General features: G+C 64.3%; 51 protein-coding genes (1 of these 51 only partly in view). 29 read left to right on the forward strand and 22 right to left on the reverse strand.

Translation table 11 applies throughout. The features are described 5' to 3' along the window. Window positions 1–251: hypothetical protein (locus QQL28_RS08610; protein WP_284263651.1), on the forward strand; the 251-nt coding region annotated here is incomplete at its 5' end. A 110-nt stretch (window positions 252–361) separates the two neighbouring features. Here the strand turns inward: QQL28_RS08610 and QQL28_RS08615 are convergent. The 4 genes from QQL28_RS08615 to QQL28_RS08630 all read right to left on the reverse strand — a co-directional run bounded on the left by QQL28_RS08615 (window position 362) and on the right by QQL28_RS08630 (window position 4744). Continuing rightward, on the reverse strand, window positions 362–2008 hold the full coding sequence (locus QQL28_RS08615) for a GMC family oxidoreductase (protein ID WP_284263654.1): 1647 nt from the start codon (window positions 2006–2008) through the stop codon (window positions 362–364). A 16-nt stretch (window positions 2009–2024) separates the two neighbouring features. Next, window positions 2025–2618, reverse strand: coding sequence for a GNAT family N-acetyltransferase (locus QQL28_RS08620; protein WP_284263656.1), 594 nt, complete (start codon window positions 2616–2618; stop codon window positions 2025–2027). Window positions 2619–2763: 145 nt separating this feature from the next. Then, the gene (locus tag QQL28_RS08625; protein ID WP_284263658.1) at window positions 2764–3690 is read right to left on the reverse strand and encodes an SMP-30/gluconolactonase/LRE family protein; all 927 of its coding nucleotides are present in this window, start codon (window positions 3688–3690) and stop codon (window positions 2764–2766) included. A gap of 220 nt (window positions 3691–3910) precedes the next feature. Then, window positions 3911–4744: an AraC family transcriptional regulator gene (locus QQL28_RS08630; protein ID WP_284263660.1), complete on the reverse strand. Its 834-nt coding sequence runs from the start codon at window positions 4742–4744 to the stop codon at window positions 3911–3913. A gap of 216 nt (window positions 4745–4960) precedes the next feature. Between QQL28_RS08630 and QQL28_RS08635 the strand changes: the two genes are divergently transcribed. Continuing rightward, complete coding sequence (locus tag QQL28_RS08635; protein ID WP_284263663.1) at window positions 4961–6064, forward strand: mandelate racemase/muconate lactonizing enzyme family protein; 1104 nt, start codon at window positions 4961–4963, stop codon at window positions 6062–6064. Between the two features lie 95 nt (window positions 6065–6159). Here QQL28_RS08635 and QQL28_RS08640 read toward each other — a convergent pair whose 3' ends face one another. Beyond that, window positions 6160–6468 carry a hypothetical protein gene (locus tag QQL28_RS08640; RefSeq protein ID WP_431309587.1) on the reverse strand — a complete coding sequence of 103 codons (309 nt, stop codon included), beginning with the start codon at window positions 6466–6468 and terminating at the stop codon, window positions 6160–6162. Between the two features lie 238 nt (window positions 6469–6706). Between QQL28_RS08640 and QQL28_RS08645 the strand changes: the two genes are divergently transcribed. Continuing rightward, window positions 6707–6931, forward strand: coding sequence for a hypothetical protein (locus QQL28_RS08645; protein WP_284263668.1), 225 nt, complete (start codon window positions 6707–6709; stop codon window positions 6929–6931). 242 nt (window positions 6932–7173) lie between these two features. Here the strand turns inward: QQL28_RS08645 and QQL28_RS08650 are convergent, their stop codons facing one another. After that, complete coding sequence (locus tag QQL28_RS08650; RefSeq protein ID WP_284263670.1) at window positions 7174–7830, reverse strand: glutathione S-transferase family protein; 657 nt, start codon at window positions 7828–7830, stop codon at window positions 7174–7176. A gap of 173 nt (window positions 7831–8003) precedes the next feature. Here QQL28_RS08650 and QQL28_RS08655 point away from each other — a divergent pair, with 173 nt between their 5' ends. The 3 genes from QQL28_RS08655 (at window position 8004) to QQL28_RS08665 (ending at window position 11553) form a co-directional block, all read left to right on the forward strand. After that, window positions 8004–9227: a polyhydroxyalkanoate depolymerase gene (locus QQL28_RS08655; RefSeq protein ID WP_284263672.1), complete on the forward strand. Its 1224-nt coding sequence runs from the start codon at window positions 8004–8006 to the stop codon at window positions 9225–9227. A gap of 271 nt (window positions 9228–9498) precedes the next feature. Next, window positions 9499–11379 (forward strand): ATP-binding protein, encoded by a 1881-nt coding sequence (locus QQL28_RS08660; protein ID WP_284263674.1) that lies wholly within the window; start codon window positions 9499–9501, stop codon window positions 11377–11379. Window positions 11380–11382: 3 nt separating this feature from the next. Continuing rightward, on the forward strand, window positions 11383–11553 hold the full coding sequence (locus QQL28_RS08665; protein ID WP_284263680.1) for a hypothetical protein: 171 nt from the start codon (window positions 11383–11385) through the stop codon (window positions 11551–11553). Window positions 11554–11578: 25 nt separating this feature from the next. On the opposite strand, the gene QQL28_RS08670 is transcribed toward QQL28_RS08665, so the two are convergent. Continuing rightward, window positions 11579–13090, reverse strand: coding sequence for a helicase HerA domain-containing protein (locus QQL28_RS08670; protein ID WP_284263682.1), 1512 nt, complete (start codon window positions 13088–13090; stop codon window positions 11579–11581). Window positions 13091–13187: 97 nt separating this feature from the next. Continuing rightward, entirely contained in the window at window positions 13188–13787 is a 600-nt protein-coding gene (locus QQL28_RS08675; RefSeq protein WP_348522483.1) for a TetR/AcrR family transcriptional regulator, read from the reverse strand. A gap of 125 nt (window positions 13788–13912) precedes the next feature. Between QQL28_RS08675 and QQL28_RS08680 the strand changes: the two genes are divergently transcribed. Next, on the forward strand, window positions 13913–14293 hold the full coding sequence (locus tag QQL28_RS08680; RefSeq protein ID WP_284264274.1) for a tautomerase family protein: 381 nt from the start codon (window positions 13913–13915) through the stop codon (window positions 14291–14293). An 18-nt stretch (window positions 14294–14311) separates the two neighbouring features. On the opposite strand, the gene QQL28_RS08685 is transcribed toward QQL28_RS08680, so the two are convergent. Continuing rightward, entirely contained in the window at window positions 14312–15337 is a 1026-nt protein-coding gene (locus tag QQL28_RS08685; RefSeq protein ID WP_284264276.1) for an AraC family transcriptional regulator, read from the reverse strand. Window positions 15338–15513: 176 nt separating this feature from the next. Here QQL28_RS08685 and QQL28_RS08690 point away from each other — a divergent pair, with 176 nt between their 5' ends. Both QQL28_RS08690 and QQL28_RS08695 read left to right on the forward strand, forming a co-directional pair. Continuing rightward, window positions 15514–15963, forward strand: a complete 450-nt coding sequence (locus QQL28_RS08690; protein WP_284263685.1) for a cupin domain-containing protein — start codon at window positions 15514–15516, stop codon at window positions 15961–15963. A gap of 124 nt (window positions 15964–16087) precedes the next feature. Further along, entirely contained in the window at window positions 16088–17581 is a 1494-nt protein-coding gene (locus QQL28_RS08695; protein ID WP_284264278.1) for a flavin-containing monooxygenase, read from the forward strand. A 12-nt stretch (window positions 17582–17593) separates the two neighbouring features. Here QQL28_RS08695 and QQL28_RS08700 read toward each other — a convergent pair whose 3' ends face one another. Then, window positions 17594–18292, reverse strand: a complete 699-nt coding sequence (locus QQL28_RS08700) for a GntR family transcriptional regulator (protein WP_284263687.1) — start codon at window positions 18290–18292, stop codon at window positions 17594–17596. Between the two features lie 173 nt (window positions 18293–18465). Here QQL28_RS08700 and QQL28_RS08705 point away from each other — a divergent pair, with 173 nt between their 5' ends. The 4 genes from QQL28_RS08705 to QQL28_RS08720 all read left to right on the forward strand — a co-directional run bounded on the left by QQL28_RS08705 (window position 18466) and on the right by QQL28_RS08720 (window position 23266). Further along, on the forward strand, window positions 18466–19368 hold the full coding sequence (locus tag QQL28_RS08705; RefSeq protein WP_284263689.1) for a VOC family protein: 903 nt from the start codon (window positions 18466–18468) through the stop codon (window positions 19366–19368). Next, window positions 19365–20972 carry a bifunctional 3-(3-hydroxy-phenyl)propionate/3-hydroxycinnamic acid hydroxylase gene (locus QQL28_RS08710; RefSeq protein ID WP_284263692.1) on the forward strand — a complete coding sequence of 536 codons (1608 nt, stop codon included), beginning with the start codon at window positions 19365–19367 and terminating at the stop codon, window positions 20970–20972. Before QQL28_RS08705 ends, QQL28_RS08710 begins: the two co-directional genes overlap by 4 nt. Then, on the forward strand, window positions 20969–21817 hold the full coding sequence (locus QQL28_RS08715; protein ID WP_284263694.1) for a fumarylacetoacetate hydrolase family protein: 849 nt from the start codon (window positions 20969–20971) through the stop codon (window positions 21815–21817). Before QQL28_RS08710 ends, QQL28_RS08715 begins: the two co-directional genes overlap by 4 nt. A 120-nt stretch (window positions 21818–21937) precedes the next feature. Then, window positions 21938–23266 (forward strand): MFS transporter, encoded by a 1329-nt coding sequence (locus tag QQL28_RS08720; protein ID WP_284263696.1) that lies wholly within the window; start codon window positions 21938–21940, stop codon window positions 23264–23266. Window positions 23267–23379: 113 nt separating this feature from the next. Here QQL28_RS08720 and QQL28_RS08725 read toward each other — a convergent pair whose 3' ends face one another. After that, the gene (locus tag QQL28_RS08725; RefSeq protein WP_284263698.1) at window positions 23380–24594 is read right to left on the reverse strand and encodes an ABC transporter substrate-binding protein; all 1215 of its coding nucleotides are present in this window, start codon (window positions 24592–24594) and stop codon (window positions 23380–23382) included. Window positions 24595–24634: 40 nt separating this feature from the next. Further along, entirely contained in the window at window positions 24635–25594 is a 960-nt protein-coding gene (locus tag QQL28_RS08730) for an alpha/beta fold hydrolase (protein WP_284263699.1), read from the reverse strand. Between the two features lie 152 nt (window positions 25595–25746). Here QQL28_RS08730 and QQL28_RS08735 point away from each other — a divergent pair, with 152 nt between their 5' ends. Then, complete coding sequence (locus QQL28_RS08735; protein ID WP_284263701.1) at window positions 25747–26208, forward strand: MarR family winged helix-turn-helix transcriptional regulator; 462 nt, start codon at window positions 25747–25749, stop codon at window positions 26206–26208. 132 nt (window positions 26209–26340) lie between these two features. Continuing rightward, a complete protein-coding gene (locus QQL28_RS08740) occupies window positions 26341–27480 on the forward strand; it encodes an AraC family transcriptional regulator (RefSeq protein ID WP_284263703.1) in 1140 nt (379 codons plus the stop codon). Between the two features lie 17 nt (window positions 27481–27497). Here QQL28_RS08740 and QQL28_RS08745 read toward each other — a convergent pair whose 3' ends face one another. The 3 genes from QQL28_RS08745 to QQL28_RS08755 form a co-directional block, all read right to left on the reverse strand. Then, window positions 27498–28844, reverse strand: a complete 1347-nt coding sequence (locus tag QQL28_RS08745; protein ID WP_284263705.1) for a cytochrome-c peroxidase — start codon at window positions 28842–28844, stop codon at window positions 27498–27500. A gap of 12 nt (window positions 28845–28856) precedes the next feature. Beyond that, window positions 28857–30554 (reverse strand): phospholipase C, encoded by a 1698-nt coding sequence (locus QQL28_RS08750; protein WP_284263706.1) that lies wholly within the window; start codon window positions 30552–30554, stop codon window positions 28857–28859. A gap of 151 nt (window positions 30555–30705) precedes the next feature. Next, window positions 30706–31497 (reverse strand): transporter substrate-binding domain-containing protein, encoded by a 792-nt coding sequence (locus tag QQL28_RS08755; RefSeq protein WP_284263708.1) that lies wholly within the window; start codon window positions 31495–31497, stop codon window positions 30706–30708. 239 nt (window positions 31498–31736) lie between these two features. Here QQL28_RS08755 and QQL28_RS08760 point away from each other — a divergent pair, with 239 nt between their 5' ends. Next, a complete protein-coding gene (locus QQL28_RS08760) occupies window positions 31737–32930 on the forward strand; it encodes an efflux RND transporter periplasmic adaptor subunit (protein ID WP_284263710.1) in 1194 nt (397 codons plus the stop codon). Between the two features lie 12 nt (window positions 32931–32942). Next, a complete protein-coding gene (locus QQL28_RS08765) occupies window positions 32943–36107 on the forward strand; it encodes an efflux RND transporter permease subunit (protein WP_284263712.1) in 3165 nt (1054 codons plus the stop codon). Here the strand turns inward: QQL28_RS08765 and QQL28_RS08770 are convergent. Together QQL28_RS08770 and QQL28_RS08775 are read right to left on the reverse strand one after the other, a co-directional pair. Continuing rightward, on the reverse strand, window positions 36104–38365 hold the full coding sequence (locus QQL28_RS08770) for a cation:proton antiporter domain-containing protein (RefSeq protein WP_284263714.1): 2262 nt from the start codon (window positions 38363–38365) through the stop codon (window positions 36104–36106). The genes QQL28_RS08765 and QQL28_RS08770 overlap by 4 nt on opposite strands. A 107-nt stretch (window positions 38366–38472) precedes the next feature. After that, complete coding sequence (locus tag QQL28_RS08775) at window positions 38473–39645, reverse strand: MFS transporter (RefSeq protein ID WP_284263716.1); 1173 nt, start codon at window positions 39643–39645, stop codon at window positions 38473–38475. 62 nt (window positions 39646–39707) lie between these two features. Between QQL28_RS08775 and QQL28_RS08780 the strand changes: the two genes are divergently transcribed. Then, window positions 39708–40505: an AraC family transcriptional regulator gene (locus tag QQL28_RS08780; protein ID WP_284263718.1), complete on the forward strand. Its 798-nt coding sequence runs from the start codon at window positions 39708–39710 to the stop codon at window positions 40503–40505. A 303-nt stretch (window positions 40506–40808) separates the two neighbouring features. Beyond that, window positions 40809–42161 carry a malonyl-CoA decarboxylase gene (locus tag QQL28_RS08785; protein WP_284263721.1) on the forward strand — a complete coding sequence of 451 codons (1353 nt, stop codon included), beginning with the start codon at window positions 40809–40811 and terminating at the stop codon, window positions 42159–42161. Window positions 42162–42300: 139 nt separating this feature from the next. On the opposite strand, the gene tarD is transcribed toward QQL28_RS08785, so the two are convergent. The 5 genes from tarD to QQL28_RS08810 all read right to left on the reverse strand — a co-directional run bounded on the left by tarD (window position 42301) and on the right by QQL28_RS08810 (window position 46087). Next, window positions 42301–43470 carry a D(-)-tartrate dehydratase gene (tarD, locus tag QQL28_RS08790; RefSeq protein WP_284263723.1) on the reverse strand — a complete coding sequence of 390 codons (1170 nt, stop codon included), beginning with the start codon at window positions 43468–43470 and terminating at the stop codon, window positions 42301–42303. A 137-nt stretch (window positions 43471–43607) separates the two neighbouring features. Further along, window positions 43608–43850, reverse strand: a complete 243-nt coding sequence (locus QQL28_RS08795; RefSeq protein WP_029674077.1) for a DUF3297 family protein — start codon at window positions 43848–43850, stop codon at window positions 43608–43610. 11 nt (window positions 43851–43861) lie between these two features. Beyond that, window positions 43862–44338 (reverse strand): glutathione peroxidase, encoded by a 477-nt coding sequence (locus QQL28_RS08800; RefSeq protein ID WP_284263743.1) that lies wholly within the window; start codon window positions 44336–44338, stop codon window positions 43862–43864. Window positions 44339–44346: 8 nt separating this feature from the next. Further along, window positions 44347–45747, reverse strand: coding sequence for an amidase family protein (locus QQL28_RS08805; RefSeq protein WP_284263745.1), 1401 nt, complete (start codon window positions 45745–45747; stop codon window positions 44347–44349). Between the two features lie 82 nt (window positions 45748–45829). Continuing rightward, window positions 45830–46087 (reverse strand): DUF6894 family protein, encoded by a 258-nt coding sequence (locus QQL28_RS08810; RefSeq protein WP_284264280.1) that lies wholly within the window; start codon window positions 46085–46087, stop codon window positions 45830–45832. Window positions 46088–46365: 278 nt separating this feature from the next. Here QQL28_RS08810 and pqqA point away from each other — a divergent pair, with 278 nt between their 5' ends. The 10 genes from pqqA to QQL28_RS08860 form a co-directional block, all read left to right on the forward strand. Continuing rightward, the gene (gene pqqA / locus QQL28_RS08815) at window positions 46366–46446 is read left to right on the forward strand and encodes a pyrroloquinoline quinone precursor peptide PqqA (RefSeq protein WP_007595659.1); all 81 of its coding nucleotides are present in this window, start codon (window positions 46366–46368) and stop codon (window positions 46444–46446) included. 117 nt (window positions 46447–46563) lie between these two features. Then, entirely contained in the window at window positions 46564–47493 is a 930-nt protein-coding gene (gene pqqB / locus QQL28_RS08820; protein WP_284263747.1) for a pyrroloquinoline quinone biosynthesis protein PqqB, read from the forward strand. A gap of 5 nt (window positions 47494–47498) precedes the next feature. Continuing rightward, window positions 47499–48269, forward strand: a complete 771-nt coding sequence (pqqC, locus tag QQL28_RS08825) for a pyrroloquinoline-quinone synthase PqqC (RefSeq protein WP_431309583.1) — start codon at window positions 47499–47501, stop codon at window positions 48267–48269. Between the two features lie 13 nt (window positions 48270–48282). Continuing rightward, on the forward strand, window positions 48283–48594 hold the full coding sequence (gene pqqD, locus QQL28_RS08830) for a pyrroloquinoline quinone biosynthesis peptide chaperone PqqD (RefSeq protein WP_284263751.1): 312 nt from the start codon (window positions 48283–48285) through the stop codon (window positions 48592–48594). Next, complete coding sequence (gene pqqE / locus QQL28_RS08835) at window positions 48591–49808, forward strand: pyrroloquinoline quinone biosynthesis protein PqqE (protein ID WP_284263754.1); 1218 nt, start codon at window positions 48591–48593, stop codon at window positions 49806–49808. The genes pqqD and pqqE overlap by 4 nt, the downstream gene beginning before the upstream one ends. Then, entirely contained in the window at window positions 49798–50796 is a 999-nt protein-coding gene (gene pip, locus QQL28_RS08840; protein WP_284263756.1) for a prolyl aminopeptidase, read from the forward strand. The genes pqqE and pip overlap by 11 nt, the downstream gene beginning before the upstream one ends. Window positions 50797–50809: 13 nt before the next feature. After that, on the forward strand, window positions 50810–51487 hold the full coding sequence (locus QQL28_RS08845) for a DUF4286 family protein (RefSeq protein ID WP_284263758.1): 678 nt from the start codon (window positions 50810–50812) through the stop codon (window positions 51485–51487). 238 nt (window positions 51488–51725) lie between these two features. After that, a complete protein-coding gene (locus QQL28_RS08850) occupies window positions 51726–53525 on the forward strand; it encodes an FAD-dependent oxidoreductase (protein ID WP_284263760.1) in 1800 nt (599 codons plus the stop codon). Beyond that, on the forward strand, window positions 53495–55342 hold the full coding sequence (locus QQL28_RS08855) for a 2-oxoacid:acceptor oxidoreductase subunit alpha (RefSeq protein ID WP_284263764.1): 1848 nt from the start codon (window positions 53495–53497) through the stop codon (window positions 55340–55342). Before QQL28_RS08850 ends, QQL28_RS08855 begins: the two co-directional genes overlap by 31 nt. Beyond that, window positions 55339–56199, forward strand: partial view of a 2-oxoacid:ferredoxin oxidoreductase subunit beta gene (locus QQL28_RS08860; protein ID WP_284263766.1) — the 5' portion only. The gene runs 195 nt beyond the window's last position; 861 of the gene's 1056 nt are visible here — the first part of the coding sequence; it begins with the start codon at window positions 55339–55341; the stop codon falls past the right edge of the window. The genes QQL28_RS08855 and QQL28_RS08860 overlap by 4 nt, the downstream gene beginning before the upstream one ends.

Consider the following 56199-nt stretch of genomic DNA (forward strand, 5'->3'; position numbering starts at 1 on the left):
CATCGAGCTTCCTTTTGCCGGTATCGATCCCGACACAGATCGTGGTACGCTTCGCCATCTTCGTCGATCCCTCCCTTGTGATGCGAACCTTGAGTTCGTTCAACCATTCGGGTCCCGATGAAGTGCCGATCGCGATCTTGCTACGCCTGACAGCCCTCAAGGCTTCGGTGGGTACCGATCCGATCGAACGGCGACCCAGCTCGGGCCGTCACCCGGGCTGGGCCATTCCTCACGGAACGGCACCATCATAAGCGATCGCGCTAATACAAGGGTGGGTTAGCGTCAGCGTAACCCACCACTTCTCTCGCAAGTGGGAAGCAAAGAGGTGGGTGCTTCGCTAACCCACTCTACGAAGCGCTCCTCACGCCACCGCGCTTTCCGGCACGTTCGCCGCCTCCATCGGCTGCTTGCCGCGGATCAGATCCGAGGCACGGTCGGCGATCATCATGGTCGACGCATTGAGGTTCGCCGAGATCATGCGCGGCATCACGGAGGCGTCGACAACGCGCAGGCCCTGGAGGCCGTGGACGCGGAGCTGGTCGTCGACCACCGCCCAAGTGCTCTCCGCCGGGCCCATGCGGCAGGTGCAGCCGGGGTGGAAGGTGGTGGTGCCGCGCTCGGTGGCGGCGTGCAGGAATTCGTCGTCGGTGTTGACGTTGGGGCCGGGGAAATCCTCGTAAGCGTAGTAGGGCGACAGCGGCGACGACTTCAAAAGCCGTCGCGCGAGCTTCATGCCGCCGACGATGACGCGGCGATCGAGCTCGGCGTCGAGATAGTTGGTCTGGATGATCGGCGGCGCGAAAGGATCGGATGAGCGGATGCGGACATAGCCGCGGCTTTCCGGGCGCTGCTGCCAGGAGGCGACGGTCATGCCGGGCTCGTCCTCGAGCTGGCCCTGCACGCCTTCCTTGTAGCTCGCCGGCGTAAAGGTGAGCTGGAGGTCCGAGCGATCGGGGCTCTCGCCGGAATACCAGAAGCAATAGACCATGGTCGGCGACAGCGACAGCAGACCGCGGCGCGCGGTCGCCCATTTCAGCGCCTCGACCCAGAGACGCCAGCCGCGGCGGAGTTCGTTGATGGTCTTGATGTCCTTTACCCGGGCCACAGTGCGTGGCGCGTAATGGTCCTGCAAGCCATCGCCGACCGGGAGCGCGTGGCGCACCGCAATGCCGTGCGACTGCAACAGATCGGGTGAGCCGACGCCGGAGAGCTGGAGGAGTTGCGGCGAATTATAGGTGCCGCCGGCGAGGATCACTTCCTTGTTGGCGCGCACTTCCGCGGCATGACCGCCGCGGCCGCCCTTCAAGTAGCGCACGCCGACCGCGCGCTTGCCCTCGAAGACGACCTCGGTCGCGTGCGCATGGGTATGCACATGCACGTTGGACCGCTTCATCGCAGGCTTGAGGAACGCGGTCGAGCCGGAGACGCGCAGGCCGTTGTCGATGGTGCGCTGGCAGTAGGACACGCCCTCCTGCGTCTTGCCGTTGTAGTCGGGGTTGCGGGGAATGCCGAGCGACACTGCGCCTTCCATGAAGGCCTCGCAGAGCGGATCGCGCCATTCCATGGTGGTGACAGTGAGATTGCCGTCACGGCCGCGATAGGTGTCGTCGCCCTCGCCGACCCGCTTCTCCAGCCGCTTGAAGTAAGGCAGCACGTCGGCATAGCTCCAACCGCGATTGCCCATCTGCGCCCAGGTGTCGAAATCGAGGTTCTGGCCGCGGTTGTAGATGTGACCGTTGATCGAGGACGAGCCGCCGAGCGTCTTGCCGCGCGGCGCGTAGATGCTGCGCCCGCCGGTCCAGGGCCCCGGCTCCTGCTGGTAGGCCCAGTTGATGCTCTTCATGTGGAAGGTCTTGATGAAGCCCGCCGGAAGATGGATGTAGGGATGCCAGTCGCTCGGACCTGCCTCGAGCACGCACACGGTCGTGCTCTGATCCTCGCTCAGGCGGTTGGCGAGCACGCAACCGGCCGAGCCGGCACCGACGATCACATAGTCGAATCTGTCCATCTTGCCTCGAACCGCGTCAGCGCGGCTTGTCGTTGAGTTGATATTGGAGATGCGTCTTCACTGTCGGCCATTCGGCGGCGGTGATGCTGTAGACCACGGTGTCGCGCAGCGTGCCGTTCGGCGCCACCTGGTGGCTGCGCAAGATGCCGTCCTGCCTGGCCCCTAACCGCTCGATGGCGCGCCGGCTCTGATGATTGAAGAAATGCGTGCGGAATTCCACGGCGATGCAGTTGAGCTGCTCGAAGGCATGGGTCAGCAGCAGCAGCTTGCACTGCGTGTTGAGCCGCCCGCGCTGCGCGCTCCTGGCGTACCAGGTCGAGCCGATCTCGACGCGGCGGTTGGTTGCATCGATGTTCATATAGGTGGTCTGGCCGACGATCTTGCCATCAGCGTCGAACACCGTGAACGGCAGCATGGAGCCCGCGGCCTGCAAGCCAAGGCGGCGGTCGATCTCCTTCGCCATGTTCTCGGGCTGGGGGATCGCGGTGTACCAGAGCTTGTAGAGCTCTCCGTCTTTCACGGCCTCCACCAGGGCGTCGCGATGCTGCTGCGACAGCGGCTCGAGCCGCGCATGCTCGCCGCGGAGGGTAATGGGATCAGGCCAGGGCATTGATGGTCTCTCCTTCGTCATTGCGAGGAGCCACCCGGTCCCGCCTTTGGCGGGCCGGATGACAGGCTCCGCGACGAAGCAATCCAGACTGTCTCCGCGGATGGATTTCTGGATTGCTTCGCTTCGCTCGCAATGACGGCTTGTCTCACTTATTCAAAAAATTCAACGGCAAACCGCCGCGCGGCCAGTCCATGGCGATCAGTTCGCCCTTGCCCGACAGCGTGATATAGGCGGTCTTGAGCTCGGGGCCACCGAAGGCGATGTTGGTGGTAACGCGGTCGCCGGTCGGGACCTGCTCGACCAGCCTGCCATCCGGCGCGATCACCGAGATGCAGCCTGAGACGAGCGTTGCGACACAGACATTGCCGTTTGCCTCGACCGCAAGCGAGTCGAACATCTGATAGCCGCCGAGCCCTGCGATCGGCTTGCCGCGCTCGCCGCGATAGATTACTTCGCGCGGCTTCAGGCTGCCGGGCGCTGCGAGCTCATAGGCCCACAGCCGCGCGGTCGGCGTCTCCGCGATGTAGACGGTGTTTTCGTCCGGCGACAGCCCGATGCCATTCGCCGGCAGCACGCCGTGCACGACCTCGACGATCTCGCTCATGCCGGGCTTGAGATAGTACATCCCGCCGACATCCATCTCGCGCGCACGACGCTTTCCGAGGTCGGAGAACCACAGGCCGCCATGCCGGTCGAAGACGAGATCGTTGGGACCGCGCAGAGCATGTTCACCGCACTTCGTCACCACCGTCTCGACTTTGCCCGACTGCAAATCCACGCGCTGGATCGAGCCGCCGAGATAATCATCGGGCTGCGGGCCCGGCATGATCATCTTGCCCGCCGGGATCCAGGAGAAGCCGCCATTGTTGCAGACGTACATCTTGCCGTCGGGGCCGAGCGCCGCACCGTTCGGCCCGCCGGGAATTTTTGCAACGATCTCTTTCCGTCCGTCGGGATAAACGCGTGTGAGCCTTGCCCCGCGGATCTCCACCAGTACGACCGAGCCGTCCGGCATCACCACCGGCCCTTCCGGAAATTCGAGGTCGGTGGCGAGAACGCGGACATCGGACATTTTGGCCTCCCGGTGGCTTGTTTTGGCTTGCACGGGAGATGTCGGCCCCGCACGCAAGATTTGCCTGCGGTTATGGCAAAGTCGCTCCCGCTTGCCAAGCAAGCGGCCGGGAATGCCAGCGTTGCGCTTTAAAGCGCGATGAGATTGGTCATCGCGCTTTAGGTTGTTGTTTGAGCATGATCTTTTCGGAAAACCGCTACACACTTTTCCGGATCATGCTCTACTCCTTCACCGGCACCCAGATCTCGAAGCCGCCATTGCCGGTCTTGGGATCGAACTTTTCGTCATAGCGCTCGAAGTTCGGCGCGTCGGCGGCCTTCAGGTGAGACGCCGGCAGCCACTGATTCCAGATCGTGTTGACGGTACGACGGATCGAGGCGACGTGGTCTGTGTGGGTGAACACCGCATAGCGCTGCTCGGGGATGCGGATGCGGCCAAAGCGGCGCGGCAGGTCGGAGAAATCGGCGACCTCGACGCCGGCGATATAGTCGAAATTGCCGGCATCGTCGCCGTTGCAGCAAACGCCATAGGCAACCTGACCAACGCGCGTGGGAATATCGGCGACGTCCTGGTGGAAGCGATGCCAGAGGCCTGGGATGGCGGCACCGTTGTCGCAGGAGATACGCTCACCGAGGCCGGCGACGAGGAAGGCCTTGGCGGTTTCGAAACGGGGCGGTGCGAGATTGTCGAGCATGGTGGAGTCCATGAGGATCGGCTCCTGAAGCTTGAGGTGTTTGACGCACGTCGCCGCCCTGACCGCCTCAGGTGTCACGCCGAAATGGTCGCGGAACGCGCGGGTGAAGGCTTCGTGGGAGCCGTAGTCCGCTTCCAGCGCCAGCGACAAAATGTCCGGCGCGCCGCGCGCGAGGCTACGAGCGGCCTCCGTGAGCCGCCGCGCGCGCACGTAGCGCATCACCGGAAAGCCGGTTGCCGCCGCAAACGCGCGCACCATGTGGAAGCGCGACACGCCGCCGATCTCGGCAATCTCGTCGAGCGTGAGCGGCTCGGCGAGATGGCTTTCGATGAACCAGAGTGCGCGGTGGGCTGGGTTCATGAACTAAGGGCCCTCATTCGAAGCGCGGCGACGGTGCGCCTCGCCGCCGCACCGCGCTTGATCGGCGTTGCTGTCGCGCCATCATGGAACCGATCCTTCGACCGGAAAGCATAGCGCCGCAACCGATGCTGGCAACATGGCGACATTCGCAGATAGACTGTGCACCCCGACGACGTCTCAAAAAAGCTGCCCACCAGAGGCAGCGGAGGAAGCACCATGAAGATTACCGATGTGCGGGCCCATCATATCCGGATTCCCTACGACGCCGGTGTCGCGAGCTTTCGGCAAGGCGCCTCCGCAATCACCGGCCTCGACATGGTGCTGGTCGAAGTTGCGACCGACGGTGGCCTGACGGGCTGGGGCGACGCCTTCGCCTATGTCTGTCCACGCACGACCTTGACCGCGGTCGAGGAGATGATCGCGCCCCAGGCGCGCGGCCTCGACGTTCCCGATGCCGCCGGCATTCCCGCCGTCATGGAGCAGATCCAGCGCCATCTGCACCTGTTCGGCCGCTACGGCATCACGATGTTTGCGATCTCCGGGCTGGATATCGCCTTGTGGGACCTTGCGGCAAAAGCCGAGGGCGTGCCGCTGCACCGGCTGCTCGGTGAGGCCAGGCGCACGAGGCTTCCAGCCTATGCGAGCCTGCTGCGCATCGGCACGCCCGACAACATCGCCGCCGAATGCGACAAGGCATTGCGCCTCGGCTATGGCGCAATCAAGCTGCACGAAACCACGACAGCTGCCGTGTATGCGGCACGCAAGGCGATCGGCGGCGACACCCCGCTGATGGTCGACATGAACTGTCCGTTGAGCGGTGAGCAGGCCATCGCATTTGCAAGAGAATGCCGGGAGGCTCGCCCGACGTTCCTGGAAGAGCCGGTCTGGCCGCCGGAGGATTTTGCAACTCTGGCCGACGTCCGCCGCCAGGGCGGGCTCGACATCGCCGCCGGTGAGAACGCTTGCACGCTCCATCAATTCCGCCAGATGATGGCGGCCGGCGCGGTCAGCCACGCCCAGCCCTCGGTGATCAAGGTCGGCGGCATCACCGAATTCACAGCGGTTGCAGCGGTCGCCGACGAGCTCGGCGTCAGGATCGTTCCGCATTCACCGTATTTCGGACCCGGCTTGCTGGCGACGCTGCATCTGATGTCGGTGCGCAGCGACGGCTTGGTCGAGATGTTCTACCTGAAACGGGCGGCGTGCCTCTGGCGCGGGGCCGCCGACACCGACAGCGACGGCAATATCACGGTGCCGCAAGGACCAGGGCTCGGATACGAGCCGGATCGCGACGTCATGGAGCAGCATCGCGTGGCGTGAGAGACCTTCAGTTTTGTAGGGAGGGTTAGCGGAGCGTAACCCACCACTTCTGTCGCGGCGGCAAAATGGTGGGTTACGCCTACGGCTAACCCAATCTACTTGTCCTTTGCGTCCTTCGCCGCCGGCGCGTCCTGCTTCTTCTTCAGATCCTCCGCCGTCTTCGTCTGCGCAGACTGGAGATCGCCGAGCGTCTTCTGCAAACCCGCCACCGTCGCTTTCAACGCTTCGATCTGGCGATTGGCGGCGTCGATCTTCTGCTGATGATCGAGGGTGAGCTTGGTCATCGTCTTCTGGAGGAAGTCGACATTGCTTTGCAGGCAGCTCGTCCGCCGTTCCCAGGTCTTCTCGACCGTGCAGATCTCGATGCCGGGAACATCCTGCGCGCGGACGCGTCCCGTTGACATCGTCACGAACAGCAAAATCGCGACACATAGCGAAGCATTCCGGCCGGGCATGCAGGTTCCTCATGGAAACGTCGATCACGGCAAATTGCGCAGACGGCGCGCGCTCCCACGACGATACCATACTGGCACCGCATTCTCGCGTTGAGCTTGAGCGGTTCCTCCGGGTGGAGGACTAACGACGGATGCGGAGAGTGGGGCGGCTCGACCCGCATCCTTTTTTGAGGGGAGATCATTGCGAATGGCGACGCGCGAAAGACGTCTGGCCGAATTCAATGGCGAGGGAGAACCACCGCCTGGCATGCCGGTCGAAGTGCTTTGCGAAGACCATAGTGGGACCTACACCCTGCCCTTTGCCTGCCGCTATGTCGGCGGGCGCTGGCAGAATCATGAGGCCGGCATCGCCGTAGAGGCGACGGTGATCGGCTGGCGCCTGCCCCGCGTGAAGCAGGCGGGCGTCGTGTAAAGACAGGAGACCTGTCTCAAAATGCGACGGGGCCCGGCCGTTCTTTAAGGTTCGGAACGCGGACCGAACGAATCGCGTCCGAATCAGCCGCCGGGCTCCGTTGTCGGCCTGTTCACCGCTAGATGTCGATGCGGCTCAGCATCGACGTACCAGATCAAGAAATGACGCGCGCGGTCAGAGCACCGCGGCAGGCGACAAAGGTTAATCGCGCCCTGCAAACGGGCAGCCCCCCGAAAGACTGCCTAATATTCGACCTCGAGCTCCTCGATCTCCGCCGGCTCCGCCTTGGCGGCCGCGATCCATTCGGCCATCTCGTCCATGCCCATGATGGTATCGGCATAGGCCTTGAGCCGCGGCTCGAGCTTCACGTCATAGGTCACGAAGCGCGTCACGACGGGCGCGTACATCGCATCTGCCATGGTGCGCTTCTCGCCGAACAGGAACGGACCGCCGGACTTTTCCAGGCAGTCGCGCCAGATCGCCCAGACGCGATCGATGTCGGCCTGCGCGCGCGACCAGATCTTGAAGCCGGGAAAATGACCCTTGAGGTTCACGGGCAGCGAGGCGCGCAGCGTGGTGAAGCCGGAATGGATTTCGCCGCAGATCGAGCGACAATGGGCGCGCTGGATGCGGTCGGCCGGTAGCAGCCCCGCCTGCGGCATCACCTCGTTGAGATATTCGGCGATCGCCAGCGTATCCCAGACGGTCGCGCCTTCGTGCCGCAGGCACGGCACCAGGATCGAGGAGGACAGCAAGAGGATCTCGGCGCGCGCGGACGGGTCATCGGGCGCGGTGACGATCTCCTCGAAATCGAGCCCTGAGAACTTCGTCAAAAGCCAGCCACGCAGCGACCAGGACGAGTAGTTCTTGCTGCTGATGGTCAGTGTCGCTTTCGCCATATGGCCTTTCCTCACGCCTGAATTCCTGACGACGTCGCCCCGGTATGCGCGATGCCTACAGTTTGTGCTTCCCCGTATTCCACAGCAAGCGACATGCCAGTTTTCAGGGCGAATTGACTCGAATCTGGCGTCGATATTGCATGGTGGCTTGGGTCAGGGTGGGCGTTTCAGTAATGATGTCGATGTATTATCAGGCCTTTCAGAACCAGATGGATCTGACGGAGCCATGGCGGGCGGGGGCTTCGTCTGCCCTTAAATATCTCAATCTGGTGCCCCAGGGGATGTCGCACGCCCTCGTCGGCCGGCTGTCGGCTGCGCTGGAGCTGATCTCGCGCTCCACCATCACCTATGATCGCCCGGCCTATGGCATCGACAGCGTGATGGTGGGAAATCGCGAGGTCGGTGTCCGCGAGGAGATCGCCTATGCCACGCCGTTCGGTTCGCTGCTGCATTTCAAGAAGGACGATGGGCCCGAGCAGCCACGCATGCTGCTGGTCGCGCCGATGTCCGGCCATTTCGCCACGCTGCTGCGCGGCACCGTGAAGACGCTGCTCCAGGACCACGACGTCTACATCACCGACTGGCACAATCCGCGCGACATCCCGCGCAGCGAAGGCCGCTTCGGCCTCGACGACTACACCGAGCACCTCATCGACTTCCTCGCTCAACTCGGGCCGCGCCCGCATATGGTCGCGATCTGCCAGCCCTCGGTTTCCGCCCTCGCGGCCGCCGCGATCATGTGCGAGGACAATCATCCGGCGCGACCAGCGACGCTGACGCTGATGGCCGGCCCGATCGACACGCGCGTGCAACCGACCAAGGTGAACGAGTTCGCCAAGAGCAAGCCGATCACCTGGTTCGAGCGCAATCTGATCAACTACGTGCCGGTGCAATGCCGCGGCGCATTCCGCAAGGTCTATCCTGGCTTCGTGCAGCTCACGGCCTTCGTGTCGATGAACCTCGAGCGCCACATCAAGCAGCATCTCGACCTCGCCAATCACATCGCCAAGGGCGAGAAGGAGAAGGCGGCGACCATCAAGACCTTCTACGACGAATATTTCGCGGTGATGGACCTGCCCGCAGAGTTCTACATCGAGACCGTGCGCGACGTCTTCCAGGAGCATCTCCTGCCGCTCGGCAAGATGACCTATCGCGGGCGCCCGGTGAACCCGAAGGCGGTCAGCCGCATGGGCCTGATGACGGTCGAGGGCGAGAAGGACGACATCTGCTCGATCGGCCAGACGCTCGCGGCGCAAGATCTCTGCACCGGCGTGCGCGCCTATCGCCGCGTCCATCACATGCAGGCCGGCGTCGGCCATTACGGCGTATTCTCGGGCAAGCGCTGGAATAACGAGATCTATCCGCTCCTGCGGGATTTCGTGCACGTCAATTCGTGAATCGCCTGCGCCGTTAGCCCCGATGGAGCGAAGCGCAATCCGGGGACTGCAGCCTCGTGGCGCGTAATCCCCGGATTTCGCTGTCCTGCATCTGGGCTACAATCCCACTTGGCATCGTCCTTTCTGGGGAAACTCCGCCGCTTGGCATTCTCAAAATTTGACCGGCGTCGGCCGGAAGCGGACTCTGTCGCCCAATTTGGCCCGCGAGCACTTCAGGAGAGCGGCCGGCGTCCGTCCGTTCTGCGGCAGAAGTCGTTGGTAGTATGAGACCATGAAACTCAGGGGGCTTCTGACGCTCGCGATGGCCGCGCAGGCCATGTTGACCGCGATTGCTCTTCTTGCGTCCTATGCCGCGACCGGCCTGCACGCGTTCGGCATCGCTCAACTCCTGGCCTTCCTGGCCAGCGGCGTCATCGCCCTGCTGCTCGCGCATACCTGCACACGCGCAATTGAGAAGTCGCAGACCAAGCGCACTGCGGCGCAGGATGCGGATCAAGCGGAGACACGACGGTCGCTTGCGGACAGCGCACGGCAAACGCAGGCGGTGATCCGGACCGCGCTCGACGCTTTCGTGCAGACCGATCAAGATGGCATCGTCGTCGCCTGGAGCCCGCAGGCCGAGGCGCTGTCCGGATGGACGCGAACCGAGGCGGTCGGCGCCGACGTCGTCGAGCTGGTGGTTCCGGGGCCGCTCCGCGCCGCCTTCCGGCAGCGCATGAAGCGTCGCCTGAGCGAATTGTCGGAAACCCCGATCGGCATGCGCTTCGAAGCGATCATGGTCCACAAGAGCGGCGACGAGATCCTGATCGAGGCGTCGAGCACCGGCTTGCGTCTCGGCGATCGCACCATCGTCAATACTTTTGCAAGGGACGTCACGGCGAAGCGCGTCGCCGAGGAGCAGCTCATCCAGGCCCAGAAGATGGAGGCGGTCGGCCAGCTCACCGGAGGCATCGCGCACGAGTTCAACAACATGCTCACCGTCATCACGGGGACGATCGAGATCCTCGCCGATGCCGTGAAGGACAGCCCGCACCTTTCAACCATCACCAAGCTGATCAGCGAGGCGGCCGACCGCGGCGCGGCGCTGACCTCGAGCCTGCTATCGTTTGCGAGGAAGCAGGCTCTGCAACCGACCGAGATCGACGTCAACGAGCTGGTCGAAGAAGCCACCCGACTCGTGCGAGCGACGTTCGACAAGCAGATCGAGATCACGACAAGGCTCGATCGCGAGGTCTGGCCGGCGCTGGTCGACCGCGGACAGCTCTCCTCTGCGCTGCTCAACCTCGCGATCAATGCCCGCGACGCGATGCCTGCGGGCGGCAAGCTCACGCTGAGAACGCGCAACGTCGTGCTCGGCGTGCGCGAAGCCGCAACGGTCGGCGTCGGCTATGTCGGCGACTATGTCGAGATCAAGGTCACCGACACCGGCACCGGCATTCCGCAGTCCATCCTCGACCGGATCTTCGATCCGTTCTTCTCGACCAAGGAGGTCGGCAAGGGAACGGGGCTCGGGCTCAGCATGGTGTTCGGCTTCGCCAAGCAGTCCGGCGGCAGCATCAAGGTCGTTTCCGAGGAAGGCTACGGCACGACGTTCAAAATCTACCTCCCCAAGGCCGACACGCGCGCGCGGCGCACGGCGGGCGAGGACGCTCGCAAGGTGCCGGGCGGTCACGAGACCATCCTCTGCGTCGAGGACGACCGCGACGTCCGCAACTACGTCACGGTCCAGCTCGAGAATCTGGGCTACAAGGTCATCGCCGCCGCCAATGCTGCCGAGGCGCTCGCGATCGCAGCGGAGGGTGCGCAATTCGACCTACTGTTCACCGACATCGTGCTGGCCGGCGGCATCAACGGACGGCAGCTCGCCGAACAGATGGTGGCCTCGCGGCCGTCGCTGCGCGTCCTCTTCACCTCAGGCTACGCCTATGACTCGCTCTACGCGCAGGGACGCGCGGGGCAAGGCGCGCCGCTTCTGACAAAACCCTACCGCAAGACAGAACTGGCGCGCATGCTGCGCCGCTGCCTCGACACGGCCGTCGATTCCGTCGGCGATCCGATCCCCACGCCCTATTCCGTCGAGGCGGAGCGCGATCGCTTCCTGCGCAAGCAGCCGTCCGAAGATTATCCGCCGCGAGGGCGCAAGCGGGACTGAGCTATGGATCGACAGACCAAGGCCACGCTGTGGATCGCCTTCATCGTGATCACCTCGTATTTCGTGTGGTTCTATCTCGACTGCGCGATGGATGAGGCCTGCCATTTCGTCTGCGAAGGCAACGGCCGCCGCGGCTGCCACACGCAATGGACGTCGGATACGGGCAAGCCTTAGCAGCAAGCCGCCCTGATCATCGCAATCACAGCGACGCGCTGCTGCAATCCTGCTCGGCGGGCAGCTCGTCGGCGTTCGGATCGCCGGGCGCCGTCGCCCAGGCGAGCTCGACGAGCGTGACGATTCTCCGCCCTGTGCCGTCGAGCTGGCAGACGATCAGGCCCTGCTCCTCGATATAGGTGAGAAGGCGCTGCGCCCGACGCAGCGAGTGCGAGCCATAAGCACGGGCAATCGCGGCATCGCCCGGGCACGGCCAACCCTCCTTGGCGGCGCGGGCGATCATCATGAAGACGCCCTGCATATCCTCCGGCAGGATGGAGGCGCGGAGCGACACATCCTGCCACGCGTCATCCTCCGCCATATCGGTCGCAAGGCCGGCGCGGGCGCGCGTCAGCATGCGGCGGAATTCGCCGAGGTCCGGCGCGGCTGAACCAAGCCCTTCGATGCGGCAGCGGACCACGAACTCCTGATAGAGCACGCCGATCGCGCGGAAGCCGGCATCGGGCTCGGCCAGAATGGCGCGCAGGATGCGGTCCAGGCGCTCGCGCCGCTCCGCCAGCTCCTCGGCGCTCGGCTGCTGCTCCACCGTTTCAGGGCGGATCTCCGGCGCCGCCGACTTTGCCGCCATGAGTTGGCCGAGCAGGTCAGGCGCCGGCCGGCGCTGTGGCCGGTTCGCCTCGGGCGGCGGGGCGGCGAGGATGATGGCGCGCGCGTCCTCCAACGTCGCTTCCGGCAGCGGCAGGAGCCGTGGGGTCGCATTGCGGGGCTTCGTCTCGGTCGCACCGATGCGCAAGCCGAGGGGACGGCGGGAGAGCGCCGGGCCGAGCGCCATGAACTGTCCGCGCTCCAAATCGCGGAATGCGTCGGCCTGTCGTCGCTCCATGCCGAGCAGATCGGCGGCACGCGCCATGTCGATGTCGAGGAAGGTCCGGCCCATCAGGAAATTGGATGCTTCGGCCGCGACATTCTTGGCGAGCTTTGCCAGCCGCTGGGTTGCGATCACCCCGGCCAGCCCGCGCTTGCGGCCGCGGCACATCAGGTTGGTCATGGCGCCGAGCGAGAGCTTTCGCGCCTCATCCGAAACCTCGCCTGCAACCGCCGGCGCGAAGAGCTGCGCCTCGTCCACCACCACAAGCATCGGGTACCAGTGGTCGCGCTCGATCTCGAACAGCCCGCCGAGGAAGGCGGCCGCACGGCGCATCTGATTCTCTGCGTCGAGCCCCTCGAGATTGAGCACGGTGGAAACGCGATGGATGCGTGCGCGCTCGCCGGCGACCTGGAGGCCCCGCTCGGTGTGATCCTCGGCCTCGATCACGAGGTGGCCGAATTGCTCCGCCAGCGTGACGAAGTCGCCTTCGGGATCGAGAATCGCCTGCTGCACCCAGGGCGCGCTCTGCTCCAGGAGCCGGCGCAAGAGATGGGACTTGCCGGAGCCGGAATTGCCCTGCACGAGAAGGCGAGTCGCCAGCAGTTCCTCGAGGTCCAGGGTCGCCGGGGCGCCTGCCGTCGTCTGCCCCATCTCGATCGCAACCGTCATGTCCCGACTCAAGCCCTTCCTTCGCGGAGGAGGGGCTTATCAACCCGAGCGAGGCCCGTCGAGCGCCGACCGCAAAGTGTTCAAAGGAACTAACATGCTAGCGACGTTTTTCGTTGAGCACGAGATCGACCGTGTGCGCGGCAATCTTCCGGAGCTGGGGCTCGTCGCCGAAGGCGCGTTCGAGCACGGCCAATCCGCGCGTCACGGTGACGATGTGTAGTGCCGCGACCTCGGGGGCGCCGTTGAATTCACCGCGTTGGGCGCCCTCCGACAAGGCGTCCTGAACGAGACCGGTGATGCGGGACACCAGATCCGCAAACGCCCGCCGCGCATCCTCGTCCAACCCCTCCCCGTCGTCCGATGCCAGCTCCATCAAGCCCCGTGTGGTCGGACATCCCCGGGGCGGCGAGCCGGACCGGAAGTTCTTGATCGTCAAATCGAAAAACGCAGTCAGGCGCTTTCGCAGAGGTCCCGAGCCGAGCACTTTCTGAACGGAAGAGAGGTAGTCGCCCGCATAGCGCTCATAGGCTGCAAGAAACAGCGCTTCCTTGCTGCCAAAGGCGTTGTAGAGGCTGCCGCGCTGGACACCCGCCTCGCGCGCGATGTCCGAGAGCGACGTTCCACGCACCCCTCGGCGCCAAAACTGCTCAAACGCGACGCGCAGCACGTCGTCGTGATCGAACTCGCGGGGCCTCATGTGCTCATCCCTACCTTTGGGCAGAAGGTATTTGACACGATGTCAAAAACATGACCCTAATTCTGGACACCGCGTCAAAAACCCTAATGGGATCGATCGCCGATTCCGTCAAGCAGGATCACGCCATGCCGCTCGTTCACATCTCGCTGCGCAAGGGAAAGCCGGACGCCTACCGGCAGGCGATCTTTGATAGCCTCTACCGCGCGATGCGCGAAGCGCTCGGCGTGCCCGAGGACGACCAGTTCATGACCATCACGGAGCATGAGCCGGCGAACTTCCGCTACGGTGCGTCCTGCTTCGGCATCGCAAGGAGCGAGGACGTCGTCTACATCCAGATCACCGTGTTCAATACACGCACGTCGGAGCAGAAGAAGGCGCTGTTCAAGCGGACCGTCGAGTTGCTCGGCGACAGCCCCGGCATTGCTGCGGAGAACGTGTTCATCAACGTGCTCGAAGCGGCGAAAGAAAATTGGTCCGTTGGCCACGGCCTCGCGCAATTCGCGTGATTTGGCGCGGTGCCCGCGTCAGCTCAGCCGGCGCCTGAGCGTCGCCGAGGGCGTCTCGCCGAATTTTTCACGATAGGCCCCTGCCATGCGGCTCAAATGCGTGAAGCCGAGATCGAAGGCGATGTCGGTGATCGAGCAGTCCGGCGCGCCCTGCGACAGACGTGCGTGGAGCGCGGCAAGGCGCATGTCGAGCAGCATCTCCGAGATCGACAAACCAAAATGCCGGCGGAAGCCGAGCTGAAGCGCGCGGATGCCGATACCGGAGGCACATGCGAGCTCCGCGAGGTCGAGCGGCTCGGTCGCGTTGGCCGCGAGGCAGTCGCGCGCGGCGCGGAGCGCACTCGGCAGCCGTTCGGCCTGCCCCGAGAAGGTGCGGATGGCGTCGGACAAGTCGTGCTGCTGGCCGTTGAGGAGAAGGTCGAGCAGCGTCTCGCGCCAATCTGCGATGGCGATGGCCGAAAGCCTGCCGGCCGGCCCCAGGCGCTCGGCGAGCGTCATCAGCTCGTCGAGCCTGGCCCAGAGGCTGCGCGCTGTCTCGGTATTGAAATCGATTGCCGGATCGAACTCCACCGTGCCGGCAGCACGCCCCGACAGCGCGGCGGCACGCTGCTCGACCAGGCGGCGATCGAGCAACAGGATGAGCTGTGCGCAATCCTCCCACACCATCCGGGTCGGCACCGTCGGCGACAGCAGCGAGGCGGTCGATGCAGGGGCCGTCTCGAGATCGCGCGCGCCGGCGCGGATCCGCGACGATCCGTGAAGCGGAATCTGCACCAGGAAGAAGCGCTCGAGGCACCCGGGATCGATCGTGACCGAGCCGCCATAGGCGACGTAGTTGATGGAAAAGCCGTCAAAGGCCGCGCAATTGTGCCGGGCGTAAAAGCCGGGCGCCCTTGCCTGAAGCGGCTGCAATTGATGCGGGCAGAAGATGCGTCCGATCTGGTCGGCCGCCTCGTCGACCTCAGTGGTCGCAACGCGGGCAAACGCCGCGAGCCTTTCGGCTCCGGAGCGAGAGGCGGCCATTTCCAGCTCGGCTGCGGACATCATCGACCACGCTTGGCGTCAGGAATTGCTTTAAGCCTATAATAGTTCCACGGCCCGGAAAAGAGCCGCGTCGCAAAAACGTCGTGCTGCACGGCAGCAGATTCGTTTAGCGGATAGACAGCCCCCTCGCCCTGGGCGGATGCTGCTTCCCGCCGGTCTTTTTGATGGAGGGAGCCATGACTGCACTCGAAAAAGGCATAACTGCAAGCGGCACGGGTTTTGGCGGCAAGAGCTGGAACATCTTAGGGCAGCTCTATTTCCCCAAGGCCATCTGCGACTCCACGTTCGCGTTCGAGACCAACAGCGAGCCCGGCCAGTTCGTGCCGGTACACATCCACCCCACCCAGGACGAGTTCATCCTGGTGCAGGAAGGCGTACTCGACCTCAAGCTCGACGGGGTGTGGACGAAAGCGAAGGCGGGCGACCTCGTACGCATGCCGCGCGGCATCCCGCACGGCTATTTCAACAAGTCCGACAAGCCGGCGCGCGCGATGTTCTGGGTCTCGCCGATGCAGAAGCTGGAAGCGCTATTCAACATGCTGCACAACCTGGCCGACCCCGCCGAGGTGGTGCGCATCTCGGCGCAGCACGAGGTGGACTTTTTGCCGCCCGAGGCCAACGACTAGGCGACACCGCCTCCTCGTTCTCTTCAGTCCCGTCGCAAGCCCAGCGGCCGCGCTTCGCGGCCGAACGGGACTTGCTGCGCCCGAAACATCATCAATTGCGAGCAAACCCATGGTCAGCCCCAAGATGATCAGCCCCAAGCATGTCTGTGTGATCGGCGCCGGCGTCTCCGGCCTCGCCGCCGCAAAAGCCTTCTCCACCCGCGGTCACAAGGTCACCATCATCGAGCGCAGCGCCGATCTCGGCGGCGTCTGGGAGCCGGCACGCTCCTATCCGGAGGTGCAGACGCAAAGTCCGAAGGATCTCTATCGCTACACCGACCGCGCCATGCCGGAGGCTTATCCGGAATGGCCAACGGGACCACAGGTCCACGCCTATCTCAACGACTACGCCAAAAGCTTCGGTCTCAACCGTATGCTGCGCCTCAACACCAAGGTCGAAGGTATGGAGCGGCGCGCCGACGGCAAGCCGGGCTGGACGCTCGCGCTATCGGACAAGGCCGGCGCGACGACGAAGGAGGATTTCGATTTCGTCGCGGTCTGCACCGGTCAGTTCAACGAGCCGCGCGAGCTGAGCTGTCCCGGTGAAGAGACGTTCAAGGCGCAGGGCGGGCAGATCCTGCATTCTTCCAAATACAACGACCCTTCGATCGCCAAAGGCCGCCGCGTCGTGGTGCTCGGCGGCTCGAAATCGGCGACCGACATCGCGGTGAACGCAGTGAAAGCCGGCGCGCGCGAGGTGACGATCGTGTTTCGGGAAGCGGTGTGGCGCATCCCCTATTTCATCGGCGGGCTCGTGAACTTCAAGCGCATCCTCTACATCCGCGCCCAGGAGCAGATGTTTCCGGGCTGGGGCGCGAGCGCGCTGGCGCGCTTCGCACATCGCGTCACGGCGCCACTGGTTTGGGCGAACTGGCGCGGGCTGGAGAGCCTGCTCAAGGCTCAGCTCAAGCTGAAGCAATGCAAGATGGTGCCGAAGGAGCGCATCGAGGACGGCGTCAACTGCTCGGTGCCGATCGCAACGCCGGGCTTTTACCCGATGGTCGCGGACGGCCGCATCAAGGCCGTGTTCGGCAGCTTCGACCGCTACGAGGGCAACACCATCGTGATGAGCGGCGGCGAGCGCGTTCAGGCCGACGTCGCCGTGCTCGCGATCGGCTACAAGCTCGGCGTACCGTTCCTCCCCTCGGCCTATCAGGCAAAGCTGGTGGACGCCGACGGCCAGTACCGGCTCTATCGCCTGATCGCCAACCCCGACCTGCCCGACATGGGTTTTGTCGGCTTCAACTCATCGTTCTGCACCGTGCTCTGCGCCGACCTCGCCGCCAACTGGCTGGTGCGCTACGCCGACGGGCAGCTCGCGAACCAGCCGACAGCGCAAGCGATGCGCGACAACATCGAGATGATGCTGCATTTCAAGCGCGTCGAGCGACCGGCGGCCGGCGTTTACGGCGGCCTGTGCGTAGCGCCCTACCACTATCGGCATTTCGACGAGCTGATAGCCGACATCGGCGCGAAGGAGCAGAAGCGGAACGGGCTTGCAGAGCGCTTCCTGCCGCCCGATGCGGACGCTTATGCGAGATTTCTGGCGTCGGCGTCGGATTATCGCGCGGCGGCGTGAGCCGCGCCGCGATCAATCCAGCACCGTCTCGAGATCGGAATAGATGACATCGGCCGTGCGCTGATAGTGCTGCTGGAGCAGCGCGACGGCGTCATCGGTTTTCCGGTCGAGCACCGCCTGGAGGATCTGCGCGTGCTCGGTGCCGATCTTGCGGGCCGGATAGGCCTTCGCGATCGACATCATGCGGTAGCGATAGAGCCGGTCGGCGAGCTGCTCGCAGAAGCCGAGCAGCGGGCGCGAGCCGCACAGTCCGATCAACGTCGCGTGGAAGGCGCGGTGCGCCTTTTCCCAGTCCGGATTGTCCTCGAACTTCTCGGGATCGAGCGAGCGCGGCGTGCGGTCGAGCCGGTGATGCGTGACCAAGAGGGATTCCTCCCAGGCCTGGGTCGCGTTCTGCATGGACTCGCGAAGTGCCAGGCCCTCGACCCAGCGGCGCGTCTTGGTCAGCTCCTGGAGCTCGTCCTTGCTGACCGGCTTCACGTAGAATCCGCGCTGCTCCATGCCGACGACGAACTCCTCCGTGGTCAGCCGGTTGAGCGCCTCGCGGAGCGGGGTCTGCCCGACATTGTAGTGCTCCATCAGGAAGCGCGACTGGAGCTTGCGCCCGGGCGCGAGGCGCGTGGTCAGGATGTCGGCCTTGAGGCGGGCGTAGATGCTCGTCGCCAGCGTCGCCGGCTGCTCCATCTTCTGGCTCGACAGGTCAGAGCTCATGTGAGTCCCACTGAATCATCTGGATTTTTTGTACATCAGCCTAGGCCAGGCTAATAATTTATAAATTTTTGCTTTACGTGCCATTTTATATAGATTACCGGTGACCAACAACAACAGGTTCAATGGCGATCCGCGACTGCTTCGGGGCGCCCCTGTCTTTACGAGGAAGCCCGATGTCCGATTTTCCGGTGGCGGCCTTGCGCAGCGTCGAGATCACGACGCCGCGCTTGAGTGCCTCGGCCGACTTCTACCAGAAGGTCTGGGGGCTCGATGTCGCCGCGGAAGCCGCGGGCACGATCTATCTCACCGCCACCGGTGCGGACTTCCACGTTCTCGAGCTCACGCAAGGCGAACGCGCTGCGCTGCGCAAGATCAGCTTTCGCGTTCGCGCGCGCGAGGACCTCGATCGCCTGTTCGCCCGCGCGCGCGAGTCTGCTTGCGAGATCATCACGCCGCCTAGCCCGTCGCAGGCGCCGTCGAGCGGCGAGCATTTCGTGATCCGCGAGCCACAAGGCTGCTGCATCGAGTTCGTCCACGGCGATCGCACGAAGACGGCGCGCGTCATCGCTGACCGGCCCGAGCGCCTCGCGCATGTCAACATCAACAGCGCCGATATCGAAAAGCTCTCGAGCTTCTATCAGCAGGTTCTCGGCTTTCGCCTGACGGACCGCTCGAAGCTGATGGCGTTCCTGTGCTGCAACAGCGATCACCACGCCGTCGTCCTTGCGGAAGCAAAGGTCAACGGTCTCAACCACGTCGCCTTCCTCATGCCGGACCTGGAGTCGGTGATGCGCGGCTCCGGCCGCATGGTCGATCATGGCTTTCCGATCGGCTGGGGCGTCGGCCGGCACGGCCCCGGCGACAACGTGTTCGCTTATTTCGTCGATCCGACCGGGATCGTCGTCGAATACACCGCCGAAGTCCTGCAGGTCGACGATAGCTATCGCGCGAAGGGACCGGCCGAGTGGGTCTGGCCGCCGGGGCGCACGGATCAATGGGGCATCGCGCCACCGAAAAGCGAGGCCTGCAAGACGGCGCAGCTCTCTGTGCTGTTTGACGCGAGCAAGCGCGCATGACGATGTCTTCAGCCGCCACCGACTACGACGTGCTCGTCGTCGGGTTCGGGCCGACCGGTGCTGTTGCAAGCGCCCTGCTCGGCCGGCTCGGCCATCGCACGCTCGTCATCGACCGCCTCACCGGCATCTACGACAAGCCGCGCGCGATCGCGCTCGATCACGAGATCTTTCGCCACTTCGACAACATGGGCGTTGCGGAGGCGATCGCCCCTTACGTCGAGCCCTTCACCGCGTCCGAGCACTTTGGCGCCGATGGCCAGTTGATCCGGCGCATCGACATGGTCGCAAAGCCCTACCCGCTCGGCTACACGCCGAGCATGGTGTTCAGCCAGCCGCCGGTCGAGGCGGAGCTCCGCCGTCACGCTTTGAGCTTTGCTGCTGTCAGCGCCGAGCTCGGCGTCGCGCTGGTCGATCTCGTGCAGCAACCCGACCGCGTCGAGGCCAAGCTGAAAGACGCGGACGGACGGTTGCGAACGGTGACCGCGCGCTATGTCCTCGGCTGCGATGGCGCCTCGAGCACGGTGCGGCAGCTCGCCGATATTGCACTCGAAGACCTGATCTTCGACGAGCCCTGGCTCGTGGTCGACGTGCGCGTTAATCAAGACGCTCTTGCAAAGCTGCCGCAGAACTCCGCGCAGTTCTGCAATCCGGCGCGGCCCGTGAGCTTCCTGATCGGCCCCAAGACCCATCGCCGTTGGGAGATCATGCTGCTACCGGGCGAGGACCCGCGGCAGATGGAGCAGCCCGAGAACGTGTGGGCGTTGCTCTCGCCGTGGCTCACACCTGGCGACGGCGAATTGTGGCGCGCGGCGTCCTATCGCTTCCACGCACTCGTCGCCGCCAACTGGCGCAACGGGCGCGTCCTCATCGCCGGCGACGCCGCGCATCAGCAGCCGCCCTTCATCGGCCAGGGCATGTGCCAAGGCCTGCGCGATGCGACCAACATCGTCTGGAAGCTCGATCGCGTGCTCAGGGGCACTTCGCCCGACGCACTGCTCGACAGCTACACGGCGGAGCGCAAGCAGCACGTCATCGAGCTGACCGGGAAGATCAAGGCGATCGGCCAGTCGATCTGCGAACGCGATCCGGCCGCCGCGCGCCGCCGTGACGCGCAGATTCTGGCAGAAGGCGGCGGCAAGCCGCTCGCGCTGACGCGGCAGGAGATCATCCCGCCGCTGCGCGCAGGCTTTCTATCGGAGCAGGACGGCGCGGCACGCGGCAGCCTGTTTCCGCAACCGCGGATCATAAGCGAGGGCGCTTTTCGTCTGCTCGATAAGGTCACTGGTCCCGGCTTGCGCGTGTTCATCGACGGCCGCCGCAGCGACTCATCCTCGTTCGCCGCACTCTGCGCCGCATATCCCGACCTGCCCGCGACGGCCATCGCGCCGGCCGGCACCGGCAAACCGGGCGCGCTCGAAGAGGCCGACGGCGTGCTCGCCGGCTGGTACGATCGTCACGGCGTCGTCGCCGCGATCGTGCGGCCCGATCACTACGTGTTCGGCACCGCGCGCAACGCGTACGAGCTCGACGACCTCTTGCACGACATCAGCTCACGCCTGCACGGCAATCACAATCCGGATTTGAGAATGGAGAAGACAGCATGAAACTCGCAACCGTTGCGATCGACGGACGGACCACCTGGGGCCTCGTCGAAGGTGACGACTTTTTCGATGTCGGGACCGTACTCGCGTCACGCTATGCCGATCTCCGGGCGGCGATCGCGGCTACCCTCGCCGGCGTTGCGGATGCCAAGTCGAAGGCGGCGTCCACGCCACTTGCGAAGCTCATCTGGCTGCCGGTCGTTCCGAACCCGGACAAGATCCTCTGCGTCGGCCTGAACTATGAGACGCACCGCAAGGAAACCGGTCGCTCCGAGGTCGAGCACCCCACGATCTTCTCGCGCTACGCCAACAGCCAGACCGGGCATCTCAAGCCGATCATCCGGCCGCGCGTCTCGACCGACCTCGACTTCGAAGGCGAGCTTGCGGTCATCATCGGCAAGGCCGGGCGTTATATCTCCCGTAGCGAAGCGATGGGCCATGTCGCTGGCTATGCCTGCTACAATGACGGCAGCGTCCGCGACTTCCAGCGCCACACCCACCAGTTCACGCCGGGTAAGAATTTTCCGGACACCGGCGCTTTCGGCCCGTGGATGATGACGCCGGACGAACTCGGCGAGCTCGCCGAGCTGAAGCTCACCACCCGCCTCAATGGGCAGGTCGTGCAGGAAGCGCAGATCAAGCAGATGATCTTCGATATCCCGCGCCAGATCGAATATTGCTCGACCTTCACGCGGCTCGAGCCCGGCGACGTCATCGTCAGCGGCACGCCGGGCGGCGTCGGCGCGCGGCGCGAGCCGCCGCTCTGGATGAAGCCGGGCGACGTCGTCGAGGTCGAGGTCGAGCGGCTCGCCGTGCTGCGCAATCCGATCGTCGACGAGGCGCGGTGAGCAATCCGCTCACCAGGAGCTGCCGGCAAAGGCCGCGGCGAGGCCCAGGCGGCTTCGCTCGCGCGCCGGCACGCTCCTGACGTCAATACACACAAAACGAGACAAACGAGGGGGAACGTCATGAGCAACAGTGCAGATGTCATCGTCGCGGCAACCGGACGGACCGATGCCGCGCCGATCACGCCCGCGTACCGCAAGCTTGTCGTGGCGTCCTCGCTCGGTTCGGTGATCGAGCACTACGACTTCTTCATCTACGCCTTCACCGCACCCGTGGTGTTCGACCGCTTCTTCTTCCCCAAGATGGATTCCACCGCGAGCATGCTGGCGGTCTACGCGACCTTCGCGGTCGGCTTCGTCGCCCGCCCGCTCGGCGGCATGGTGTTCGGCCATTACGGCGACCGGCTCGGTCGCAAGGCGATGCTGACGATCACCTTCGTGCTGATGGGCGTCGCAAGCTTTCTGATCGGCTGCCTGCCGAGCTATGACGCGATCGGACTGCTTGCGCCCATCGCGCTCGTCGCCTTGCGCTTCGTGCAGGGCTTTGCCTTCGGCGGTGAATACATGAACGCTGTGTCGCTGACGCTGGAGAATGCGCCCTCGGCAAGACGCGGCTTCTTCGCATCCTTTGTCAACGCCTCCGGCCCGATCGGCGTGATCCTGGCGTCCGGCTTCATCGCGCTGCTCGGCGTCGTCTCGACCCCGCAGGACTTTGCGCAATGGGTCTGGCGCGTGCCCTTCGTGCTGAGCCTCGTGCTGGTGGTGCTCGGCACTTACATCCGCCTCCAGGTCGACGAGTCCACGCTGTTCAAGGCGGTCGAGGCGACGGCCGCGCGGCCGAAGGCGCCGCTGCTCGACGTGCTTCGCTCGTGGAAAAAATCGGTGCTGTTCGGCTGCCTCGCCAACATGGTGCACAGCACGTTCCAGTACATGAGCACGGTGTTCGTGCTCGGCTATGCCGTGAAGACGCTCGGCATGGCGCAGTCGAACGTCACCTTCGGCACCATGGTCGCCAACGTGCTGGAGATGTGCATGGTGCCGCTGATCGCGAGCTTTTCGGACCGGTTCGGCCGGCGTCCGTTCATGGCGCTCGGCATCCTGCTCGCCGCGGCATGGTACCCGATCTACTTCCAGCTGGTCGCGACCAAGGATCCGACGCTGCTCATCATGGGCCTCGTCGTCTCCATCGGGATCATCCACGCCCTGATGTTCGCGCCTGAAGCTGCCTTCACGGCCGAGCTGTTTCCGACCGAGGTCCGTGTCAGCGGCTCCTCGCTCGGCAAGCAGCTCGGCATCATCCTCGGCGGCGGCATTGCGCCGCTGGTCGGCACCGCGCTGATGGGAGGAGCCGGCGGCAGCTTCACGCCCGTCATCCTCTATTTCGAAGCGATCGCGGCTTGCGCCTTCATCGGCATCCTCCTCGCGCCGGAGAGTTCAAAACGCGCCCTGTAAGATGCAAACACCCTAAAGCGCGATGAGATTAGGATGAACCGTCATTGCGCTTTAGCTTGTTGTCTTCGCATGATCTTTTCGGAAAACCGCTTCACACTTTTCCGGATCATGCTCTAGCGGCTTGCCCCCTTCACAAGGGGGCATTTGCTCTCCGAGAGCGGCCACACCGTCTCCTCCGGCGGAATCTTGCGTACGATCTCGAAATAGTCCCAGGGATACTTCGACTCCTGAGGTTTCTTCACGCGTGCCAGATACATCGTGCGCGTGACGCGGCCGTCCTGCCGAAGCGTCGCATTCTCCGAGAAGACGTCGTCGATCGGGATCTCGCGCATGGCGGCAGCGACCCGGTCGGCGTCGTCGGTGCCCGCCTTGGCGACGGCCTTCAGATAGTGGCGCACGGCTCCATAGACCCCGGCATGCAGCATCGATGGCGGCATGCCCGTTTTCTCCATGAACTGCTTCGACCAGGTGCGGGTCGCATCGTTCAGGTCCCAATAGGATGCGGTGGTCAGGTACGTCCCTTGCGCCGCCTCGAGACCCAGCGTGTGCACGTCCTGAAGGAACAGGATCATGGCCGCGAGATTCTGGCCGCCCTTCACGATCCCGAACTCGTTCGCCTGCTTCATCGCGTTGATGGTATCGTTGCCTGCATTGGCGAGCCCGATGACCTTGGCGCCGGAGGATTGTGCCGTCAGCAGGAACGAGGAGAAGTCCGCGCTGTTAAGCGGGTGACGAACACTGCCCAGCACCTTGCCTCCGGCAGCGGCAATCACGTCGCTGGCGTCCTTCTGAAGCTGCTGGCCGAATGCATAGTCGGCGGACAGGAAGAACCAGGAGGTGCCGCCGGCCTTGACCACCGCCGACGCCGTGCCATGCGAGACAGCATAGGTGTCGTAAGTCCAGTGCACGCCGAACGGCGAGCATTGCTCGTTGGTCAGCGCGGTCGTGCCCGCTCCGGAATAGAGGACGATGCGCTTCTTTTCGCGGGCAAGGCCCTGGATCGCAAGAGCGACGCCGGAATTCGGCACGTCGACGACCGCATCGACACCTTCGACATCGAACCATTGCCGGGCTATCCCGGTGCCGATGTCAGCCTTGTGCTGGTGATCCGCGGCAATGACCTGGACGGGCTTGCCGAGCACGGTGCCGCCGATTTCGCGAACCGCCATCTCGGCGGCCACCAGCGAACCTTTGCCGGTGATGTCGGCGGTGACACCAGCCATATCGGTCAGGACGCCGATCTTGACGACCTCGCCGCTGATCTGGGCCTGCGCGGCGATCGGAAACATCAGGGCCAACAGCACGCCACCGAGCAGAGTTGCTCTCATCTTTTGGTCTCCTCTCTATCTTGTGTTTGTTGTCGTCGTGTCAGCAGCCGATCGAATCGAGCCAGGCAAGGATCAGAGCGGCCAACTCATCGCTGTTGTCCTCGAGCATGATCATGTGACCATTGCCGGTGATGCCGCGATCCGGCAGCCACAGATGTTCGGCGCCGAAATAATTGGCGGTCGCCTCGTCGACCTCACGGGGATGACGAGGATCGCATTCACCCGTAACGATCAGAATGCGATGGGCGCGGAGCTTCTTTGGATCGGATATTTTGAGCCCGCGTCCGCCGATGTTGAAACGTTGGTTGAGCAGGCGTGCGCTTTCCGGCACGATCGAGGCGAAATAGTCTTTGAAGGCGCCAGACGGGAAACGCTGCGTGTTGGCCCAGTAGGCGGCAGCAAACTCGGCGTTCAGCCGCACCGGCCGATCCTCCATCGCATAAACCGGCCGTCCCGCCCTTGCATCGTCGCGAAGCGCCAGGATCGCGGCCGGATCGTCGGGCAGGTCCCGCAGTAGGTTGGCAGGCGGTCCGGGCGCAATACCGACGATCGCGCCGATGAGATCGGGGCGGCGTTCTGCCATCCACCAGGCCATCGGACCGCTCGCCGAGTGCACGAGCAGCACGGCGGGACCAATCTCCTCGAGCAAGACGAGCAGCGACCTGGCGATGTCCTCGGTGCCGAGCGTCGGGAAATCAGGCTGCTGCGGCGAGCGGCCGTGCCCCGGCCAATCCGGCACGAACACATGCCGGCCCGTGACAGCAAATCGCGGTGCCCAGCCGGGCCGCCGGTCCGGCGTTGCGAGGTAACACGTCCCGGTATGCGCCGCGCCGTGCACCATGACGACCGGGATCTTGCCCGGCAGCCCGTGCGGCGGCCGAACATGGTCGACAAAGATCGGATGCGCCTCGGTGCCCGAATAGAAGCACGGCGCTCCCTCCGCGATCGCCCCCGCCGCGTGCCTCCGTCGCGATGGCGGAATATGCCCTCGATCGTCCACAGCTAACGCGATCCTCCCGTTCTTGTCGTATTGGCCGCGATGTTAAGGTGATCACGAGTCAGAAAGCAATGAGAAAGTCACATATGAGACTATCTGGGAAAAGCCGAAACGGCGCGGCGGCGCGCAACCAAACCGGGCAAGGCGCGAGCGACATGGCGTCCGTGCTCGGCGGCACCGAGATCAGGATCGCCTACAAGATGGGCTACGTCCTGAACTTCTACCGCGAGCCGTCGTTTCGGAAGATCGAAATGGACCTCGGCATCACCCGCCCCGAGATCGTCACGCTGATCTTCCTCAATTATCGCGAGGGCGTGACGGCCAGCGACATCTGCGAATTCTCCGGCCACCTCAAGGCCAATATCAGCCGCGGAATCATTCTCCTGGAGAAGAAGAAGCTGATACGCCGCGACATCGACACATCAGACAATCGCCGCCAGCAACTCTATTTGACGCCGGCCGGCCGCGCCCTCTACGCAAAGTACATCCCCACCTTGCGCAAGCGCGAGCGCGCGATGCTGTCGTGCCTGTCCCCCTCCGAGCGCAAGCAGTTCGAGAGCCTGCTGGACAAGCTCGCAGAGCACGTGCCGCACTGGTCGGCCGTCGACGAATTGTGAGTGAGCGACCTGAATCTGCGTGCTTTGGCTTCGCATGGCGACGGGGAAAGCCTGGCGGCCGCCTGCAATTTTGAATTGTCCCAGCCCGTGGCGGGTGCGAGATTGGGAACCACGAGCGGGATAATCTGAATTGTGACTACGATGGGTCTCACGGCGCTTGATCTCGGGCTTCGCGGCGCGGCGAGCGGCGTGTTCCTCATGATGGTGCTGGTGCTGTCGCGGCTACGGCCTCTCAACAAGCATGTGCTGCTTGGCCTCGCGATGTCGGCGGGAGGTGCGGCCTTCGCGATCGCCACCGCGCCGTTCATCCCGAAATCGTCGCTTTGGTGGACGATGCCGATCCTCTCGGCGCAACCCGTCGTGATCTGGCTGTGGGCGCATATCACGTTCGATGACGATTTCGTTCCCGCGCCCTGGCACGGCGCATTCTGGCTTGCCACCGTCGGCATCGGGTTCGTCGTCAGCCTCACCTGGACAAGCTTTCCAGCCGCTGCGCACCGTGGCGCCAACCTGCTGGCGGCCATTGCCGTCGGGCTGATGCTCGCCGCGGCCGTCCAGATGGTGAGGACGTGGCGCGCCGATCTGGTCACCCAGCGGCGTCGTTTGCGGACCGCGGCGCTCGTGATCAACTTCGTCTTTGTCGTCCTTATCGCCGGTTCGAGCCTTGCCCCGGAACCTATCACCGGCGTCGGCATATCCGGTAGCCTTGCCATCGCAGGCGGCCTGTTCATGCTGGCGATGCTTGGGGGCTTCGGCCTGTTCAGTGCACAAATGACCGCGGCTGCGCGCGATGCAACAGCAGTGATCGCACCTCCCGATGCGGTTGGCGAAGCCGCGGCCGTGACCTCGGACGCCGCTGATCGTGCATCGATCGCCCCGGCCCTGCTGCGCCGTCTCGAAAAGCTGATGACCGTCGAGCGGGTCTACCGGCAGGAAGGGCTTTCGATCGGCCGGCTGGCCGCGTTGCTCGACCTTCCGGAATACCGGCTGCGCGAGGCGATCAACGAGGGGCTGGGCTATCGCAACTTCAACGCCTTCCTCAACAGCTATCGGATCGAGGATGCCAAGACGGCGCTGTCCGATCAGAGCCAGCGCGATGTCCCGATCCTGACCATCGCCATGGACGCCGGCTTCCAGTCGATCGGCCCCTTCAACCGCGCCTTCAAGGCGGCAACCGGCATGACCCCGACCGAATTCCGGCGCGACGCGCAGGCAACGGACGCCGAAAGCGAGGCAGACCGAATCGCCCAGTCTCGCCACGGATTCGGCTAACCGAATTCCGGGTCGGCTCAGCGCTCCACCTGATAGCCGTCCGTCAACGTCTTCAGGAAGGCGATGATGTCGGCTTCGTCCTGCGCCGTCATCGCCGGCGTATCGCCGAGGTGGCGATCGAACGGCGGATCGCTGACGTCGACATTGGCGTGATATTTCGCCGGCAGATCGTCGTATTTCTGCACCGTCCCGTCGGCCCTGCGCGGAAACACCTTCTCCGGATTGGTGTCGCGGAAATTGTAGAAGTCCATCACCTCTTCGAGCGTGCGGAAGACGCCGTTGTGGAAGTAGGCGCGCCGCGTCGCCGTGTTGCGCAAGGTCGGCGTCAGGAACATGCCGCAATATTGCGTCTGCTCGGGGATGTCGGTGCGATACGGGCCGCAAACCCCGAGATCGAAGTGATCGGGATCGCGGTTGCCGTCGAGCGCGGCATTGCGCGGCGCGCCGAGTGCTTCGTATTGATGGTCCGTGAACAGCGGCGGCAGGCCGTCACGGGTCGGCGCCGAGGTGTGGCAGCCGGCGCAATTGGCCTTCTCGGGATCGTTGAACAATTTGAGGCCGCGCAGCTCGCTCTCGGAAAGCCGCGCCTTGCCCTCCAGCCAATAGTCGTACTTGCTGGAATAGGGATGGAAGCTCGGCTCCTCCACCTGATAGCGCGCCACGGCGAACATCGCTTCCGCGATCAAGAGCCGTTGATTCCTGAAAACGCCCGCGCCGAACAGCTCGGCGAAGCGCGGGGCATAGAGCGCACGGCGCAGCTTGTCGGCGACGATCTCGGCGCTGCCGCCGTCCATCTCGTTGGGGTCGAGCAGCGGGAACAACGCCTGATCCTGCAAGGTGTCGGCGCGACCGTCCCAGAACAGGCCGCCTTGCGGCACGATATTCGCCGCTGACGCGGCGGTTCCGGTCGCGACTTTCTTCGCCCGCGAAGTCTGCTGGCCGAGCGCGGCCATCTGCGCGAGATCGACGACGTTGTCGTCGTCATCCTTCTCGGGCCCGATGCTGAAATTCGGATGGCGCTCGAGATAGGTCAGCGACGGAACGGCGCGTGCCCCCTGCCGCGACAGGGTGGCGCCGCCGAACATCACCGGCGCGTCATTTGGCGGGCCGTAGGCGTGCTCCGGGCTGTGGCAGGACGCGCATGACAGCGCGCCAGATGAGGAAAGCGAGGCGTCGTAAAAGATTTCCTTGCCGAGCTGCGCCATCGCCGAGAGCGGGGCGACAGGCGGCCGCCTGAGCTGAACCGGATTCGGGTTCGCACCCACCGGATTGGCCTCGGTCGGTCCTTGCGTCTCGGTCGCAACGACGGCGCCGGCCATGCAGAGCAGGCCGGCGCCGAGGAGCCACACAAAGCGGCTGTTCATCGTCTCGGAGTCCTAGTGGTGATGGTGCTCGTCCGGCGGGCTGACGATGACCGTGCCAGCGGTCGGGTCAAGGAATAGCGCGTCGGTGCGGAAGTCGTGGCTGTGGTCCTGATCGAAGTCGAACAGGTCCATGATCGAGCCTGCGGTCGCGTCGAACGAACCACCACCCAGACGCTGGCCACGCAGCCAGTTGTCCTCGATGAACCGCACCACCGAGGCCTGCGAGATGTAGGTGTGGCTGACGAAGTTCGTCTTTGCGTAGGGCGAGATCACGATGAAGGGCACGCGGGTGCCCGGACCGCAGCGGCCGTTCACCGGCTGGCCGCCAAGGCCCTTCGGTGCCGGCTGCTTGGTGGGACCGAGGCCGCACAGGCCGGGACCGTTGACCTGATCGGCGGTCGGATCATACGAGGCGCTCTTCGGCGCGACGTACTGGTGGTCGTACCAGCCGTCGGAGTCGTCATAGGTCACGATGACGGCGGTCTCACGCCATTCCGGCAGCTTCTGGAGGAAGTTGATCAGCTCGACATTGCCGACCTGCTCGTCGAGCGGATCGGAGTAGCCGGCATGACCGTCCTGATAGGCGGGCATCTTGATGTAGGAGACGGCCGGGAAATGGCCGGCCTTCACCGCCGTATAGAAGTCCTCGAGATCGTAATTGTGGTTGGCCGGATCGAGGGTCTTGTGGTCGTCGGCATAGGTATGGCCGATTGCATGCACCGAGCTCGGCCGCGCATGGGTCGGGTTGGCGGTCGACTTGTAGTACTGGAACCAGGCATGATGCGGAATGTAGTCCGCGGTGGTGCCGTTGACGACGCTGGAGAAGGTGCTGCGAGCGCAGCCCGTGGTGCCGTTGGCGTTCTTGAGCGTCAGGTCGAAGCCGCCCATGAAGCCGCCCCAGCTGATGTGCTCGGCGCTGAGCAGGTCGCCGATGTTCTTGCCGTCCATCAGGATCGTGCTCGTCGTGCTCGAGCAGGCGTCGATGCCCGGATCGGTGTCGCCGATCAGCGTCAGGCCGCCCTGGCCGTCGGGAACGGTCTGGGTCGAGGTGCCGACGATGTTCTTCGCACCGTTGGTCTGGCCGGCGATCACCTCGAGCATGCCCGGCGTCGATGGACCAAAGGTGTCGGTCCAGGCATTGTCGCTCATGGCAAAGTGCTGGGCGTAGTTCCAGAACGCGGTGATGGTGTTGCCGTCGAAATAGCCCATCACCTGCCCGTTGGTGCCGAAGGCGCCGGCGCCGCCCGCGGTGCCGCGACCGGTGTATTTCGGGAACAGGTCGTCCTTGCCGTTGTCGACGGCCTGCTGCTCCGGCGTATAGGCGTGATTCTGCGAGCGCGTGTTGGCCTGCGTGCGGTCGAGGCGGAACGGATCGGTCGCGCCGGTGCCGTTGGCCGCATTGTTGTTCGGATTGTTCACCAGCAAATTGGCGTTGGCGAGGTTGTTCACCTTCGGCGTATGCGGCTTGGCGACGAAGGGAATCGAGCCCGGCGGGTTGGCCGCATTCGGATAGGTCGCGAAATAATGGTCGAAAGAGCGGTTCTCGTTGAAGATGACCACGAGATGCTTGATCGGCGTCTTCGTGTGGATGTCATGCGGATGGCGGTCGTGGTCCCGATCGAAGTCGTCCTGACCGAACACCGGCGCGCCGCACACAACGGCCGTCGCGACCGCGAAGGCCGCGGCCGTGGAGAGAAGTCTGGATTTCATTTTATTGCCCCAAGATCAAAAACAATTTCGACCTGTGACAAGCTAGCTGCCGTGGATGACAGGCCTGTGTCGGTTTGACGCAGGCCGCATCGCGCGGCCTCGCGGGGCTGCGTCTTTTTTGGGCGGTGTGTTTCCGAGATAGGAGTTTGCGCTACTCCGTCCGGATCGGCGCGTCCTTCAGGCCGTTGGCGTCATAGGCTTTGCGCAAGGTGCCGTCCGCGAGCGCGCCGGTCATGAACCTGGTGACGAACGCCAGCGCCTCGGAATGGCCGAGCGGCACGGCGACCGCCGTGACCGTCTTCTTGAAGGTCTCGTCCAGCACGCGCGTGCCGGGAATCTTTTGCGCCATCTTGTTGAGCTGGTCCCGCGACAGCGCGAAGGCGTCGATCTCGCCATTCTTCAGGAGCTCGAAGATCTCGTCATAGGTCTGATAGCCCGTCACCTTCGCATTTTTCAGATGCGTGACCGCGCCGCGCATCGTGGTCGTGGCGTTGACGGCGGCGACCTTGATGCCGGGCTGATCGAGCGTCGCAAAACTGGTCACGCTCGAACCTGCCTTGACGATGTAGGTCGCATCCGCAACCTCATAGATCGGGCCGAACGCCATTTTGGTCTCGCGCTCGGGGTCCTTCGGCAGGAAGGTGACGTCCCAGCTCCCGTTCGCGGCCGCGTCGGTGATCTGCCCGGAATTGTTGTGCACCACATATTCGACTGATACGCCGAGCTCGGTCGCCATCGCCTTGCCGAGGTCGACGGGCACGCCTGCGAAGCCTGCTTCGGTCCTGGTCGACCAGAACGCGCCGCCGGCCGGGCTGATCGCGATGGCGACGCGCAATTTGCCGGTCGGCGCGATTTCAGCCCTGAGATCCTCCGCGATCGCCGGCATCGCCATCATCGCGGCGAGTGCGAGGCCGGCGCAGGCCGGCCAGATCGAGATCGGCATGTCATCACTCTCCCCGTCCGCTCGTTCGTCATCCGCGGTCCGTCGAAATTGTGGTCGATCATGCGCCTGGTGAAAAGCGGATTTGTCAGAATCACAGACAAAACTGTCACATGCCGCGTCGGTCTTCGCAGTGCAAGACCATCACGCCGCCATGGCTATGGTGTTCCACGGCTTCCCGTTTGTTGCTATCAAATCGCAAGGCGACCTGCCGCAGGCAAACAACAGACGGGGACCCCGCAATGACGCGCGCGAAATTCGCTTGTCCCGCACGGCACGATCAACGTTCCGGACAGATCGGACGGCTCCTCGCGGCGATGACCGCCGTCGTCGCGCTTGGGGGCTGCGAACAGAAGAACGTCTATGCGCCGCCGCCGCCGCCCAAGGTGGACGTCGCAGTGCCCGTGCAGCGCGCCGTGACGCGCTATGTGGAGGCCACCGGCAACACCGCGCCGATCAAGAGCGTCGACCTCGTCGCGCGGGTGCAGGGCTTTTTGCAATCGATCGACTACGCGGACGGCACCTTCGTGAAACAGGGCACCCAGCTCTTCACAATCGAGCCGGAGACCTACAAGCTCAAGGTCGAGCAGGCGCAGGCGGCGGAGGTCGGCGCGCAGGCCACGGTCAAGCAGGCCGAAGCCGACTTCAAGCGGCAAGCCGAGCTCGTGCAGCGGCAGGCGGTGTCGCAGTCCACCCTCGACACCTCGACATCCACCCGCGACAACGCCCAGGCCAACCTCCAGCAGGCCCAGGTCAATACAAGGCTCGCCGAGGTCAATTACGGCTACACCAAGGTCAGCGCGCCGTTCGACGGCATCGTCAGCGCGCATATGGTCTCGATCGGCGAACTCGTCGGCGTCTCCTCCCCGACCCAGCTCGCCACCATCGTCGCGCTGGACCCGATCTGGGTGAACTTCACCGTCAACGAGCAGGACGTGCTGCGCATCCGCGCCGAAGCGCTGCGGCGCGGGCTGACCGTCGCCGACCTCAAGCAATTGCCGATCCAGGTGGGCCTCCAGACCGAGACCGGCTATCCGCATGAAGGCCACCTCGACTACGTCTCGCCCACTCTCAATTCATCGACGGGCACGCTCGCGGTGCGTGGCCTCGTTCCCAACGACAAGCGGGTGCTGCTGCCAGGCTATTTCGTCCGGGTCCGGGTGCCCTTCGAGCAGGACAAGAATGCCCTTCTCGTCCCCGACACCGCGCTCGGCAGCGACCAGGGCGGCCGCTATCTCCTGGTGGTCAACAGCGAGAACACGGTGGAGCAGCGCAAGGTGCAGATCGGCCAGGTGGACAACGGCCTGCGCGTGATCGAAAGCGGCCTGAAGCCGGATGACCGTATCGTGATCGCCGGGCTGTTGCGGGTGATCCCGGGCCAGAAGATCGATCCGCAACTGACCAAGATCGAGCAGCCGCAGGCGTCTGCCAAGTAGGAGCCGCCGGCCATGATCTCAAAATTCTTCATCGAGCGGCCGGTCCTCTCGAACGTCATCGCGCTCCTGATGATGCTGATCGGCGGCGTCGCGCTGTTCAATCTCGCGATCGCGCAATATCCGGACGTGGTCCCGCCGACCGTGCAGGTCACCACCCGCTATCCCGGCGCCAGCGCCAAGACGGTGATCGACACGGTCGCGCTGCCGATCGAGCAGCAGGTTAACGGCGTCGAGGACATGCTCTACATGCAGTCCTACAGCGCCTCTGACGGAACCTATACGCTGACGGTGACCTTCAAGATCGGCACCGACCTCAACTTCGCGCAGGTGCTGGTGCAGAACCGCGTCTCCAGCGCATTGTCGCAATTGCCGCAGTCCGTGCAGAACCAGGGCGTCACCGTCCAGAAGAAATCGACGTCGATCCTCTTGTTCGTGACGCTGACCTCGCCGGACTCCCGGTTCGACAGTCTCTATTTGAGCAATTACGCCACCATCAACGTCCGCGACGAGCTGTCCCGCCTGCCCGGTGTCGGCAACGTCACGGTGTTCGGCGCCGGCCAATATTCGATGCGGGTGTGGCTCGATCCCAACAAGCTTCTGGCCCGCGATCTGGTGCCGCAGGACGTCATCAACGCAATTCAGCAGCAGAGCCAGCAGGTGTCGGCCGGCCAGGTCGGTGCGCCGCCGACGCCGCCGGGGCAGGCGTTCCAGTACACCCTCAACGTCAACGGCCGGCTCGACGACACCACCCAGTTCGAGAACATCATCGTCAAGACCGGCACCAGCGGCGACGTGACGCGCGTGCGCGACGTCGGCTGGGTCGAGCTCGGAGCGCAGACCTACAGCCAGATATTCTCGCTCAACAAGCAGCCCGCCACCGGCATCGGCGTGTTCCAGTCACCCGGCGCCAACGCGCTCCAGGTCGAGCAGGCCGTCGAAAAGAAGATGGCGGAGCTCGCCAAGCGATTCCCGGAAGGCATCAAATACGACACACCGTTCGACACCACCAAATTCGTGCAGGCCTCGGTGCACGAGGTCTACATGACGCTGATCGAGGCCGGCCTGCTCGTGCTGGTCGTGATCCTGGTGTTCCTGCAAGATTGGCGCGCGATGCTGGTGCCGGCGACGACCGTGCCGGTGACCATCATCGGCGCCTTCGCCGCGATGGCCGCGCTCGGCTTCACCATCAACATGTCGACGCTGTTTGCGATCGTGCTCGCGATCGGCATCGTCGTCGACGACGCGATCGTCGTCGTCGAAGGCGCTGCCCACAACATCGAGCAGGGCATGAGCGGCCACGACGCCGCGATCAGGGCGATGGACCAGCTGTTCGCGCCGATCGTCGGCATCACCCTGGTGCTGATCTCGGTGTTCCTGCCGGCTTCGTTCCTCGCCGGCCTCACCGGGCGTATCTATTCGCAATTCGCGCTGGTGATCGCCGCGACCGCGCTTCTATCCGCCATCAACGCCGCGACGCTGAAGCCGACGCAGTGCGCGCTGTGGCTGCGCCCCGCTGTGCCGCCGGAGCAACGCAATTTCTTCTACCGCGGCTTCAACGCCGTCTATAACCGCGTGGAGCGGGGCTATGCCCGCCTGATCAGTGCGCTGGTCCGGCATGCGACCGTCTCGGTCGCCGTCGCGCTGGTCCTGATCGGGATCGGCGGCTACGGCCTGTCGCGGGTGCCGACCGGCTTCCTGCCGATCGAGGATCAGGGCTATCTGATCGCCGCCATCCAGTTGCCCGACGGCGCCTCGCTCGAACGGACCCAGAAGGTGCTCGACAGAGCGAGCGAGCTGGTCAAGGACACGCCGGGCGTCCAGCAGGTCATCACCATCGCCGGCATCTCCGCGCTCGACAACAGTGCGAGCCTCGCCAACGCCGGCGTCGGCTACATCATCCTCAAGGACTGGGATGCGCGCAAAGGACCAGGCGAAGACTTGCGCTCGCTGGTGTACGGCCTGAACGACAAGCTCGCGACCATCATGGAGGCGCGCACGCTGGTGCTGCCGCCGCCGCCGATCCAGGGCATCGGCAACGCGGCCGGCTTCTCGATGCAGGTCGAGCTGCGCGATGGCAACAGCGATTTCGCAAAGCTCCAGGCGATCACCGGCGCGATGGTCTCGAACGCCCAGAGCCAGAGCGCGCTCCAGCGCGTCTCGTCCTCGTTCCGCTCGTCGGTGCCGCAATTCAACGTCGAGATCGACCGCGTCAAGACCCAGACGCTGCACGTGACGACTGATCAGGTGTTCTCGGCGCTTTCGACCTATCTCGGCTCGTCCTACGTCAACCAGTTCAACAAGTTCGGCCGTGTGTTCCAGGTCTATACCCAGGCCGATCCGGCGTTCCGCGTCACCGAGCGTGACATCGCCAACATGCAGGTGCGCAACTCGAACGGCGACATGATCCCGATCGGCACGATCGCGAAGATCACGCCAGCCACGGGGCCGTCGCTGATCAGTCTCTACAATCTCTATCCCTCTTCGACCATTGTCGGCCTGCCGGCGCAGGGCTACTCCTCCGGCGAATCCCTGCAATTGATGGAGGAGATCGCCGACAAGACGCTGCCGCCGGGGACCGGCTTTGAATGGACCGCGATGTCCTATCAGGAGAAGGCCGTCTCCAACCAGATCTACTGGGTGTTCGGCCTTGCCATGCTGCTGGTCTATCTCGTGCTGGCCGGCCAATACGAGAGCTGGTACGCGCCGATCTCGGTGATCCTCGCGGTGCCGCTGTCGCTGATCGGACCGATGCTGGTGCTCAATGGCCTCAAGATCGACAACAACCTCTATTGCCAGATCGGCCTGATCCTCCTGATCGCGCTGTCGGCCAAGAACGCGATCCTGATCGTCGAGGTCGGCCTCGAGCTGCACGTCCGCGACGGCAAGCCGCTGCTGGAGTCCGCGATCGAAGCGGCACGCGCCCGCTTCCGGCCGATCCTGATGACGTCGTTCGCCTTCATCCTCGGCGTCGTGCCCTTGGTGCTCGCAACCGGCGCCGGCGCCAGCGCCCGCAAGTCGATCGGCATCACCGTGTTTTCGGGGATGCTGGCCTCGACCTGCCTTGCCGTGCTGTTCGTGCCGGCCTTCTTCGTGGTGGTGCAACGCTTCGAGAACTGGCGCCTGTCGAAGAAGAAGGTATCACCTGCTCCACCGGCAGCCGCGGAGGTGAAGTCCTAGGCTTTCTCTACGGGCGTCCGACGCGCCTCGCCGCTCGATATCAGAAGCACCGAGACCTTCGACTGCCTGAGGACGGCATCGGCGACGCCGCCGAAGGACAGGTGATCGGCCTGGATCCGGTCGACACCCATGACCACGAGATCGACATCGGTGGTGTCGATTTCACGCAGGATCGCCGCCTCGGGCGCCCTGTTCACGCGCAGCGTCGTGGTGATGTCGACGTCGTAGCGGGCGGCGAGCTCGCTGGTGTCCTTGAGGATGCCCTCCTCCTGGATCAGGCCACGGGATGCCCCGCGCTGCACGCCCTTGTCCCGCGTCGTCGCCACATAGATCACGCGCAGTGAGCCTGATCTCGCCTGCGCGAGCGCAACCGCGACCTCGGCTCCGCGCTTGGAGACGCCGCTGCCCGAGACCGGCACGAGGATGTTGAGCGTGTCGGGCATGGGCTGTTTCAAATGCCTCCCCTTGGCCGCGACGATCGCCAGCGGTCCATCGAATTCGGCAGCAATGTCCTCGACCTTCACGTCGAAACGATCCTTGATCGCGGTAACCTTCTCGACGCCCACGACCAGGAGATCGAAGCCTTTCCGCGCTTCATTGGCGATCGCTTCGCCAAGCTCCGCTCGCCTGGTTCGGGTGACGATGTCGACGCCGCCGGCCTCTCCGCTGCCGGACACCGTTTCAGCCGCCTTCTTCACCACGGCTTCATGGCTCGTCTCTTCGTCGCGCCCCTTCTCCTGCTCCTTCGCAAGTCCGCCGACATGCAGCACGGTGATCGGCAAGCCGCGCATGCCGGCAATCAGGCCCGCAATGTGGGCCGCAAGAGTCGCGTTGACGCTCTCGTCCACCGCCAGCAAGGGCCGCTCGAGATTGGCGACGAATCCTCGCTTCTCCAACTCCTCGCGCTCCAGCCGCTCCTTCTCTTCCTTGTTCATCGGCAGTCTGGCGAGCGCCGCTCGCAGCATCGGCGGCATCGCCATCGTGGTCACGATCGCCATCGTCACGATCATCGTGAACAGGTTCTGGCTGAGCACACCGATGGAGAGGCCGATCGTCGCGATGATGACCTCGGTCGAGCCGCGCGCATTCATCCCGCTCGCGAGCGCCAGCGATTCCCGGTAGTTCAGACCGCCCACGGTGCCGCCGACGAACGCGCCGCCGAACTTGCCGACGCTCGCGATCAAGACGAGCAGACCGGTGAGCACCAGGAGGTGGGGATCGCGAAGCACCGAGAGATCTGCGCTCAGCCCGGCGAGGCCGAAGAACACCGGCATGAAGAAGCTCGAGATCAGGCCGCGCAGGCGCTCGTCGATCTGCCGGGTCAGGATCGGGGATTCGCCGACCAGAATGCCGGCAACAAAGGCGCCGAGCACGGTATGCACGCCGATCAGATGCGTGATCAATGCCATGGTGCCCATTAACAACAAAATGACTGTAATGACGGGCGCCGTGCTGACCAGGGTGTCATTGGCCCACCGGATGAGCCGAAACACCAGCCTGCGGCCGATGGTGAAGCTGACGGCGAGGAAGATCAGTGTGCCGAGCACGGCTTTCGCGACCGACGCGACATCGAGCGTGCCTTGCGAAGCGAGACTGAAGATGACCGCAATGATGATCCAGCCGATGGTATCGTCGACGACGGCGGTCGCCACGATGATCTGTCCGACATTGCGGCGCATGAAGTTCATCTCGCGCACGACTACCGCGACGATCTTCACGGACGAGATCGACAGTGCGGTGCCCATGAACAGCGAGGTGACCAGGCGCTGCTGCGGATCGGGCAGCAGCGCATCGGGCAGGAACTCACCAAGCGCAAAGCCGCAAGCGAAGGGAACGACGATGCCGGCAATCGAGATCGCGATCGCCGCCTTGCCGATTTTCCGGACCAGCTTGAGATCGGTCTCCATGCCGGTTAGCAGCAACAGGAGCAGGATTCCGAACTGGGCGATGCCGTCGATCATCGCCTTCTGCTCGGGCGTCTTCGGGAAGATCGCCTGCTGCGCTTCCGGCCAGATCCAGCCGAGCAACGACGGCCCGAGCAGGATGCCGGCGAGCAGTTCGCCGATCACCGAGGGCTGCCCGATGCGCTGCATGACCTCGCCGAGACCGCGCCCCACGGCGATCAAGAGCACGATTTGCGCAATCAGGAGAAATTCGGAAGGCCCGGCCGATTTGCCGCCTTCGGCGTTGGCCGCAATGATCGAGAGGACAAGCGCCGCGGGGACCAGGCCGACCGACCGGAGCAGGCTCCACTGCATGCAAATATCTTCCCACTCTGCCGATCCGGCGCGGTGCCGGCAGCGGCAAAGGTAGAACCCGTGGAAGGCGGAGCGAGTTCCAGCCTCCTGGACAAAGTGGCCTTGGATCAGGCCGCCGCCGGCGTCCTGATCTCGCGCGGCAGGATGATCGCGGCCGCGATCGCCAGCAGGCAGAGCGCGGCGAAGGCGTGCAACATGGTGACGAAGCCGCCTTGCTCGTAAAGCCAGGCGACCAGGCCGACCGAGGCGCCGGCCGCGGTGAAGCCGACGAAATAGCGCACCGCGTAGGCGCGCGAGCGCCATTCCTCGGTGGTGTATTTGCCGACCATGGCGTCGTTCACCGTGACCTGACCGAACGCGCCCATGACGATGCCGATCGAGACCACGATCAGCGGCAGGTTGGACAGGCTCGCCGCGAGGTACAGGAACGGCGCCAGCATGAAGGACAGCGGCAGCGCCACCGTCTTCAGCGAGTAATGGTCCAGCAGCCGGCCAATCGTGTACTGCGTCATCGCACCGAACACGTAGACGCAAGCCGCGATGACCCCTAACAGCGCAGGGCTCCTGGTGAGATCGGCGAGCCGCTCCGCGAACAGCTTCGGCAGCGCCACGGTGACGGCATTGAAGGTCGTCGAGATCGCGATCACCACGATCAGCAGCGCAAGAACCACGCGCCACATGTCCTGTTTGGCGACGCGCGCCTGCGCCGCCGCCTGCTTGCTGCCCTTGCGGTCCTCATGAATGACGGTCATGGCGAAGGCGATGCCGATCAGCATCGTGACGACGCCTGGAACGATGAAGGCGAAACGCCAGCCGAGATACTGCCCGATCACGCCGGTGACCAGTGCGGACGACGCAACGCCGAGATTGCCCCAGACGCCGTTCAGCCCCATCTCGCGGCCTAGCCTGTCGGCATAGGACACGATCATCGCGGTGCCGACGGGATGATAGATCGAGGCGAAGATGCCGATCGCGAGCAGCGCCGCGCCGAGCTGCGCCGGCGTCTGCACGAAGCCGACCGAGACCATCGAGGCGCCGATGCCGATGAAGAAGATCACCATCATGTGGCGGCGGCTCCAGCGATCGCCCAACCAGCCGGTGAGCAACGATCCCGCGCCGAAGGCGATGAAGCCCGGCGTCGCGTAAGGCAGCAGCTCGGAATAGGCCATGCCGAGCGCCGGCCCCATGATGATCACGGCAGCGGCGAAGATCAGCATCGCATAGTGATCGATGAAATGCGCGGCGTTGACGAAACCGATCACCCGGCCGGGGCTGTTCATACGGCGAATCCTCTCCTGCTCCGAAATGGGTTATATGTCGGAGCCATGACGGGATGCCGCCAATGACTGTCGTCGAAACGCCAATCAGGGAAGTCCGGGGCAACCATCGCTCGACCGCGGGCGTGCACCTCGTCGCGCGCGACTACCCCAAGGGCCTGCGCCTCGACCCGCATATGCACCGCGAGGCGCAGCTCGTCTATGCCGCGAAAGGCACGATGCAGGTGACGACGCCGAAGGGGCGCTGGCTGGTGCCGCCGGACCGCGCGGTCTGGGTCCCGGCCCGGCTCGAACATGCCATCGACGTGCTCGCCGATATCGAGATGCGCACGCTCTATTTCGACCTGCCCTGGCTGAAGCGCGAGCAGCGCAACAAGGGCCTCGCCAAGGAGTTCGTGGTGCGGGTGTCGCCGCTCCTGCACCAGGCGATCCTCGCTTTGTTCGACGGGCGCAACACGTCCGAGCGCACCGAGCTTCTGGTTCGGCTGGTGATGCTGGAACTGCACCAGGCCGAGGATTCCGCGACCTTCGTGCCGCTGCCGCGGGAGCCGCGCTGCCGGCGCGCCGCCCTGATCGTGCTCGACGATCCCACCGGGAACCACGAGATCGAGGCGCTCGCTCACGCGGTCGGAACCTCCGCGCGCACGCTGTCGCGGCTGTTCTCCTCCGAGACGCAGCTGAGCTTCAAGAGCTGGTGCCAGCGCGCCCGCGTCGCCGCCGCAATCGAAAGATTGTCGACGGATGCCGATGTCTCGGTCAAGCAGCTCGCTGCCCAGCTCGGCTATGCCAGCGTACCCGCCTTCTCCGCCGCCTTCCGCCAGGTCACGGGCCGGACGCCGACGGAGTTCGCGCGGAAGGGGTAAGCCCTAATTCTCAGTGTCATTGCCTGTGAAAGCGGGCAATCCAGTATTCCAGAGACGTCAGTGATTGAACCGATGGGCCGCGGCGTACTGGATGCCCCGCCGGCCGCCTACGCTTAAGCTCCGGCGAGCCAAGACCTCAAGCCTCGGCGAAGCCTTGGAGTAGCCGGGGCGCGGGGCATGACGGCGTGCTTGGGGTGCATAGCACCGCTTCACATGCAACGTTCCTGCGCTTGATTGTGATCGGCTTCGGCCTAAATCCCGTGTTAGCTTCCGCACCGCACAAACCGGATTCGAAAAGCCCCGATGGCCAACGCCTTTTTCTCCGACCTGCTCGCCACGATCTCCGAGCGCGGCCGCACGCTGCTTCGCCGCGGCGACGCCTCGGACACAAGACAGGACGCCGACGGCCTGATCGAGCTCTGCGATGCGCTGCTGTCCGGCCGGGGCGAGGCCTCGGGCACCGCGATGGCGCGCGATGTGCTCGATCACTACAGGGATCTCGATGCGGCGGGGCGCCGCGCCTTCTTCGCAGCGCTGGTGCGCGATTTCGGTCCGGACCGCGAGAAGCTTGCCCAGACGGTCGAGAAATGGCGCACCCAGCCGAGCGACGAGGACGCAAGCGACTTGCACTTCGCCTCGGAGCCGCGGCGACAGGAACTGATCCGTCGCCTCAACCGGGCGCCTGGCGGCACCGGCGATCTCGTCGCCATGCGCGCCGACCTGCTCGGCATGATGAACGGGCATACCGACCTCGCCGCGCTTGACCGCGACGTCGTGCATCTCTTGAGTTCGTGGTTCAACAGGGGGTTTCTCGTGCTGCGCAGGATCGACTGGTCGACACCGGCCAACATCCTCGAAAAGATCATCCGCTACGAGGCCGTGCACGAGATCAGCGACTGGGACGATCTGCGCCGCCGCATCGATCCGGTCGACCGCCGCTGCTACGCCTTCTTCCATCCGGCGCTGGTCGACGAGCCCCTGATCTTCGTCGAGGTCGCGCTGACCGAGACGATCCCGGGCGCGATCGCACCGCTGCTCGCGGTCGACCGCGAGCCGGTGCCGATCGAACGCGCACGCACCGCCGTGTTCTACTCGATCTCCAACACCCAGCGGGGCTTGGGGGGCATCTCCTTCGGCAGCTTCCTGATCAAGCAGGTGGTCGAGGAGCTGCGCCGCGAGCTGCCCAAGCTCGACACCTTCGTGACGCTGTCGCCGGTGCCGGGCTTCATGCCGTGGCTGAAGCAGGACAAGGACCTGCCGTTGTCCGATGAGGATCGCGAGGTGCTGAAGCATCTCGAGGAGCCGAAGTGGCTCGAGAATGCGGAGCTGACCGCGCAGTTGCGCGGCGTGATCGAGCCGCTCGCCGCCTATTATTTCCTGAAAGCGCGTACGCCGAAGGGCCGGCTGATCGATTCCGTCGCCCGCTTCCATCTCGGCAACGGCGCCCGGCTCGAGCGCGTCAACTGGCTGGGAGACCTCTCGCCCAAGGGCCTGCGCGAGTCGGCCGGCGTCATGGTCAACTATCTCTACCGCCTCGACGACATCGAGAAGAACCACGAGGCCTATGCCAATGACGGCACGGTCGTCGCGTCCAGCGCGGTGAAGAAGCTGTTGAAGAACGAGGGCCGGCGGCTGCTGGATATGCGGCTGTCGTAGCCCCATACTCGCTGTCATCGTCCGCGAAGGCGGACGATCCAGTATTCCAGAGACAGCGACGTTCCACTGAGGCGCCGCGGCGTACTGGATGCCCCGCCTTCGCGGGGCATGACGACTAAGGATTTGGCGACTCCGACGGCTACACCGCCAGCGCCTTCATCTCCTTGTAGAGATCCGACTTGCCCTCAAACCCGATGCCCGGCAGGTCTGGCATGGTGATGTGGCCGTTCTCGACACGCACGCCATCGGGGAAGCCGCCATAGGGCTGGAACAAATCCGGATAGCTCTCATTGCCGCCAAGACCGAGGCCGGCTGCGATGTTGAGCGACATCTGATGGCCGCCATGCGGGATGCAGCGGCTGGGTGACCAGCCATGGGTCTTCAGCACCTCCAGCGTGCGCTGATATTCGCAGAGGCCGTAGGACAGCGCACAGTCGAATTGCAGCCAGTCGCGATCGGGCCGCATGCCGCCATGACGGATCAGGTTGCGGGCATCCTGGTGGCTGAAGAGGTTTTCGCCGATCGCCATCGGTGCCGGATAAAATTCCGCAAGTGCGGCCTGCAGCGAATAGTCGAGGGGATCGCCCGCCTCCTCGTACCAGAACAGCGGATAGTCGCGCAGCATTTTCGCGTAGGCGATCGCGGTCTCCAGATCGAAGCGGCCGTTGGCGTCGACGGCGAGCTGCGCGTCCTTGCCGATCTCCTTCAGCACCGCTTCGATGCGCGTGCGGTCTTCCTCGATTCCCGCGCCGCCGATCTTCATCTTCACGACACTGTAGCCGCGATCGAGATAGCCGCGCATCTCGCCGCGCAGCATCGAGAGGTCCTTGCCGGGATAGTAGTAGCCGCCGGCGGCATAGACGAAGACGCGCGGATTGGCCTTGACGCCGTGACGCTCGGCGAGCAGGCGAAACAGCGGCTTGCCCGCGATCTTCGCCACCGCATCCCACACCGCCATGTCGATGGTGCCGACCGCAACCGAGCGCTCGCCGTGACCGCCCGGCTTCTCATTGGTCATCATCGCGGCCCAGACCTTGTCCGGGTCGAGATTGTCGCCGGCCTCGTTCAACAGCGACTTCGGCTCGGCCTCGAGGATACGCGAGGCAAAGCGCTCGCGGATCAGGCCGCCCTGCCCGTAGCGGCCGTTGGAGTTGAAGCCATAGCCGACGACACGCTTGCCGTCACGCACGGCGTCGGTGACGACGGCGACCAGGCTCGTCGTCATCTTGGTGAAATCGATGTAGGCGTTGCGGATCGGCGAGGAGATCGGTTTGGTGATCTCGCGGACGTCGACGATGCGGACGGACATGGGCTCAGCCTTCGTTGGTCGAAAGGGCTTCCGTCATTGCGAGCGAAGCGAAGCAATCCAGGCTGTCACCGCGGAACGATTCTGGATTGCTTCGTCGCCTTGCTCCTCGCAATGACGAGTGGAGAAAGTGCGTTCGACTACTTCTTATCCCTGAAATAAGGCTCCACCGGCCCGTGCACCTTGATCGTCAGCGGGTTGCCGTGGCGGTCCTTGGCATTGCCGGCGGTGACGCGGACCCAGCCCTCGCTAATGCAATATTCCTCGACATTGGTCTTCTCGATGCCCTTGAAGCGGATGCCGACGTCGCGCGCCAGGATGTCGGCGTTGTAATACGGGCTGTTCGGATCGACCGACAGGCGGTCCGGGAATTCGTCGCTCATGATTGTCTCGCTCACAACAATGTTTCGATTTGCTGACGCAATCCTTCAGGCCGCGCGGTCGGCGCGTGACGCGCGACCACCTTGCCGGTGCGGTCCACCAGGAATTTCGTGAAATTCCATTTGATGGAGGCACCCAGCAGGCCGGATTGCTGACGTTTAAGGTACTCATACAAAGGATGCGCATTGGCGCCGTTGACGTCGATCTTGGCGAACAGCGGGAAGGTGACGTCGTACTGCGTCGAGCAGAACTCCTGGATCTCGCTCGCCTTGCCCGGCTCCTGAGCGCCGAACTGGTTGCAGGGAAAGCCGAGCACGGCGAAGCCGCGCGGGGAAAAGTCGCGATAGAGATCCTCGAGTCCCCGATATTGCGGCGTGAAGCCGCATTTGCTCGCGGTGTTGACGATCAGCAGCACCTGTCCCTCGAAGCGCCGCAGCGGCACTTCCTCGCCGAGAAGCGAGTTGGCGGTGAATTCGTAGATGGCCGACATCGTTGTCCTCAAGCCACGGGATCGATGGGCGATGCCGGCACGCCGCCCGCTTCGATCGCCTCGCCGGCGAGCAGGCAGAGGTCCTCACGATAACGGCCGGAGACGACATGCACCCCGACGGGCGCCTTGCCGACGAGACCGGTGGAGACCGCAAGGCCCGGCAGCCCCATGAAGGGAATGGCGATCTGCGGCAATTGCGCGTCCCAGACCCGCTTGAAGGACGCCTCGTCCTTGCGATCGAGATGATCAGGGAATGGCAGTTCGCCGGAGACCGGCGTCAGCACCACCGCGTATTTTTCGAAGAACAGCATCCATTCGCGGGTCAGCGTTGCCCGGCGCATCAGTGCCTTGGCGTAGGCCGCCTGGTCGAACGGGGTGACCTTTGCGCGGTTGCCGCGCAGGCAGGCGAGCGCGCCGGGATCACCCTCGCGTTCGGCGGCTTCGAGCGCGGCCTCATAGCCGTCGCCGATCCAGAGTTTGGTCTGCCATTCGGCAGCTTCCCGCATCGGCGGGGTATTCTCGATCACCTCCACGGTCCACCCAGCGCGCTCCAGCCGCTTGCCGGCGTCGCTGACCGCGGCCTTCACTTCGGGCGCGGTCGCGAGCCCGTCCGGATTGAGGCACAGCGCCGCGCGCTTGGGCATCGCCGGTCCCTCCAGCGGAGCCGGCACCCACCAGGGGTCGCGCACGTCGCGGGCCGCCATCGCGGCGAGCGAAATCCTGATGTCATTGATGGTGCGCGCCAGCGGCCCGGAGACCGCGCTGATCTGCGGCCCGATCGGACGTTCCGGCAGGGCCGCGTTGAAGGCGGGAATCCGGCCCATGGTCGGCCGCAGGCCGTGCACGCCGCAGGCATAGGCGGGGTAACGGATCGAGCCCGCGATATCAGTGCCGTGGGCGATGTGGCCAATGCCCGCCGCCACGGCCGAACCTGCGCCGCCGGACGAGCCGCCCGGGGTCAGCGAGGCATCGCGCGGGTTCTTAGTGTCGCCATGGATCAGATTGGTGGTGAACCAGCGATAGGAAAACGCTGGACAATTGGTGCGGCCGAGGATGACGGCGCCCGCCTTGCGTAGGTTGGCAACGACCGGATTGTCGGCCTTCGCGATGACTTCGCGCTGGATCTTCAGACCATTGGTGGTGGCAAAGCCCTCCTGGTCGACATTGACCTTCACCGTGACGGGAACGCCCGCCAGGAGACCCGGATCCTCGCCCCGCGCGATCGCGCCATCCACCGCTGCCGCCTGCTTGAGCACGTCCTCCGGCCGGTGGTCGATCACCGCATTCAGCCTGGGATTGACGGCATCGAGCCGGGCAAGACCCGCCTTCGCGGCTTCGGTGGCCGAAACCTTCCTGGACCGAATGAGGGTGGCGAGGTCGGCGGCCGAGAGGCGCCAGAGATCTTGCATGGGATGCTCCGTGTGACCGGGTCTTTTAGCGCCGGTCAGGCGGCAAAGCCATGCGCATTACGCAGGGGCGGAATCCGGATCGTCAGTGCCGGGTGGCGGATTGATCCGGCATGTCCAGAAGCGCCTCGGTAAAGGGAAATTCCAGCACGATCTCACCATCGACGTCGGTGACCTCGATGACGGCCTCGAGCAGCGCCGGCTGGGTGCCTTCGGATTTCAGCACTTCCAAAATCATCTGGCGCGCCACTTCCCAGGCACGACCGGGATTGCGCAGATCCTCGCCGTCAGGATCCACGATCAATTCGTCGCCGATGCGGGTGTTGAAGAAATATCTGGGCATGCCTGATCCAATGGGTCGCCTGTAGCCGATTGAAAGCCGTTGTGCACTCACAACTGCTTTATCCCGACAGGGATCAAGACCCATCCTCCTCCTTTGCATGGGGTTGTTTTGCTGTTTTTGCGTCATCTCCGCGGCGCGATCGGGCCTTTCCATGTTTGCAGCGCAGCATTGCAGCTGTCTACTACCTAGGTCCCGGAAGATTTAACTGGCGAACTTTTCCGCTCGCAGTAGTTTAACGGGGGCGGACACGTCCGATTTCTCAGAAAAGGAGAGCCACAATGGCCTGGAAAGCGCCGAAGATCGTCGAAGTGCCGTGCGGTATGGAAATCAACATGTATGTGAGCGCCACCCGCAAGTAAGGGCGGCAAGTTCACGCTGAGCGCAGGTGGATCCTTCGGGTGCGCGACGTTTCCCCGATGAGGGAAGTTGTGTCGGCCTGAGATCCACCGCGACACGTGTCTCCAGGAGACGGATTCATGCTTCGCGTCGTCGTCCTGGGCGCCGCCGCCGGCGGCGGGGTCCCGCAGTGGAACTGCGGGTGCACAGGCTGCCGGGCAGCGCGCGCTGACTCCCAGCATTTGCAGAGAACCCAGGCTTCGGTCGCCTTCAGCGCCGACGGCGACAACTGGTTCCTGATCAACGCCTCTCCAGACCTCCGACAGCAATTCAACGCCACGCCGCAGCTTCACCCGAAGCCGGGCGCGCTGCGCCACACGCCGATCGCAGGCGTGATCCTGACCAATGGCGAGGTGGATGCGGTCGCCGGACTCCTGTCGATGCGCGAGGGCTCGCCGTTCACGATCTACGCGCATGACAAGGTGCTGGCGATCCTGAAGGCCAACAGCATCTTCAACGTGCTGAACGAGAAGAACGTCAAGCGCCAGCCGATCGGGACTGGCGAGCCGTTCGAGCCGCGCCTGCCCGACGGCGCACGCTCCGGCATCGAGGTGGTTGCGTTCGAGGTGCCCGGCAAATCGGCCTGGTACCTGGAAGGCAAGGCGCATCCCGGCGGGAGCGATGGCGCCGGCGATACGCTTGGGCTGAAGATCACGGACAAGTCGACCGGCAAGAATTTCTACTTCCTCGCCGCCTGCGCCGAGGTCACCGACGCGCTGAAAGCGGAGATTGCCGGCGCATCGCTGGTTTTCTTCGACGGCACGGTGTGGCGCGACGACGAGATGATCCAGGCCGGGCTCGGCCAAAAGACCGGCAAGAGCATGGGACATGTCGCGATGTCGGGCGAGGACGGCGCGATCGCGCGGCTTGCCGGCCTCGATATCGACAGGAAGGTATTTCTGCATATCAATAACTCGAACCCGGCGCTGCTGCCCTCCTCGCCCGAGCGCAAGGCGGCCGAAGACGCGGGCTGGCAGATACCCGCCGATGGAACGGAGATCGTGCTGTGAATGCCATGACGCTTCCAGGAATGACCGCACTCTCGATCGGCAAGGACATCAGGCTCAACTCGGCCGAGGAGCTCGAGGCGACGTTGCGCCACATCGGCGCGACGCGCTATCACAGCCTGCATCCGTTCCATAAGCTCCTGCACGGCGGCAAGCTGAACAAGGGCCAGGTGCAGGCCTGGGCGCTCAACCGCTACTACTACCAGAGCACGATCCCGCTCAAGGACGCGGTGGTGATCTCACGCTTCCGCGACCGCGCCACGCGCGTCGAATGGCGGCACCGCATCGAGGACCATGATGGCGATATCGGCAGCGAGGGCGGCATCGAGCGCTGGCTCAAGCTCACCGAAGGCCTCGGGCTGGACACGGCCTATGTGGAATCGACCGAAGGCATTCTCCCCGCGACGCGCTTTGCGGTCGAGGCCTATGTGCATTTCTGCCGCGAGAAGAGCCCACTGGAGGCGATCGCCTCCTCCCTGACGGAGCTGTTCGCACCGAGCATTCACGAAGAGCGCATCAGCGGCATGATGGAGCACTATGATTTCGTCAATCCTGATATCATGAGCTACTTCAAGCGCCGCCTGACCCAGGCGCCGCGCGACGCCAATTTCGCGCTCGACTATGTGAGGAAGCACGCCAGGACTCCGGAGGAACGCGCGGCCGTCTGCAACGCGCTGATCTTCAAGGCCAACGTGCTGTGGGTGCAGCTCGATGCGCTCTATCATGCCTATGTCGATGGGCACATTCCGCCGGGCGCCTTCGTGCCCAAAGCGAGCTGAGAGGAAACAAGCGATGGCCGGGCCGCGTCACATCAGCGTCAGCGAGGCGAGCCGGCCCGTGCTGCCGCGGCATGCCAAGCTGAAATACGACGAGACGCGCAGGGTCTGGGTGATCCTGGCGCCGGAGCGGGTGCTGGCGCCCGACGAGATCGCCGTCGAGGTCCTGCAGCTCTGCGACGGCATCCGCCACGTCGGCGATGTGGCTGACCAGCTCGCCGCGAAGTATGCTGCGCCGCGCGATGCGATCCTGACTGACGTGATCGCCATGTTGCAGGACCTTGCGGACAAGGGCTTCTTGACCGAAGCCCGGGAGAAGACGTCATGAGCGACGTGCTCGGCAATCCGGCCATCCCCCCTGATGCGAGCGACAGCCTCGCTGTGCTCGAAAAGCAGCGCTCGACGGCGGAGACGTTTGGCATTCCACTCGCCGTCCTGCTGGAAGTCACGCATCGCTGCCCGCTGCAATGCCCCTATTGCTCCAACCCGGTCGAGCTCGATCGCGCCGGCAAGGAGCTCACGACCGAGGAGTGGAAGAAGGTCTTGACCGAGCTCGCCGAGATCGGCGTGCTCCAGGTCCATTTCTCCGGCGGCGAGCCGACTGCGCGGAAAGACCTCGTCGAGCTCATCAAGCATGCGAGCGACGCGGGCCTTTATACCAATTTGATCACCTCGGCCGTGCTGCTGACGCGCGACAGGCTGAGCGAGCTCGCGGATGCCGGCCTCTGCCACGTGCAGGTCAGTTTTCAGGGCACCGAAGACATCGCCGCCGATCGCGTCGCCGGCTACAGGGGCGCGCATCACAAGAAGATCGAAGTCGCCAAGTGGACGCGCGAGCTCGATCTCCCGCTCACGGTGAACGCGGTGATGCACCGCCAGAACCTGCACCAGCTTGCCGACATCATCCAGATGGCGATCGATCTCGACGCCGACCGGCTCGAGGTCGCCAACGTCCAGTATTATGGCTGGGCGCTGAAGAACCGCGCCGCGCTCATGCCGACGGTCGCGCAGCTCGACGAGACCACACGCATCGTCGAGGAGGCGCGCGAGCGCCTCAAGGGCACGCTCGCGATCGACTACGTCGTGCCGGATTATTATGCGTTGCGGCCGAAAAAGTGCATGGGCGGGTGGGGCCGGCAATTCTTCAACATCTCGCCCGCCGGCAAGGTGCTGCCCTGCCATGCGGCCGAGAGCATCACCGGGCTCGACTTCGAGTCCGTACGCTCCAATCATTCCATCGCCTGGATCTGGCAGAACTCGGACGCCTTCAACCGCTATCGCGGCACCGGCTGGATGAAGGAGCCGTGCAAGACCTGCGAATTCCGCGAGATCGATTTCGGCGGCTGCCGCTGCCAGGCCTTTGCACTGACGGGCGATGCGGCCAATACCGATCCGGCCTGCGCGCTGTCGCCGCTGCACGAGACCATCTTCAAGCAGGCCGAGCGCGAAGCCGAAGGCGAGACCAACCGCTTCCTCTACCGCAACTTTGCCGGTGGCACTTTAGAGCCCGACCCTGGGGAGTCCGGCAAGCATGGCGCCTGACGCCGACGCGGCCAAATTAGCCAAGGAATCGGTCAAGCGAGCCGATCACTTCGCGCCGCTGACCTCCGAAATGCTTGCCGTCTCCGACGGCCATGAGATCTATGTCGAAAGCGTCGGCCGCGCCGACGGCATCCCAGCCGTCTATCTGCATGGCGGTCCCGGCAGCGGCTGCCAGCCCGACCATCGCCGGCTTTTCGATCCCGAACGCTTTCATGCCGTGCTGTTCGACCAGCGCGGCGCCGGCCGCAGCCGGCCGAAGGGCTCGCGCGAGCACAACACCACGCAGCATCTCATCGCTGACATGGAGTTGATCCGCCAAAAGTTCGGTTTCGAACGCTGGATGGTGATCGGCGGCTCCTGGGGCGCGACGCTGGCGCTGGCCTACGCGGAAGCGCATCCCGAGCGGGTTTCGGGAATCGTGCTGCGCGCAACCTTTCTCGGCACACGAGCGGAGGTCGAGACCGGCTTCACGTCGCGGCTACCGCAATTCTATCCCGCGCTCAACGAGGACTTTTTGAGCCTGCTGTCGACCGAGGAACGAGAGCGGCCGATCGAGGCCTATTGGCGCCGCATTCTCGATCCCGATCCTGACATGCATGGCCCCGCCGCGCGTGCCTGGCACGACACCGAGCGCACCCTGTCCGAACACAAGCCGGCGCGCACGCGGCTCGATCTCGCCACGCTCAACGTGTGGCGCACGCTGCCCGCGACGCCGTTCATGGAAGCGCACTACTTCATCAACGACTGCTTCATGGCGCCGGATCAGCTCCTGCGAAATGCCGGCAAGCTCGCCGACATTCACGGCATCATCATCCAGGGCCGCTATGATCTGTTGTGCCCGCCTGAGACATCTTGGACGCTCGCGAAAGTTTGGCCGGGTTCCGAGATCCGCATCGTGGAAGAGGCCGGGCATTCGCTCTATGATCCCGGCGTCAGGGACGCCGTGATGAAGGCGATCGCGGACCTCGGCTCGAAAGCCGCGCGATAAAGGGACAAGAAGAATGCCGCTCGCCGGGAAGGGCATGCTGCTGACGTCGATGAATATCGACGCGGAACATGAGGCCGATTTCAACCGCTGGTATGATCGCGAGCATCTTGCGGAGCGCGTTGCGATCGACGGTTTTCTGGAAGCGCGGCGCTATGTCGCGCACGCTGCCAGCCCCAGATATCTCTGCCTGTATTCGACTGCGACGCTCGACGTGCTCGACAGTCCCGCTTATCGGGCGCGGCTTGCAACCCCGACCAACTGGTCGCGCCAGACCATGGCGCGCTTTGAAAACATGATCCGCGTAGTGGCGCGCATCACCGTCAGCAACGGCACCGGACGCGGCGTCGCGCTCGGCGTGGTGCGACTGCGCCCGACGCAAGACAATGCCGGACGGTTGCGTGATGCATTGCGGGAAAAGCTCACGCCGGAAAAATACGACGGCATCATCTCCATGCATCTGCTGGAGAGCGATGCAGAGCTTTCCGGCCCGACGGCGGAGATTCCATCGGTGCGAAGTCCGGGCGCCAACGACTGGTTCGTGCTGATCGACGGCACGCGTGTCAGCGCGGTCTCTGCCGTGATTGCCGAACGCTTCACCGGCCCTGCAGCATCATCGTCCTCGCTTCCCGTCTCCGTCGGCACCTACTGCCTGATGTGGGATCTTGCGAAGAGCGACATCGCACCCGGCTGACATCATCACACGCATCACGAGATGCTGCACCGCCGCATAGAATGCGCGGCTGTTAATGCTATGTGCGCGCAGCTCCTATGAAAGCTGGACAACGCGCAAATTTGGCTTTGTGCGCGCCTCGGAATGGCTCTAATAAGGTAAGCCTATGATCCAATTTGAAAACCAGATGAACGCGACATAGCGTTCGCCAAGCTCAAGAAGGCCGCCGGGTCTTTGGGCCTGCGCGGACAGGGTAGGAATGAAACCGACCGATATCGCGGCCCCCGACTACTTTCACAAGGTAGTCGATTGCCAGTGGGCCTGTCCTGCGCACACTCCGGTTCCCGAATACATCCGTCTGATCGCACAAGGCCGCTACAGCGACGCCTATATGATCAATTGGAAATCGAACGTGTTTCCCGGAATTCTGGGACGCACCTGCGATCGTCCATGCGAACCGGCGTGCCGCCGCGGACGCGTCGAGGAAACTCCGGTGGCGATCTGCCGCCTGAAGCGCGTCGCAGCCGATTTCAAGGATGACATCAAGCAGCGCCTGCCGCGTCCCTCGCCGAAGAACGGAAAGCGCATCGCGCTGGTCGGCGGCGGCCCCGCGTCGCTGACCGTGGCGCGCGATCTCGCGCCACTCGGCTATCACTGCACCGTGTTCGATGCCGATCCCGAAGCCGGCGGCATGATGCGATCACAGATCCCGAAATTCCGGCTGCCCAACTCGGTGATCGACGAGGAGACCGGCTACATCCTCGATCTCGGCGTCGAATTCAAAGGCGGTCACCGCATCGAGAGCATGACGGCGCTGCTCGCCGACAAGTACGACGCCATCTTCGTCGGCTCGGGCGCACCGCGCGGCCGCGAGCTCGACATTCCCGGCCGCAAAGAGGCAGCCGCGAATATCCACATCGGCATCGACTGGCTGTCTTCCGTCTCGTTCGGTCATACCAACAAGATAGGCCGACGCGTCATCGTGCTCGGCGGCGGTAACACCGCGATGGATTGCTGCCGCACCGCGCGCCGCCTTGGCGGCGAGGACGTCAAGGTGATCGTGCGTTCCGGCTTCGAGGAGATGAAGGCGAGCCCCTGGGAAAAGGAAGACGCCATTCACGAGGATATCCCGATCCTCAACTACATGGTGCCGGTGGCGTTCAAGCATGTGGCCGGCAAGCTCATCGGCGTCACTTTCCAAAAGGTGAAGGCGGAATATGACGCCAAGGGCCGTCGCAGCCTGGTGCCCTCGGGCGAACCCGACCAGACCATCCCCTGCGACGACGTGCTGGTCGCGGTCGGCCAGGAGAACGCGTTTCCCTGGATCGAGCGCGACTGCGGCATCGAGTTCGACAAATGGAACATGCCGAAGGTCGATCCCAAGACCTTCGTCTCGACCAACCCAAAGGTCTTCTTCGGTGGCGACGCAGCCTTCGGACCGAAGAACATCATCTGGGCTGTCGCGCACGGCCACGACGCCGCGCTGTCGATCCACAGGTTACTCTCGGGCGAGGACATCAATGAGCGCCCGCTGCCGGAGGTGCACGTCACCTCGCAGAAGATGGGCATCCACGAATGGAGCTATGACAACGACATCTCGCCTGAGAAGCGCTTCAAGGTGCCGCACCGCGACAAGGTTGTGGCCCTGAAGGACATCCGTGCCGAGGTCGAGCTCGGCTACGACGTCAAGCTCGCGCTCGGCGAAGCGCATCGCTGCCTGAACTGCGACGTGCAGACCGTATTCTCGACCTCGCTGTGCATCGAGTGCGATGCCTGTGTCGACATCTGTCCGATGGATTGCATCACCTTCACGGAGAACGGCGAGGAGGTCGATCTGCGCCAGCGCCTGAAGGCGCCCTCGCCGCATCCCGACCAGGCCCTCTACGTCTCAGGCGATCTCAAGACTGGGCGCGTGATGGTGAAGGACGAGGACGTTTGCCTGCATTGCGGGCTCTGCGCCGAGCGCTGCCCCACCGGCGCCTGGGACATGCAGAAATACCTCATCGATATGACTCACGCAGGATCATCATGTCCGACAAAAAGCCGATCAGCAGCGTAAACGACTTCGTCGTCCGCTTCGCCAACGTCAACGGCTCGGGCTCGGCTTCGGCCAACGAGCTGTTTGCCCGCGCGATCCTGCGCCACGGCGTGCCGGTCTCCCCCCGCAACATCTTCCCCTCCAACATCCAGGGCCTGCCGACCTGGTATGAGGTGCGGGTGACGGAATCCGGCCATCTCGGCGCCCGCGGCGGCGTCGACATGATGGTGGCGATGAACCCGCAGACCTGGGACAAGGACGTCGCCGGCATCGAGCCCGGCGGCTACCTGTTCTACGATTCCACCAAGCCGATGCCGTCGACGAAATTCCGCGACGACATCACCGTGATCGGCGTTCCCCTGACCGCGATCGCCAACTCCACCTACACCGATCCGCGCCAGCGCCAGCTGTTCAAGAACATCATCTATCTCGGCGCGCTCGCGGCGCTGCTCGACATGGATCCCAAGCTGATCGAGCAGCTGATCGGCGAGCAGTACAAGGGCAAGGAGAAGCTGCTCTCCTCCAACATCCACGCGCTGCATCTCGGTCGCGACTGGGCATTGCAGAATCTGAAATGTCCGACCGGGCTGCGGGTCAAGAAGTCCGACAAGGTCGGCGACCGCATCTTCATCGAGGGCAACAGTGCCGCGGCGCTCGGCGCGGTTTATGGCGGCGCGACGGTGTGCGCCTGGTATCCGATCACGCCGTCCTCGTCCGTTGCGGAAGCCTTCACCAGCCACTGCAAGAAGTACCGGCACGATGCTGCGACCGGCAAGGCGAAATACGCGATCGTGCAGGGCGAGGACGAGCTTGCCTCCATCGGCATCGTGATCGGCGCCTCCTGGAACGGCGCGCGAGCTTTCACCGCGACCTCGGGGCCCGGCATCTCGCTGATGACGGAGTTCATCGGCCTCTCATATTTCGCCGAGATTCCGGCAGTGATCATGAACATCCAGCGCGCCGGCCCCTCGACGGGCATGCCGACCCGCACGCAGCAATGCGACATCATCGCCTGCGCCTATGCCTCGCATGGCGATACCAAGCATGTGCTGCTGTTCCCGGAAGATCCTGCCGAGGCGTTCGAGTTCGCGGCGGCCGCGTTCGATCTCGCCGAGCGGCTTCAGACCACGATCTTCCTGATGCTCGATCTCGATATCGGCATGAACCATCGCCTTTGCCGTCCGCTGAAATGGGACGACGCGCGGCAGTATGACCGCGGCAAGGTAATGACCGCGGAGATGCTGGAAGAGGGTCGCGACTTCGGCCGCTATCTCGACGTCGACGGTGACGGCATCCCCTACCGCACCTATCCCGGCGCGCATCCGACCAAGGGCTCCTATTTCACCCGCGGCACCTCGCGCGACCGCTATGCGCGCTACTCCGAGGAAGGCACGGTCTATGCCGACAACATGCAGCGCCTGGTGCGCAAGTTCGAGACCGCGCAGGATCTCGTGCCGCGGCCGCTCCAGGCCAATGCGGAACGGCCGACCAAATATGGCGTGATCTATTTCGGCTCCACGGCACCGGCGATGGACGAGGCGATCGGCCTTTTGGAGGCGCGCGGGCATCAGCTCGACCGGTTGCGCATCCGCGCCTTCCCGTTCCATTCGAGCGTGGCGAGCTTCCTCGCCGAGCACGATTTCGTCTACGTCGTCGAGCAGAACCGCGACAGCCAGCTCCGTCAGCTCATCGTCAACGAGAACGGCATCGATCCGGTGCGCCTCGTACCGATCGTGCATTACGACGGCTCGCCGATCACCGCCCGCTTCATTGCAAAAGCCATTGGCGACCACCAGGATCACCTCAAGGTGACCCCGCTCCGCAAGGCCGTGTCATGACCTATATTGCAAAGCCGAAATTTCATCACCCAGGCCTGAAGAAGAACGAGCTCGGCTACACGCATCGCGACTACGAAGGCAAGATCTCGACGCTGTGCGCCGGCTGCGGCCACGACTCGATCACCGCCTCGATCATCGAGGCCTGCTATGAGCTGTCAATCGAGCCACACCGGGTGGCGAAGATCTCCGGCATCGGCTGCTCGTCGAAGACGCCGGACTATTTCCTCGGCAATTCGCACGGCTTCAATTCCGTGCACGGCCGCATGCCGTCGGTCTTGACCGGCGCCAACCTCGCCAATCGCGACCTGATCTATCTCGGCGTCTCCGGCGACGGCGATTCCGCCTCGATCGGCTTCGGCCAGTTCGCGCATTCGATCCGCCGCGCGGTCAACATGACTTACATCGTCGAGAACAACGGCGTCTACGGCCTGACCAAGGGCCAGTTCTCGGCGACCGCCGACCGCGGCTCGAAGTCCAAGAAGGGCGTCACCAACACCGACAACGCCATCGACCTCGTCGCGATCGCGCTGCAACTCGGGGCCACCTTCGTCGCGCGCAGCTTCTCCGGCGACAAGGCCCAGCTCGTGCCGCTGATCGCAGCAGCGATCCGCCACAAGGGCGCGTCCTTCATCGATGTGATCAGCCCCTGCATCGCCTTCAACAACCACGCCGGCTCGACCAAGAGCTTTGACTATGTCCGAGAACACAATGACGCCGTGAACCGGCTCGACGTGCTGGTCGGCCGCGACCCGATCAGCGTCGACTACGCGCCCGGCTCCGTGCAGGTCGTCGAGCAGCATGACGGCAGCAAGATCGCGCTGCGCAAGATCGATGCCGACTACGATCCGCATGACCGG

This window comes from Bradyrhizobium iriomotense (genome assembly GCF_030160715.1).
Lineage (GTDB): Bacteria > Pseudomonadota > Alphaproteobacteria > Rhizobiales > Xanthobacteraceae > Bradyrhizobium > Bradyrhizobium iriomotense.

What these genes read in the sequence shown, in the direction of transcription:
- QQL28_RS08785 (WP_284263721.1), top strand. Translation starts at nt 40,809, where the DNA reads ATGGCCAACGCCTTTTTCTCCGACCTGCTCGCCACGATCTCCGAGCGC.
- QQL28_RS08705 (WP_284263689.1), top strand. Translation starts at nt 18,466, where the DNA reads ATGTCCGATTTTCCGGTGGCGGCCTTGCGCAGCGTCGAGATCACGACG.
- QQL28_RS08775 (WP_284263716.1), bottom strand. Translation starts at nt 39,645, where the DNA reads ATGAACAGCCCCGGCCGGGTGATCGGTTTCGTCAACGCCGCGCATTTC.
- QQL28_RS08710 (WP_284263692.1), top strand. Translation starts at nt 19,365, where the DNA reads ATGACGATGTCTTCAGCCGCCACCGACTACGACGTGCTCGTCGTCGGG.
- QQL28_RS08615 (WP_284263654.1), bottom strand. Translation starts at nt 2,008, where the DNA reads ATGGACAGATTCGACTATGTGATCGTCGGTGCCGGCTCGGCCGGTTGC.
- QQL28_RS08765 (WP_284263712.1), top strand. Translation starts at nt 32,943, where the DNA reads ATGATCTCAAAATTCTTCATCGAGCGGCCGGTCCTCTCGAACGTCATC.
- pqqA (WP_007595659.1), top strand. Translation starts at nt 46,366, where the DNA reads ATGGCCTGGAAAGCGCCGAAGATCGTCGAAGTGCCGTGCGGTATGGAA.
- QQL28_RS08685 (WP_284264276.1), bottom strand. Translation starts at nt 15,337, where the DNA reads ATGTCCGCAGCCGAGCTGGAAATGGCCGCCTCTCGCTCCGGAGCCGAA.
- pqqC (WP_431309583.1), top strand. Translation starts at nt 47,499, where the DNA reads ATGACGCTTCCAGGAATGACCGCACTCTCGATCGGCAAGGACATCAGG.
- QQL28_RS08770 (WP_284263714.1), bottom strand. Translation starts at nt 38,365, where the DNA reads ATGCAGTGGAGCCTGCTCCGGTCGGTCGGCCTGGTCCCCGCGGCGCTT.
- QQL28_RS08680 (WP_284264274.1), top strand. Translation starts at nt 13,913, where the DNA reads ATGCCGCTCGTTCACATCTCGCTGCGCAAGGGAAAGCCGGACGCCTAC.
- QQL28_RS08655 (WP_284263672.1), top strand. Translation starts at nt 8,004, where the DNA reads ATGATGTCGATGTATTATCAGGCCTTTCAGAACCAGATGGATCTGACG.
- QQL28_RS08720 (WP_284263696.1), top strand. Translation starts at nt 21,938, where the DNA reads ATGAGCAACAGTGCAGATGTCATCGTCGCGGCAACCGGACGGACCGAT.
- QQL28_RS08670 (WP_284263682.1), bottom strand. Translation starts at nt 13,090, where the DNA reads ATGACGGTTGCGATCGAGATGGGGCAGACGACGGCAGGCGCCCCGGCG.
- QQL28_RS08810 (WP_284264280.1), bottom strand. Translation starts at nt 46,087, where the DNA reads ATGCCCAGATATTTCTTCAACACCCGCATCGGCGACGAATTGATCGTG.
- QQL28_RS08715 (WP_284263694.1), top strand. Translation starts at nt 20,969, where the DNA reads ATGAAACTCGCAACCGTTGCGATCGACGGACGGACCACCTGGGGCCTC.
- QQL28_RS08630 (WP_284263660.1), bottom strand. Translation starts at nt 4,744, where the DNA reads ATGAACCCAGCCCACCGCGCACTCTGGTTCATCGAAAGCCATCTCGCC.
- QQL28_RS08695 (WP_284264278.1), top strand. Translation starts at nt 16,088, where the DNA reads ATGATCAGCCCCAAGCATGTCTGTGTGATCGGCGCCGGCGTCTCCGGC.
- QQL28_RS08620 (WP_284263656.1), bottom strand. Translation starts at nt 2,618, where the DNA reads ATGCCCTGGCCTGATCCCATTACCCTCCGCGGCGAGCATGCGCGGCTC.
- QQL28_RS08745 (WP_284263705.1), bottom strand. Translation starts at nt 28,844, where the DNA reads ATGAACAGCCGCTTTGTGTGGCTCCTCGGCGCCGGCCTGCTCTGCATG.
- QQL28_RS08690 (WP_284263685.1), top strand. Translation starts at nt 15,514, where the DNA reads ATGACTGCACTCGAAAAAGGCATAACTGCAAGCGGCACGGGTTTTGGC.
- QQL28_RS08640 (WP_431309587.1), bottom strand. Translation starts at nt 6,468, where the DNA reads ATGTCAACGGGACGCGTCCGCGCGCAGGATGTTCCCGGCATCGAGATC.
- QQL28_RS08735 (WP_284263701.1), top strand. Translation starts at nt 25,747, where the DNA reads ATGGCGTCCGTGCTCGGCGGCACCGAGATCAGGATCGCCTACAAGATG.
- pqqE (WP_284263754.1), top strand. Translation starts at nt 48,591, where the DNA reads ATGAGCGACGTGCTCGGCAATCCGGCCATCCCCCCTGATGCGAGCGAC.
- QQL28_RS08845 (WP_284263758.1), top strand. Translation starts at nt 50,810, where the DNA reads ATGCCGCTCGCCGGGAAGGGCATGCTGCTGACGTCGATGAATATCGAC.
- QQL28_RS08760 (WP_284263710.1), top strand. Translation starts at nt 31,737, where the DNA reads ATGACGCGCGCGAAATTCGCTTGTCCCGCACGGCACGATCAACGTTCC.
- QQL28_RS08805 (WP_284263745.1), bottom strand. Translation starts at nt 45,747, where the DNA reads ATGCAAGATCTCTGGCGCCTCTCGGCCGCCGACCTCGCCACCCTCATT.
- pqqD (WP_284263751.1), top strand. Translation starts at nt 48,283, where the DNA reads ATGGCCGGGCCGCGTCACATCAGCGTCAGCGAGGCGAGCCGGCCCGTG.
- QQL28_RS08700 (WP_284263687.1), bottom strand. Translation starts at nt 18,292, where the DNA reads ATGAGCTCTGACCTGTCGAGCCAGAAGATGGAGCAGCCGGCGACGCTG.
- QQL28_RS08650 (WP_284263670.1), bottom strand. Translation starts at nt 7,830, where the DNA reads ATGGCGAAAGCGACACTGACCATCAGCAGCAAGAACTACTCGTCCTGG.
- pqqB (WP_284263747.1), top strand. Translation starts at nt 46,564, where the DNA reads ATGCTTCGCGTCGTCGTCCTGGGCGCCGCCGCCGGCGGCGGGGTCCCG.
- QQL28_RS08635 (WP_284263663.1), top strand. Translation starts at nt 4,961, where the DNA reads ATGAAGATTACCGATGTGCGGGCCCATCATATCCGGATTCCCTACGAC.
- pip (WP_284263756.1), top strand. Translation starts at nt 49,798, where the DNA reads ATGGCGCCTGACGCCGACGCGGCCAAATTAGCCAAGGAATCGGTCAAG.
- QQL28_RS08780 (WP_284263718.1), top strand. Translation starts at nt 39,708, where the DNA reads ATGACTGTCGTCGAAACGCCAATCAGGGAAGTCCGGGGCAACCATCGC.
- QQL28_RS08665 (WP_284263680.1), top strand. Translation starts at nt 11,383, where the DNA reads ATGGATCGACAGACCAAGGCCACGCTGTGGATCGCCTTCATCGTGATC.
- QQL28_RS08850 (WP_284263760.1), top strand. Translation starts at nt 51,726, where the DNA reads ATGAAACCGACCGATATCGCGGCCCCCGACTACTTTCACAAGGTAGTC.
- QQL28_RS08750 (WP_284263706.1), bottom strand. Translation starts at nt 30,554, where the DNA reads ATGAAATCCAGACTTCTCTCCACGGCCGCGGCCTTCGCGGTCGCGACG.
- QQL28_RS08800 (WP_284263743.1), bottom strand. Translation starts at nt 44,338, where the DNA reads ATGTCGGCCATCTACGAATTCACCGCCAACTCGCTTCTCGGCGAGGAA.
- QQL28_RS08645 (WP_284263668.1), top strand. Translation starts at nt 6,707, where the DNA reads ATGGCGACGCGCGAAAGACGTCTGGCCGAATTCAATGGCGAGGGAGAA.
- QQL28_RS08625 (WP_284263658.1), bottom strand. Translation starts at nt 3,690, where the DNA reads ATGTCCGATGTCCGCGTTCTCGCCACCGACCTCGAATTTCCGGAAGGG.
- QQL28_RS08675 (WP_348522483.1), bottom strand. Translation starts at nt 13,787, where the DNA reads ATGAGGCCCCGCGAGTTCGATCACGACGACGTGCTGCGCGTCGCGTTT.
- QQL28_RS08855 (WP_284263764.1), top strand. Translation starts at nt 53,495, where the DNA reads ATGTCCGACAAAAAGCCGATCAGCAGCGTAAACGACTTCGTCGTCCGC.
- tarD (WP_284263723.1), bottom strand. Translation starts at nt 43,470, where the DNA reads ATGTCCGTCCGCATCGTCGACGTCCGCGAGATCACCAAACCGATCTCC.
- QQL28_RS08725 (WP_284263698.1), bottom strand. Translation starts at nt 24,594, where the DNA reads ATGAGAGCAACTCTGCTCGGTGGCGTGCTGTTGGCCCTGATGTTTCCG.
- QQL28_RS08660 (WP_284263674.1), top strand. Translation starts at nt 9,499, where the DNA reads ATGAAACTCAGGGGGCTTCTGACGCTCGCGATGGCCGCGCAGGCCATG.
- QQL28_RS08795 (WP_029674077.1), bottom strand. Translation starts at nt 43,850, where the DNA reads ATGAGCGACGAATTCCCGGACCGCCTGTCGGTCGATCCGAACAGCCCG.
- QQL28_RS08755 (WP_284263708.1), bottom strand. Translation starts at nt 31,497, where the DNA reads ATGCCGATCTCGATCTGGCCGGCCTGCGCCGGCCTCGCACTCGCCGCG.